Genomic DNA, 56,596 nt, shown 5'->3' on the forward strand with positions numbered 1-56,596 from the left:
CGCATAATCCTCGACGTCGCCCTGAAACCAGGCGTCTTCGCCATTGCCGCAGCGATCGACGACGAAGCCTGCCGCGGTCAGCGCCTGCGCGACATCCTCGGCCAGGTCGGGATCATCCTCGACGAGCAGGACGCGCATCAATCATCCTCGATCTTGATGACGCTGCCGGTACGGGCGTTGATCTCGACCTCGCGGACCCGGCCCGAGGGCGTCAGGATCTTGACCTCATATTTGATGCCCCAGCTTTCATATTCGAGCTCGACCTTGACGACCTCGCCGGGCACCTTGGCCTGCGCGATGGCGAGTACGCGGGGCAGCGGCAGCAATTCGCCGCGCTGCACGGCCTGGCGGATGGCGTCCTGTTCGGCGCGCTTGCGCTCGGCCTTGGACGGGCCGTGGTCGTGCGACTTTTCAAAGCCGTGGGCAATGGTGGGGGCCGCGGCATAGCCGAGCGGCAGCGCGCCGGCGGCGAGCAGGGCGAGGGCAGAAGTGAAACGCATCTTGATGTCCTTTATTCGGTTCATGCCTCCTTTTACGAGTCGCTTGCTGATATCAGCCTGATAGCCGGTCGCGCAGCGTTCGCCATACACGCCGGGAAAGCGCCTTTCCCGGCGCAATTCCCGCGGCGGCAAAAAATTTTCGCCATGAGAAGAAGGAAAATCTCCTCCCGCGCCTCTTAGGGTGCAAGACAGGACATATGCAGGGGGAAGGAGAGGTCACGACGAAGGGCGTGAATGTCGAGCGGCGGCGCCGCATGGCCGCGTGGGTGACACAGCATGTCATTCCCCACGAGCGGGCCGTGCGCGCGTGGCTCGCGCGCCATGCGTCGCAGGAGGATGTCGACGACGTGATTCAGGAAAGCTATTCGCGCTGCGCCGCGCTGGACAGCGTCGATCATATCCATCGGCCCGACGCCTATTTTTTCTCGATCGCGCGCAACCTCCTCGTCCAGCGCCTGCGCCGCGCGCGGATCGTGCCGATCGAGGCCTTTGCGGAGATCGACGCCTATCAGGACGATCTGCGCCCCTCGCCCGAGCGCGAGGCCGGCGGCCGGATCGACTATAATCGCCTGCTGGCGCTGATCGACAGCCTGCCCGAGCGCCGCCGCCGCATCGTGCGGATGCGCAAGATCGAGGGGCTTTCGCAGCGCGAGATCGCGGAGCGGCTCGGCGTGAGCGAGAGCATCGTCGAGAACGAGGTCTTCCGCGGCGTGCAGGCCGTGCAGCGCGCCTGGCGCGACGGCGAGGCGGAGGCCGAGGCGCGCATGGCCGGCGAGCGGGAGCAGCGGCCATGACCCGCAGCAGCGCCAGCGACATCGACGCCGACGCCGCGCGCTATGTCGCGCGGATGGACCGCGACGATTGGTCCGACGCGCAGGAACGGGACTTGCAGGACTGGCTCGCGCGCGACCCGCGCCACCCCGGCGCGCTGCTGCGCGCGCAGGCGGCGTGGATGACGCTCGATCTGCCGCGCCCGGCGGAGGCGGTGCCGCAGGACGGGCTGGCGCGTTTCGGATGGCTGAGCCGCCGCAACCTGCTCGCCGGCGGCGGCGCGGCCATCGCCGCGTCCGTCGCGGGCGCGCTGATGCTCGGCGGCGGAACCAGCTATGCGACATCCGTAGGCGAAATCCGCCGCGTGCCGCTTGCCGACGGCTCGATCGCCGCGATCAACACCGCCAGCACCATCGAGGTGAAGCTGGACGACGCGGTTCGCCACGTGCGGGTCGAACAGGGCGAAGCCTGGTTCCAGGTCGCCAAGGACCGGCAGCGCCCCTTCGTCGTCGCGGCGGGCCGCGCCCGCGTCCGTGCGGTCGGCACCGCCTTTTCGGTGCGGCGGCGCGCAGGCGGCGCCGACATCCTCGTCACCGAAGGCGAGGTCGAGGTCTGGGCCGACGGTGCCGAGGGGCATCGCGTCCGGCTGGGGGCGGGGTCGCGCGGCTTCGTCGCCGACGATGCGGCGATCGAACAGGCGTCCGCGGCGCCATCGGCGATCGACCGCGCGCTCGCATGGCGTAGTGGCAAGGTCGATCTCGCCGGCGACCGCCTCGACAGCGCCGTCGCCGAGTTCAACCGCTACAACCGCCGCCGCCTCGTCGTCGCCGATCCCGCCATCGCCGGCGAGCGGCTCGACGGCCTGTTCCGTACCGACGATCCCGAAGGCTTCGCGCAGGCCGTCCACATCACCCTCGGCGTTCCGGTCGACCCGTCCGATCCGGCGCAGATCCGCATCGGCAATCCCGCCCGCTGAATAAAAGGCGCCCCGAACTGAAGGAAAACCGCGGTTCGAGACTCTACAGGTCGAAGGCGCCGGACAGGAGCGCCCGATATGGGAGGGAGACATGGGGATGGGAATCAGCCGCAGCGCGTTCATGGCCACGACCGCGATCGTCTGCGTCGCGACCGCGACGCCGGCCCTGGCGCAGGCCAAGAGCTTCGACGTGCCGGCACAGTCGGCGACCACCGGAATCGCGGAACTCGGGCGGCAGGCCGACATCCAGATCGTCGCCGCGCGCAAGGACACCGAGGGCAAGCAGGTCAACGCCGTTCGCGGCGACATGACGGTCGAACAGGCGCTCGCGCTACTGCTGAAAGGCACCGGCCTGACCGCCCGCCGCACCGGGACGCAGACCTGGTCGGTCGTCCGCGCCGCCGAGCCGCCGGCCGCGGCCGACGAGTACCGCGGCAACGAAATCGTGGTCACCGCACAGAAGCGGGTGGAATCGGTGCAGGACGTGCCGATCGCCGTCACCGCGCTGTCGCAGAAGACGCTGGAGGAACAGAAGATCGAGGGTGGCCCCGACATCATGCGCGCGGTGCCGAACCTGACCTTCAGCAAATCCAACTTCACCGGCTATAACCTCTCGATCCGCGGTGTCGGCACCAAGGCGGTCTCCGCGACCAGCGATCCCGGCGTCGCCGTTTCCTTCAACAACAGCGGCCTGATCCACAATCGATTCTTCGAACAGGAATTCTTCGACATGGAGCGGGTCGAGGTGCTGCGCGGGCCGCAGGGGACGCTCTATGGCCGCAATGCGACCGGCGGTGTCGTCAACCTGATCACGACCCAGCCCGATTTCGGCGGGTTCGAGGGGAGCATCAAGGGCGAGGTCGGCAATTACAACAGCCGCCGCCTGCTCGCGATGCTCAACGTGCCGCTGGTCGACGACGTGCTGGCGGTGCGCGTCGCGGGCTCGATGACCCAGCGCAGCGGCTATGATTACAACGCGACAACCAAGAACCGCATCAACGGCCGCGACCTCTGGTCGCTCCGCACGACGGTCGCCTTCGAGCCGGCGCCTTGGTTCCGTGCCAATCTGATCTGGGAACGCTTCAACGAGAATGACAACCGCTCGCGCACCGGCAAGCAGCTATGCCATCGCGATGACGGGCCGACGCATGTGGGTGATGTCGATCTCGCCGATGGGGCGAATATCTATGGCAGCGTGGAAATCCGCCGCGCCCTGTTCGGACAGGGCTGCAAGCCGGGAAGCCTCTACGATGACGGAGCCTTCGACACGCCCAACGGCCTGTCCTACAGCTTCATTCTGGCTCCTGTCGCGATGAAGGATGGCGGGCAGGCGATCGGGGTAGACCCGGTTACAGGTCAGTTGCAATCCGTTATCCAGCCCGTCGATCCCTATGGTGGCCTCCGGCAAATTCCCAATCTGCGCACGATCGAATCGATCCGCGATCCGCGCTATCGGGCAAAGGCGGACCTCCTCCAATTCAATCTCGATGTGGATATCACGCCCGCACTGACCTTCACGTCCCAGACGGCCTATAATGAAGATCAGACCTATTCGTTTCAGGATTATAATCGCTTCAAAAGCCTCCCGGTTTTCACCGATACGACGCCCCTTCTTCAAGGCGGCGTCCTGAATCCCCCGCCCAGCCCCTATCATGATTTGATACCGGGCGGCATTTTCTGCGATCCGCAGATCGGTTGTTCCGATACGATCGCCGGCTTCGATATCAGCCAGGCCAAGTCGAAACAGTTCAATCAGGAATTCCGACTGCAATCTTCTTTCGACGGCCCATTCAACTTCAGTGCCGGTGTCAACTACACGCGGTTCAAGACGTTGACCGACTATTACGTCATGTTCAACGTGCTGACCGCCACGGCCTGGGGCGCAGGGTTTTATCCCCCCTTTGGCCAGGACTGGGACCCGAATGTGTGCCAGGGTTCCAATACGCTGAATGGAGGGAGCACCGGAAGCGCATTGCCGGTCCCGGCAAGCGACCCCCTGGCGATGTGCCCCTATGTCGATCCCAATCCGGTCGAGAGCATCGACGGCAACGGACATAATTATTTCCGGTCCAAGAATCCGTACAAGCTCACGTCCTCGGCGCTGTTCGGCGAACTCTATTATAATATCCGCGACGACCTGAAACTGACGGCGGGTTTTCGCTACACCGAGGACCGAAAGACGTTCACCCCCGTTCCATCGCAAGTTCTGCTGGCACGCTCTTTGATCGGCGGGGGAACGGTTTCCGCCGGATATCCCGAAGACCCGCCGATCAAGCAGAAGTGGGGCGAGTGGACGGGACGGATCGGCCTCGACTGGAAGCCCGATGTTGGTTTCACCGACGACACCATGCTCTATGCCTTCTATTCGCGCGGCTATAAAGGTGGCGGCGCCAATCCGCCGAGCCCCGGGTTCGCGACCAAGGAAGAGTGGCTCGCCAACGCCATTGCCGATGGCGTCGATCAAGGCAATCTCACCTTCATCGAGCTTTTCAACCAGCTTCCGGTGCTGGAGTTGACCGGCGTAGAATATGGGCAGACATTCGATCCCGAATTCGTCGATGCCTTCGAAATCGGCGCGAAGAACAGCCTGCTGAACGGGGCGCTGACCCTGAATCTCACGGGCTTCTATTATGATTACAAGGATTATCAGGTCTCCCAGATTCGCGACCGAACGGCGGTGAACGAGAATTTCGACGCCAAGGTCTGGGGACTGGAATTCGAGACGGTATTCGCGCCGACCCGCAATCTGCGGCTCAACGCCAATATCGGCTATCTTCGCACCAAGATCGGGAAGGGGGAGACCTCGATCGACATCATGAACCGCACCCAGGGCAATCCCGACTATACGCTGGTCAAGCCCTGGATGCAGTTGCCGTCCAACTGCGTCGTTCCGACCCACGTTGCAGCGGAATGGGCCAGAACCAATAACGGAGTTGCCCAATATTACGGCCTGTGCGGCGGGGTGCGGGGGCTGATCGGTGGCTTTATCGGTTCGACCATCCGCGATCCCGCTTTTGGCGGCGCCCTCTACGACGTCAACAATTACCCCGAACTCAACGGCGGGGCCGGCCTCAAGGCCGATCTCGGTGGTAACGAGCTGCCCAATTCGCCGCGCTGGACCGCCAATTTCGGCGCTCAATATACGGTCGACTTCGATCCGGACTGGAGCGCGACGATCCGTGGCGACGCCTATTGGCAGGCCAAGAGCTGGGCCCGCGTCTACAATCTGGCGCCCTATGACCGGCTGCGCGACTGGACGAACTTCAACATTTCGCTTCGCGTTGACGGTCCCGATGATCTGACATTCGAGGCCTATGTGAAGAATGTCTTCAACTCGACCCCGCTCACCGATGCCTTTCTGAACTCGGATGACACGGGCCTGACGACCAACGTCTTCACCCTCGATCCGCGCATCATCGGGTTCAGCATCGCCAAGAAATTCTAGGGTCCTCTCCACTGGGGGAACAACCTTGGGCCGATGCCTCGCTTGCTCCCGGGCAAGCATCGGCCCGGTTTTTTGGACCAGAGCAAGCCGATGCCTTCTCTCGCACTCCCTCCCCTGAGGGACAACTGGCCGCCGTCCCGTCCTTCCCGGCACGGGGCGGCGGCCTTCCTGCCTTCGGGTCGCGAGACCGGGGGTGGGATGACGAGGGCGATCGCGCCGATCGGGATAAGCGCGTTCATCCTGCGCTCTAAAGACGCCGCAAGGGTCCGCCATGGCAGCCGGCGTTGAATCCAGTCGCGGCGCTCATGGACCGGCCCGGCGATCCGGCGATCAGCTCGCCAGATAGGCGCGCCACATGCGCTTCCCGATCCGGTCGTAACGCGTCATCGCTTCCACCAGTTCGATGAGAGCGTCAGGAGGGCAAAGCTCGTCGGGCAGCAGCGGGTCGTGCATGATGCGCCGGATCGCCGCCCGCCCGATCCGCAGCGTTTCGGCGGCTGCGGCGGCAAGGTCCATGGCTCCGATCGCGTCGGCACTGCGATCCAGATCCTCGGCAAGCCCGCGATGCGCGGCGCGGAGGGCATCGCTTTGCCAGAGCGTGCGGAATCGCGCCGCCCGCTCGTCGTCGAGCCCGCGGGCCTCGAACAGGAACAGCGAAGGCGCCGCTTCAAGATAAGCCATGCGGGCCCGGGCGCCATCGGCGCCGCGCGCGAGATTGTCCGGGCGCGCCCAGACATTGGTTTCGGCTTCGGCAAAGCCTTCGAGTTCAAGCGCACGCAGCGTCCGGCGCCAGACGGTGCGGTCGGCACGCTCCTGCGGTCCCGCGATGGCGAGCAGCCAGTCGCCATTCCACGCGCGGCGACCGTCGAGCCGCGTCCGCCAGCCCAAGATACGCCGCTGGAGCGGTTCGGCATTGGCGCCGATCGTGTAACGGCCGCGGGCGGTCGGGCGCACTCTGGCTTCGGACTTCAGCCGCGTCAGCGCCGTGCGAATGCCGGGCGCCTCGATGCCGAACGCCGCGCCGGCGCGAACGAGGTCGGCGACCGAAAACTCCTGCGGGTCGCCGGTATCGAACAGGTCGAGAATCAGCGTCCGCGCACTCATCGCGTCGCCGCCGGTCATTATCGTATTGCGTATTTCGTCCATATTCGTCAATTTATGCAATAAATAATGGGAGAGAGGAAGATGCTGCCCCTCGAAGATGTTACCGTCATCGATCTCACTAGCGTTGTCGCGGGCCCGCTCGCAACGCAGATCATGGCGCAACAGGGCGCGCGGGTATGGAAGGTCGAGCCGCCCGAAGGCGATCGCTCACGCCTGCTGGGCGCCATCGCGGCGCCCGGATTCAGCTCGGCCTATATGGCGCTGAACGCCGACAAGCAGTCGGTGGGGATCGATCTGGGGAGCGCCGATGGCCGCGGCCTGCTGCGGCGAATGATCCCGAAGGCCGACGTGCTGTTCCACAACTTCCGGCCCGGCGTGCTGGAGCGGCTGGGTTTCGACGCCGCGACACTGCACGCGCTCCGCCCCGACCTGGTCGTCGCGCGGATCACCGGCTTTGGTCAGGAGGGGCCGATGTGCGGCGGGCGGGCTTATGATCCGATCGTCCAGGCCGAATCCGGCATGGTGAGCTGGGGCGAGGATGGACCGGTGCTGGCGCCGCAGTGGATTTGCGACAAGACGGCCGGACTCTACGCCGTGCAGGCGGTCACCGCCGCCCTGTTCGCGCGCGCGCGGAACGGAAAGGGCGCGGTGATCGACATCTCGATGCTCGAAGCGGCGGTGGCTTATGGCTGGATGGACCTTCACGGCGGCCAGGCCTTCCCCGACTGTGCCTCGTCGCCGCCCAATATCGCCTCGGTCTATCGCCCCTGGGCGACGAAGGACGGCTGGATCGTCGTTGTCATGCTGTCGCAGACGGAGTTCGCGGGCTGGGCACGCGCGATCGGGGCGCCCGAACTGCTCGCCGATCCGCGCTATGCCGACATGGCGACGCGCTTCCTCAACTGGAACGATCTGCGCGCCTTTTCCGCGCCGCGTATCGCGGCGATGAGTACCGCCGAGGCCGTGGCGCGACTGGGCGAGGCGGGTGTGCCGTGCGGCGTCGCCAACCCCTCGTCGGCGCTCGCCGGTCACGCCCAGCTAGCCCACGACGATTTCGTGGCGATCACGGCGCATCCGGAGGCGGGTGCGGTGCGCCGCACGCGCGCGGTCGCGCGCTTCGATGGCGCGCGGCCCGCGTTCGACGGTCACCCGCCGCGCGTCGGTCAGCACAGCCGTGCCGTTCTCGCCGCGGCCGGGCTTGGCGATGCCGAAATTTCCGCCGCGTTCGCTTCCGGCGCGGCCCATGCTCCGCAGGAGAATTGACGATGCGCTTTGAAACGCTGTCTTACGCGACCGACAACCGGGTCGCGACGATCACGCTCGACCGTCCCGACCATTTCAACGCGATCGCGCATGGCATGCCGCGCGAGATTCGCGCCGCGGTCGAGATGGCCGAGGCCGACCAGGACGTCCATGTCATCGTCGTGCGCGGCGCGGGGCCGGGCTTTTGCGGCGGCTATGACCTCAAACATTATGCCGAGCGCAAGGGCGCGATCAGCGGGTCGCAGGACATGCCGTGGGATCCGACGCTCGATTTCCAGATGATGTGGCGCAACACGCAGGATTTCATGGCGTTGTGGCGCGCGACCAAGCCGACGATCGCGCGCGTTCACGGCGCCGCGGTCGCGGGCGGATCGGACATCGCCTTGTGCTGCGACTTTCTCGTCATGGCCGAGGATGCGCGCATCGGCTATCCGCCCGCGCGCGTCTGGGGCGTGCCGACCCCCGCGATGTGGGTTTACCGGCTGGGGCCGCAGATGGCGAAGCGGATGATGATGACCGGCGACCTGATCGACGGACGCGAGGCGGAGCGCATCGGCCTGGCGCTGGAGGTGGTGCCCGAGGCCGAACTCGACGATGCGGTCGAACGGCTTGTCGGGCGGCTGCGCGGGGTGCCGCGCAACCAGCTCATGATGACCAAGACCGTCGTCAATCAGGCCTATGACAATATGGGCCTGAACAATACACAGATGTTCGCGACGCTGTTCGACGGCGTTTCGCGCCATTCGCCGGAGGGTATATGGTTCCGCGAACGCGCGCAGGAGGTCGGGTTCAAGCAGGCGGTGGCCGAACGCGACAGCGGCGACCCCATCGCGAGCCAGGTGTCGAAACGCCTGCCCGCTGAGGATTGAGGAGAGACGAGATGACCGCGATCCGCCCGATCGACCGGCTCGACACGCACGAGGTGTTCAATCAGCCGCCGCCGTTCGAGAATGTGAACCTGTTCAGCGGCGACCGCGCGCTCGTCGATGCGGTGACGCAGGCTGGTGCGGGCAGCCATGCCGAGCGACTGACGGCGTTGGGGCAGCGCTGCGGTTCGGCCGAGGTGATCGAATGGGGCGTCGAGGCGAACCGCCAGGCCCCCGTGCTCGACAGCTTCGATCGCTACGGTCATCGCATCGACGAGGTGCGCTTTCATCCCGCCTATCACGAACTGATGCGGCTGGGGCTCGACAATGGGTTCGCGGCCTCGGCCTGGGACGGCAGCGCGCGCGGGCATACGCTCCACGCCGCGATCCTGTTCCTGACCGGGCAGGCCGATTCGGGGACGAGTTGCCCGATGACGATGACCTATGCGGCGGTGCCCGCGTTGCGCGCCGAAGCGGCCGTCGCCGACGTCTGGGTGCCGCGCATCGCCGCCGGCCGCTACGATCCCGCCGCGCGTCCCGCCGCCGAAAAGGCGGGGGTGACGATCGGCATGGCGATGACCGAGAAACAGGGCGGCAGCGACGTTCGCGCCAACACGACGCGCGCGGAGCCGGCCGGCGAGGATGGCTGGTACAGCCTGACCGGGCATAAATGGTTCTGCTCGGCGCCGATGTGCGATGCTTTCCTGACCCTCGCCTATGCCGAAGGCGGGCTCACCTGCTTCCTCGTCCCGCGCTGGCTGCCCGACGGCGCGCGCAACGCGGGGTTCCGCGTCATGCGCCTCAAGGACAAGATGGGCGATCGCTCGAACGCCTCGTCGGAGGTCGAATATCATGGCGCGCTGGCGCAGCGCCTCGGGCCCGAGGGGCGCGGCGTCGCGACGATCATCCAGATGGTCCAGCACACGCGGCTCGACTGCGTGATCGGCTCGGCGCAGCAGATGCGCGGCGCGCTCGCGCAGGCGCTCTGGCACACGGCGCACCGCTCGGCTTTCCAGCGCCGCCTGATCGACCAGCCCGCGATGGCGGCCGTGCTCGCGGACCTCGCAGTCGAAAGCGAGGCGGCGACCGCGCTCGGCTTCTGTCTCGCGCGGGCGTTCGACGAAGAGGATGCCATCGCGCGCCTGCTCACTCCGATCGCCAAATATTGGGTGTGCAAGCGCGCGCCGGGCCTGGTTTACGAAGCGATGGAGGCGCACGGCGGCGCGGGCTATGTCGAGGCGGGGCCGATGCCGCGCCTGTTCCGCCAGTCGCCGCTCAACGCGATCTGGGAAGGATCGGGCAATGTCATCGCGCTCGACGTGCTCCGCGCGGTCGCGCGCGAGCCCGAGGGGGTCGGGGCGTTGAACGCTTTTCTCGCCGGACAGCGGGGGCGTAACGCGGCTTATGACGCATGGATCGACGCGATCGATCTGCGGACCGCGCAGGAAGGAACGGCGCGGCTGCTCGTCGAGCGCCTCGCGCTCGCCGCGCAGGCGGCGGTGCTGCTGGGACAGGACAATCCGATGGCCGAAGCCTTCTGCCGGTTGCGGCTGGGCGACCGCGGCAGCGCCTATGGCGCGTTCGACGCCGCGATCGACACGCGCGCGATCCTCCACCGCGCGATGCCCGCGGCATGAGCGTGCCGGATCGGCCGAGCCCGACCGGCTCGTCCGTCCATAAGTTATCGGAAAATTGTCATAAACTGACGATAATGGTGCGGTCGAGAAGACTCGAACTTCCACGGCCTTTCGGCCACAACGACCTCAACGTTGCGCGTCTACCAGTTCCGCCACGACCGCACATCATGAAGGGCCGAAACGGGTCCGGCACCAGGTAGGAGCGGGCGCTTAGCAAAGCGCACCCGGCGATGCAAGCGAGCTTCGCCGCATTCGATGACGTAATTCGACCTCGGCGGGTTCGCATATCGTCCCTGTCACCCCGGACTTGATCCGGGGCCCCGCTCGGCGACGCCCGAAAGCGGGGATCCCGGATCAAGGCCGGGGTGACGAAGCAGGCAGGATCGCGCGCCGCCTTTCAGACAAGCCGCTTCCTCGCCGCATTTATTTTCCCGCCGCGCGGCGCCGCGCGGCGCCCGCGCGCGCCATCGTCATCGAAGCGACATGCAGGAGTCTCCGAACTGTCACGGCTCTAGCGTCAGAGCGTCATCGAATCACCCTAGTGGCGGCGTCACCGGGGGCGAGGGGCGTTTCCTTTCCCATGATCCGGTCTGTCTTTCATCAGCGGCGCCCGCGGGCGCTCAGCCGAACGGAGATTTTCATGGCGGCTTTCGCACGCGTTCGTTTGGTCATGCTCAGCGGCGTGGCCTGTTCCATTCTCGCGGCGTGCGGCGCCGACGGCGTCGCATCGCCCGGCGAAGGCGTGATCGTCATCCCGGCGCCCACCCCGACCCCGACGCCCACCCCCACGCCGACCCCCACGCCGACGAGCGTCGAGCCCGCCGATTCCTGTCCCTCGATCTCGGGCCCGAATCCGTTGACCGATCTCGGCACGATCAGCGGCCCCGAGGGGACGTGGCGGAATTGCGGCTTCCCCGCGCGCTTCACCGCGACCACCGCGATCCCGAAGGTCGATGGCGTGATCTATTCGCTGCCTGGCCGCGTCGACGTCGGTACCGATCAGGGCGCCGCGAGCACCAACACCGCCGTCACGCTGACCATCGACCCGGGCGTGATCGTCTTCGGTTCGACCGGCGTCTCCTATCTCGCGGTCAACCGCGGCAACAAGATCGACGCGGTCGGCACGCCGACGCAGCCGATCATCTTCACCGGCCGCGGCAATGTCGTCGGCTCGGCGACCGACAACACGTCGCAGCTCTGGGGCGGCATCATCCTGCTCGGCCGCGCGCCGGTCACCGATTGCCTCGCGCCCGGCGCCGCCGAAGGCACGGTGGCGTGCGAGCGCGACACCGAAGGCACGTCGAACGCGCTTTACGGCGGTGCGCAGCCGGCGGACAATTCGGGCCGCCTCTCCTATGTCCAGATCCGCTATTCGGGCTTCATCCTCAGCGCCGACAAGGAGCTGCAGGGCCTGACCCCGTCGGGCGTCGGTTCGGGCACCCAGATCGACCATATCCAGATCCACAACAGCTCGGACGACGGCATGGAGGTCTTCGGCGGCCGTCCGAACTTCAAATATATGATCGTCACCGGCGCCGAGGACGACAGCTTCGACACCGACGTCGGCTATCAGGGCAATATCCAATATGCGATCGCGGTCCAGCGCGCCGGAGGCGCGGTCGGCGACTCGATGATGGAGATCGACTCGGACGGCAATGAAGATGCGGTGCCGCGCCAGCGCGTCGCCATCTCCAACTTCACCTTTGTCCATCGTAACGCCGCGGCCGGCAACGGCGCCGCCATCCGCATCCGCGGCGGCGCGGACTATACGTTCGCCAACGGCCTGATCACCTCGGACATGGCGTGCCTCCGCATCGACAGCGCGACCACGACCCAGACGAGCGGGCCGGATGAGCAGGGACCGCCGAAATTCTTCTCGGTCTCGCTGAAGTGCGGCGCATCGGCCTTCCGCGGGTCGAACGGCGTCACCGACGCGGCGGTCCAGGCGATCTTCGAGGCGGGGACGAACAACAGCGCCGCCTATACGCCCAGCCTGACCGGCACGTTCATCAACGGTGCGACCGAGACCGGTCTTGAGCCGTTCGATGCGAAGACGCTGTCGAGCTTCTTCGACACGACCGCCTATGTCGGCGCCGTCCGCGACGCCAACGACACATGGTACGCGGACTGGACCTGCAATTCGGCGACCGCCGAATTCGGCGACGACAGCGGTAGCTGCACGGCGCTGCCGACGGCCTGATCGCTCGCGATCCGATCGGGGAGCGGGCCGCCGTGGAACGGGCCCGCTCCCTCCTTTACCTGTTTCGGGAAAATTCGACCATGACCCAGCGGCCGCTCTTCGCCAGCCTGCTCCTTCTCAGCACCGCCCTCGTCGCGCCCGCCGCGCTCGCCCAGGATGCCGATGCGCCTGCCGCCGACGCGTCGGCGGCGCAGCCGGCGCCGCCGGAAGAGGAGCAGGGCGACGTGTCGATCCCCGGCGGCGCCAATGCGGAAATCGTCGTCACAGGCCGCTTCACCCCCAATGTCGTCCGCGCGACGCCCGAGGTTGTGTCGGTGCTCTCGTCGGCCGACATTGCGCGCACGGGCGAGGGCGATATCTCGGGCTCGCTCCAGCGCGTGACCGGCCTCAGCGTCGTCGGCGGCGGCTTCGTCTACGTCCGCGGCCTCGGCGACCGTTATTCGCTCGCGCTGCTCAACGGCTCGCCGCTGCCCAGCCCCGAACCGCTGAAGCGCGTCGTCCCGCTCGACATCTTCCCCTCGAACGTCATCGATTCGACGCTCGTCCAGAAAAGCTATTCGGCGAATTTCCCCGGCGAATTCGGCGGCGGCGTCATCAATCTGACGACCAAGGCAAGCCCGCGCGAGACCTTCCTGACCCTCTCGGGCGGCATCGGCTGGGACAGCGAGACGACGAACGAGCTCGGCTATACCTATTATGGCAGCGATACCGACTGGACCGGCTTCGATGACGGCACCCGCGATATTCCGAAATCGCTCGCCGCGGCGCTCGCCAGCGGCAGACCGATCCTCGAGGGCGCGGATTTCAGCGCCGGCGACCTCGAAGCGATCGCGATGGACCTCGTCAATGCGCCAACGACGCTGCTTCAGCAGAACAACCATATTCCGGTCAACTGGTCGGCGGGGCTGACCGGCGGCACCACCATCGCGGTCGGCGACGGAGAGCTGGGCATCATCGCGACTGCCGGGATCAGCAACAAGTGGCGCACCCGCGACACGCTTCAGCAGACGTCGGTGAACCAGGATCTCTCGGGCGATCCGCAGACAAGCTACAACCGCGTCGTCACCGACAATCGCATCGTCGTGAACGGCCTGCTCGGCCTCGGGCTCGAAATCGGCGATCACAAGCTGCGCTGGACCAACCTCTACATCCGCGACACGCTCAAGCAGGCGCGGCTCGCGCTCGGCACCGACCGCAATCAGTCCGATCGCGACATCATGAAACAGGACACGGCCTGGTACGAACGCCAGTTGATCGACACCCAGTTCGTCGGCGAATTCCAGTTCGACCGGCTCAGCCTCGATCTGCGCGGCAGCTATGCCAACTCGCAGCGCGAGGCGCCCTATGAGCGCAGCTTCACCTATGTCCGTACCAACCTGCCGACCAGCCAGGACCCGGTCGGCGACAAGTTCGTCAACGACCTCGGCGGCAATCGCGGCGATGCGACGATCGCCTTCTCCGACCTGAGCGAGGATCTATGGTCGGGCGGCGTGGACCTGTCCTACGAGCTGGCGCCCAGGATTACCGCGACGGTCGGCTATGCCTATAGCGACACGCACCGCGTCTCTTCGCGCCGTTCCTTCCAGTATCGCGCTTCGGGGCTGCCGATCTCGGTGCAGCAGCTTCGTCCCGACTATCTGCTCTCCGACGCGACGATCCAGCTTTACGACATCACGCTGCTCGAAACCTCGGCGCAGGACGGCACTGCGGCGTTCGACGCAAAGCTGAGGACTCACGCCGGCTATGCGCAGCTCCAGGCAGAGGTCGTCGCGGGGATCAACGTCAATGCCGGCGTACGCTACGAAACCGCGAAGCAGACGGTCTTCCCGATCGACCTCTTCGATTCGGGCGCTTCGGCCATCGTCCCGACCGATCTCGACGACGACTATTGGCTCCCCGCACTGACCGTGACATGGGAAATGGCGCCCGACATGCAGCTTCGCCTCAACGGGTCGAAAACGATTGCGCGGCCGCAGTTCCGCGAACTCGTCGCGCAGGTCTATCAGGACCCCGAATCCAATCGTCTCTTCCGCGGCAACCCGTCGCTGACCGACAGCGAATTGTGGAATGCCGAGGCGCGTTACGAATGGTATTTCGATCGCGACCAGCGCTTCACGCTCGCCGCCTTCTATAAGTCGATCGACAATCCGATCGAGGCTTATACCTCGATCTCGGACTCCTCGGTCAACACCAGCTACGCCAATGCCCCCAAGGCGACGCTCTATGGCGCCGAGGTCGAGCTTCAGAAATATGTGCCGCTGGCCGACATGTCGGATGCGCCTTTCTGGCAGAGCCGCCGCCTCGTGCTGATCGGCAACTATACCTATACGCAGTCGAAGATCGAGGTTGGCCCCGGCGACACGACCGTCATCAACGGGGTGACGCAGGATGCTGCCAATTATTTCTTCGACGGCGCGCCGCTGACCGGCCAGTCGGACCATCTCGTCAACGTCCAGATCGGGCTGGAGGATACCGACCGGCTGTCGCAGCAGACGTTGCTCCTCACCTATGCCAGCCCGCGTGTCACCAGCCGCGGCCCGTCGGGCCAGCCGGACCTCAGGGAAAAGCCCGGTCTCTCGCTCGACTTCGTCGCCCGCCAGGGGCTGATGCTCGCGGGAAAGGAGGTCGAGCTGAAGTTCGAGGCGCGCAACCTGACCGGCCGCAACTATCAGGAGGTGCAGGAATCGGGCGACAACCGCATCTATTTCAACCGCTACAAGCTCGGCCGCACCTTCTCGCTGAGCGCCTCTGTGAAATTCTAGTATAGGGGAAACGAAGTTCGCGGCATTGGCAATCGTCACCCTGAACGTGTTTCAGGGTTCATGGCCTGCCTTCGAATGAAGCGCTGCGCTGGCCGAGAGAACCGGCCATGGATGCTGAAACAAGTTCAGCATGACGATCTTTATGGGATAAGCTTCAGGTTTGGGTGACCAGGGTCTGATCGGTTTCGACTGGCCCATTTGTGTGACCCCGCCTTCGCGGGGTCACAGGGACAGGCATAGGGCTTCGGGCGGCGATCAGCCTTTCGCGGGCCGGCCGGGCACCAGTTTCGCATCGCACGCGACCACTTCGGCTTGCGCCAGAATCGCGAATTTATCATTTACCCTTGACATTAAATCAAGTTTCATTGACTAAAAGTCAAGAAAACATGACGATACCGCTCGATGCCCATGTCGCGATGCGCGGCACTTTCGGCAACTTCCGCGCATCCCCTCCCTCTGACCGCCGCCGCCGGACTCGCCCCTCTGCCAAAAAACTGTAATCTTCCTGTCAACTGATTGTCACCGATCGCTTCTAGGCGATTCGCGAGACCCGTATTTTCAGTTTGGGGGAAATGGACAGCCTATGGCGACGCTGATGCCCGGATCGGCCATTCGGCTGCCGCGTGCGCTTCCCGCCTGGTTGCGGGTGCGGCCGCGAAGCGCCCGCGACCTGGGACCGCGGCTCGCCCTCGGCCTGATCGGGGGGCTGCTTGTCATCCAGGCGGTGCGGTTGCTCTGGGCGCTGACCGTCCCGTTGTCGCCGCTCGGCGCGTGGCAGCCGCCCACCGCCGCCATCGCCTCGCCGGCGGAGCGCCGCGCGCTGTTCGCCGGCTTCGATCCCTTCTTCCGCACCGGCGGGCAGAGCCCCGCGGCCGCCACCGTCACCGCGCTCGGCCTCACCCTCTACGGCGTGAACATCAACGAGGCGACGGGCGGCGGTTCGGCGATCATCGCGGCCGAGGACGGGGAGCAGGCGAGCTACGCCGTCGGGGACGAGGTCGCGCCGGGCGTCCGGCTCGCCGGCGTCGCCTTCGACCATGTCACCCTCGACCGCGGCGGCGCGCAGGAAAGCCTGTTCCTCGACCAGAGCGGCGAGGCGCCGGTCGCCAGTCCCGCGCTGCCCGCCCCGACGCCGGAGGTCGGATCGGGCGGCGAACTGTCGCCCGCCGCGCTCAAGGCCGGCATCGGCTTCGCTCCCCGCACCGAGGACGGCCGCGTCACCGGCCTGCTCGTCCAGCCGCAGGGCGATGGCTCGGTCTTCCGCGCCGCGGGCCTGCGCCCGGGCGATGTCGTCCGTTCGGTCAATGGCCGCCCGATCGGCTCGGCCGGCGATGCCGCCGCGCTCGCGGGCCAGCTCGCTCCCGGCGCGCGCCTCTCGCTCGAGGTCGAGCGCGGCGCGAGCGTCGTTCCGGTCGCCATCTTCCTCTCCAAACAATAGGTCAGCATGCGTTTCAAACTGTCCCTGATGCTCGCCGCCGCGCTGGTCTCCGCCACGCCCGGTCCAGTGCTGGCCCAATATACGCTCAACGTCCGCGATGCCGACATCCGCGCCTTCATTCAGGATGCGGCGCGCATCACCGGGCGCACCTTCGTCATCGACGGGCGCGTCAACGGCAAGGTATCGGTCGTCACCGACCGCCCGCTGTCGCGCAGCGAATATTTCGAGATATTCCTCGCGACGCTGCGCGCCAACGGACTCGTCGCGGTGCCGGCGCCGAACGGCAGCTATCGCATTCAGCCGATCGACGGCGCCGCCGCGCAGCCCGGCCGCATCGGCAGCGCCCGCGCGGCGCAGAACCAGTTCGTGACCGAGATCATCCGCCTTCGGCATATCGACGCGGTGGCGGCGGTCGAAACGCTGCGCCCGCTGGTCAGCCCGCAGGGATCGCTCACCGCCAACCGCAACGCCAACAGCCTGGTCGTTGCCGACTTCGCCGACAATATACAGCGCATCCGCGCGCTCGCGGCCAGCATCGACCGCGACACCTCGACCAGCCGCATCGTGACACTCCAGAACGCCGGCGCGCGCGAGATCGCGCAGGCGCTGCAGGCGCTCGTCCCCGCGGCCGGGGAGGGCGCGCAGGCGCCGGTCGCGATCGTGCCGATCGACAGCAGCAATGCGATCGCCCTGCGCGGCGACCAGGCGCTCGTCGCACGCTTCGTGGCGATGGCGACCGACCTCGACCAGCGCGCCGCCGGCGGCGCCGAACTGCGCGTTTACTGGCTCGAACATGCCAATGCCGAAACGCTTCTCCCGACGCTGCAACAGCTCGTCGGTGGCGGCAGCGACCCGGCGCAGAAGGCGGGCTTGCCCCCGGCCACCTCTTCCTCAGCGGATGGACAGGCCGCGCCTGCCCCGATGCCGGCCCCAGCGGCGACGCCCGTTTCGACCAGCGGCAGCGGTGGCAGCATCGCGACGCGCGGCCCGGCGATCGTCACTCGCTACGAAGGTGCCAATGCGATCATCGTCGCCGCCAACGCCGACGTGCAGCGCAAGCTCGGCGAACTGATCCGCCAGCTCGACACCCGCCGCCCGCAGGTGCTGGTCGAGGCGATCGTGGTCGAGATCGGCGACGATGCCGCGAAGAAGCTGGGCGTCCAGTTCCTGCTCGGCGGCAAGAATATCCCCTTCGCCGCGACGAGCTATGGCAACGCCTCGCCCAATATCCTGACGCTGGGCGGTGCCTATGCCGCGCACGAACTGTCGCAGGAAACGACGACCGTCAACGGCGACACCGTCGTGACGCAGCAGAACAGCTCGCTCGGTAACAGCCTGCAGGAAGCGGCGGCGGCGTCGCTGCTCTCGGCGACTGGCGGCTTCGCGGGCTTCGCGGGCGACATCGGCAAGAATACGGTGTTCGGGGCGATCATCAATGCGGTGAAGTCCGACACGACATCGAACCTGCTCGCGACCCCGCATATCGTGACGCTCGACAATCAGGCGGCGAAATTCCTCGTCGGGCAGGAAGTGCCGATCACCACCGGCGAGGCATTGAGCGACAATTTCGACAATGCCTTCCGCACCGTCCAGCGCGAGGAGGTCGGCATCAAGCTGGAGGTCACGCCGCAGGTCAACGCCGCGGGCGAGGTCAAGATGTTTATCCGGCAGGAGGTGTCGAGCGTCGCCGGACCCGTCTCGTCGCGCAACAGCGACCTGATCCTCAACAAGCGCTCGTTCGAGACGGTGCTGACCGTCGATGACGGCGAGATGTTCGCGATCGGCGGGCTGCTCAACGACGACGAGCGCCGGACGATCGAACGCATCCCGCTCTTGAGCGACATTCCGCTGATCGGCGAGCTGTTCAAGTCGCGCAGCCGCAGCCGCGCCAAGACCAATCTGATGGTCTTCATCCGCCCGACCATCCTGCGCAACCGTGCCGACAACACCGCGCTCACCGCGCGCCGCTACGGCTATATCCGCAATTTCCAGCTCCAGCGGAATCCCGATCAGGAGCCCGCGATCGACGCGCTGGTGCGCGACTATCTGGGCACCGTGCCGCCCGCTCTGACCGCGCCGACGCCTGCCGACGTCACCGTGGCCCCGGCGCCGCCCGCGCCGGTCGCCATCCCGCCCTCGACCGCCGCCGATGGAGAGCAGCCGTGAGCGAGACCGAGCCGGCCGCGCCGCTGTCGGCGGCGCCGGTCGACATCCCCTATGGCTTCGCGCGCGCGCATGGCGTCGTGATCGCGCCCGACGGCGAAGGCGGCTGGCTCGCCACGCTGCGCGAGGGCGCCGACCCCGCGGTGCTGATCGAGGTCAAACGCTATCTCGCCGCGCCTCTGCGCGTCGCGACCGCGAATGCCGCCGATTTCGACCGGCTACTGTCCGACCATTATGCCGTCGATGCGACAAGCGCGATGGCGGGCTCGCTCGAAGGGGGCGACATCGACCTGATCGCCAGCGGCCTGCCCAGCGCCGAGGATCTGCTCGACAGCGCCGACGACGCCCCCGCGATCCGCCTCATCAACGCGATCATCGCCGAGGCCGTCCGGCAGGGCGTCAGCGACATCCATATCGAGCCCTATGAAAGCGGGCTGGTCGTGCGGATGCGCACCGACGGTGTGCTGCGCGAGCATCTGCGCATGCCGCCGCATGTCGCGCCGGTCGTGGTCAGCCGCATCAAGGTGATGGCGCGCCTCGACATCGCCGAGCGCCGCGTGCCGCAGGATGGCCGCATCGCGCTGACGCTGGCGGGCAAGGCCATCGACGTCCGCGTCTCGACCCTTCCGAGCCGCGCGGGCGAGCGCGTCGTGATGCGCATCCTCGACAAGGACAGCGCCGGGATCGACTTCGACGTCATCGGTCTGACCGGCGAAAGCGACCGCATCCTGCGCGAAGCGCTGGCCGAGCCCAACGGCATCATCCTCGTCACCGGTCCGACCGGATCGGGCAAGACGACGACGCTCTATGCGGCGCTGGGGCAACTCAACGACGGGCAGCGCAATATCCTGACCGTCGAGGACCCGGTCGAATATGCCGTCGACGGCGTCGGCCAGACGCAGGTCAATCCCAAGGTCGGCCTCGATTTCGCCGCCGGACTGCGCGCGATCCTGCGCCAGGACCCCGACGTCGTGATGGTCGGCGAAATCCGCGACCGCGAGACCGCCGATATCGCCGTGCAGGCGTCGCTGACCGGCCACCTCGTCCTCTCGACCGTCCACACCAACGATGCCGTCGGCGCCATCACGCGGCTCAAGGATCTGAAGGTCGAACCGTTCCTGCTCGCCTCGACCCTGCGCGCGGTGCTGGCGCAGCGGCTGGTCCGCAAGCTCTGCGACCATTGCCGCGAGCCGGTGCAGGCCGACAACAGCGTCGCCGCGATGCTCGGCCTCGACATCGGCACCGTCATCTGGAAGCCCAGGGGGTGCGACCAGTGCGGCCACACCGGGTTCAAGGGCCGCATCGGCGTGTTCGAGGCGATCAAGGTCGACGAAACGGTGCGCCGCTACATCTATGCCGGCGGCGATGAGGCGATGATCGCGAAGCATGCTTTCCTGAAGGCGCCGACGCTGGCCAGTGCCGCGCGCGCGATGGTCGCCAGGGGACTGACGACGCCCGAGGAGGCGATCCGCGTCGCGCGGCGCGAGGATGTCGATGCCTGATTATCGCTATGTGGCGATCGACCCCAGGGGCCGCGAGCGCACGGGCCGGCTGGCCGCGGCGAACGACGATGCCGCGCGCGCCGACCTGGTCGCACGCAAGTTCCACATCCTTGCGGTCGAGCCCGCGGGCGCCCGTCCGGCGCGGGGCCGCTCGCTGCTCGCCTTGCGCAAGACCCGCCTGAGCCGGAAGGATCTCGCGCTCTTCACCCGCCAACTCGCAACGCTTGCGGAGGTCGCGCCGCTCGAAGAGGCGTTGCGCACGCTGACTCGCCAGAGCGAGGCCGAAAGCGCACGCACGGTGATCGGCGACGTCCATGCCGGTCTGCTCGAAGGCCGCCGGCTCGCCGACGCGATGGCGCGCCAGCCGGCGAGCTTTCCGCCGCTCTATCGCGCCATGGTCTCGGCGGGCGAGACGACAGGCAGCCTGACGGTCATCCTCGCCCGCCTCGCCGACCTGCTCGAACGCCAGGCAGAGGTGCGCGGCAAGTTGATCGCCGCGCTCGCCTATCCGCTCGTCCTCGCCGTCGTCGCGATCGGCGTCGTCGCGGCGCTGATGATCTTCGTCGTCCCGCGCGTCGTCGAGCAGTTCACCGACGTCGGCCAGCAGCTTCCCTTCCTGACCCGCGCGGTAATCGCGATTTCGGGTTTCGCCGCAAGCTGGTGGTGGCTCGTCGCACTGCAGCTTGCTGCCGCAACCTTCGGCTGGATCCGGGCGATGCGCCGCCCGGCCTTCAAGGCGCGCGTCGATGCGCGCCTGCTTCGCCTGCCGCTCCTCGGCCGGCTGCTGCGCGATCTGTATGCGGCGCGATTCGCGCGCACCCTCGCGACGATGGTGTCGAGCCGCCTGCCGCTCGTCGAGGGGCTGCGGCTGACGGTACCGACGATCCGCAACGCCGCGCTCGCCGGCGCAACCGCCGGGCTCGTCGACCGGGTGCGCGCGGGCGGCAGCCTGTCGGCGGCGCTACGCGATGCCGGCATCTTTCCGCCGCTGCTCGTCTACATGACCGCGAGCGGCGAGAGCGCGGGGCGGCTGGAGACGATGCTCGAACGCGCCGCCGACTATCTGGAGCGCGAGTTCGACCGTTTTACGGCCGCTTCGATGGCCTTACTCGAACCTGTCATAATTGTGCTTATGGGGTCGTGCGTCGCCCTCATCATCCTCGCCATCCTCCTTCCGATCCTTCAGTTGCAGAATCTTGCAGGACTATAATAAATGTCGCTGATGCAGCTTTTCCTCCGCCTGATGTTCGATCCGTCGCGGCCCGCTCACCGCCGGCGCAAGAGCGACGAGCGCGGCTTCACCCTGACCGAGCTGATGGTCGTGATCTTCATCATCGGCCTGCTCGCCACGGTCGTGATGATCAACGTCCTGCCGAGCCAGGACAAGGCGATGGTGACCAAGGCGAAGGCTGATATCGCGACGCTGGAAAATGCGCTCGAACAATATCGGCTCGACAATCTGACCTATCCGGCGAGCGGCGACGGGCTGAACGCGCTCGTCACCGCGCCGCCCGCGCTCGCGCAGCCCGAACGCTATCGCCGCGGCGGCTACATCAAGAAGCTGCCCGCCGACCCGTGGGGCCGCCCCTATAATTACCAGGCGCCGGGGGCGAGCGGAGCGGCGTTCGACGTCTGGTCGTTCGGCGCCGATGGCGCCCCCGGCGGGACCGACGAGAATGCGGATATCCGCGCCGACAGTTAAGCGCCCGCGGCCGAACGGCTTCACGCTCGTCGAACTGATGGTCGTGCTCGCGATCCTCGCGCTCGCCGCGGCGGCGGTCGTGCTCACCATTCCGGGCGAGGAGCAGCATGTGCGCAGCGAGGCCGACCGGCTCGCCGCCCGCCTCGCTGCCGCGCGCGATATCGCGGTGATCGAGGGACGCAGTGTCGCGGTCGACCTCGCACCGTCGGGCTATGGCTTCGCGCGCCGCATCGACGGCGCGTGGGAGCCGCTTCCCGGCCGTGCCTTCGAACGGCGAAGCTGGCCATCCGACGTGCGTGTCGCGGCCGGCGGCGGGCAGGGTGTCGCGCGCATTCTCTTCGACCGTGTCGGCACCAGCCCGACGCCGCAGGCCGTCATGCTCAGCGGCGGCGATGCGCGTGAGGTTGTACACGTCTCCGCGGCGGGAGAAGTCAGCCGTGGCGAATGAGGGGCCGCTTCCCGGCGAAGGAGGTTTCACCCTTCTCGAAATGCTGGTTGCGCTCAGCATCATCGCCATCGCGGCGCTGACGCTGGTGCGGCTCGACGCCTATGCGGTACGCAGCGCGGGCGATCTCGACGAAAGCACGATCGCGGGCATCGTTGCGCAGAATCGCGCGGTCGAGCTATGGACCGACCCCGCGCCGCCGACGATCGGCACCAGCGCGAGCAGCGTCGCCAACGCCGGGCGGACCTGGCGCATCGAGCAGCGCGTCGCAAAGACCGCCGACGACAGCCTGCTCCGCATCGACCTGACGGTTCGGCCCGAAAGCGGGCGTGGGCAGGCGGTGCTGACGATCATCCGGCCGTCGCGATGAGGGCCCTTCTCTGTCCCCTCTCTCCGGTCGTGCCGATCCCGGATCACGTCCGGGGGAAGCACCGTCCTTCTGGCGGCGTCAGAAGAAGGAACGGCCCTTCGACAAGCTCAGGGCGAACGGCGGAGAAGGGCGGAAACGGCTTTACGCTCGTCGAGATGCTGATCGCGCTGTCGATCTTCGCCGCCATCGCGGCAATGGGCGTCAGCCTCCTGCGCAGCAGCGTCGACACGCAGAACACGGTGCAGGCGCGGCTGAAGGCGATGGGCGGGATCAATCGGCTGCGCGCGGTCATGGCCAACGACCTTGCGCAGGCGCTGCCACGGTCGACGCGCGGCCCCTCGGGCGAGGCGGTGCCCGCCTTCCTCGGTTCGCCGACCGGCTTTGCCTTCGTCCATGCCGGCGCGGCCAATGTCGATGGCGGACCGCGTCCGGGCATCGAGCGCGTCGGCTATGCGCTGATGACCGGCGAATGGCGCCGCGCGACCCAGCCGATGCTCGACGGCACGCCGCTCGGCGCGGGCGACCGGCTCGTTGCCGACGTGACCGGCGTCGCGGTGCGCTATCGCGGCGCCGACGGAAATTGGAGCACGACCTGGTCTTCGGACCCCGACGATCGTCTGCCGCGCGCGGTCGAAGTGCGGCTGACGCGCGCCGGGCGTGAGCCGCTGACCATGCTGTTCCTGACCGCGCCGACGCCGCCGCTGCCGCCGGCTCCCGAAAGTCCCGCGCCGTGACCCGCCCGCCGCAGGCCGAGCGCGGCGCCGCGCTGCTGACCGTGCTGCTGCTCGTCGCGGTGATGGCGGTGATCGCGGCGACCGCGCTCGACCGGTTGACGCTCGCGACGCGCATTGCGGGAAGCGCCGCCGCGGTCGATCAGGGGCGTGCCTACAGCTTCGCCGCCGAGCAGATCGCGCTGCGCCGCGTCGCCGATCTCGTGGCGCGCGATCCGGCCAAATTGACGCTGGCGGGCAACTGGCTCGGTCGCGATTTCGTGCTGCCGCTGCCCGGCGGGCAGGGAACGGCACGGCTGACCGACGCCAACAATTGCTTCAACCTCAACAGCCTCGCCGCCGAAACCGTGCCCGGCCGGCTCAGCCAGCGGGCCGGCGCGGTCGGCCAGTTCACCGAGCTGATGGTGCTGCTCGGCATCGATCGCGGAGTGGCGCAGGGCATTGCGGGCGCCGCCGCCGACTGGATTGACAGTGACGGCAACGAAGGCCGGCAAGGCGCCGAGGACGGCGTCTATCGCGCGTTGCAGGCGAGCTATCTGCCCGCCAACCGCAAGATGGCCGATGTCAGCGAATTGCGCGCGGTGCGCGGCGTTACGCCGAAAATCTATGCGCGGCTCAAGCCCTGGCTGTGCGTGCTGCCGGTCGCCGAGCCGGTGCAGCTCAACGTCAACACGCTCGCCCCCGCACAGGCGCCGCTGCTCGCGATGCTGCTGCCGGGCAAGCTCGGCCTTGCGGACGCGCGTGCGGTGCTGGCGGCGCGGCCCGTCGGCGGCTATGGCAGCAGCGTGCGATTCTGGGCGGCCGGGCCGCTCGCACAGATCAAGCCGCGCGACGATGTCGCCACGCAGGCCGGGGTGACCAGCCGCTGGCTCGCGCTCAGGACGCAAGTGACGCTGGGGGACGGGGATTTGACAGCCAATTCGCTCATCGATGCCTGGGGCGGTGCCCCCGCCGCGGGCGCCGCGCCGCCGGCGATCGTGCGGCGCGATTGGGGCGAGAGCGACTGACGTGGCCCGCAGCTTCCTTCTCTGGCTGCCGCCGCTATCGGCGCTCGATGGTTCCGATGCGCCCGCCGATGTCGCCTGGCTGCGCGTCGAAGACGGGGCGATCGTCGATTCGGGGCAGGACGACGGCTGGGTCGACGCCTGGGAACGTTCCGACGACGCGGTCGAGAGCGACGACCGGCTGATCGCGCTTGCGCCCGCCGCCGACGTCCCGCTGCGCTGGCACCATTTCCCCGACGCCGCGCCCGCGCAGGCGGCCGCCGCGGCGCGGATCGAGGCATTGCGGGACAGCCTCGGCGACCCCGCAAGCCTGCACGTCGTCGCCGGCACGCCCGCGTCGGCAGGGCAGGCGGTGCCGGTCGCGGTGACGAGCCACGCGGCGATGACCGCCTGGACCGTCTGGCTTGCGGCGCGCGAGCTGGAGGTGGCGGCGATCCTGCCCGCCGCCGCGACGGTGCCGCCGCCCGAACCCGACGCGCTCTGGTCGGCCGAGGTCGGCGGCGAACAGATCATACGCACCGCCGACCGCGCCTATGTGTCCGACCCCGCGCTCGACCCGTTGATCGCCGCCGGTCGCGACATCGCGCCGCTCGATCCCGATGTGATGCGCGAGGCGCTGCTCCTCTCGCTGGCCGCGCCGCCGCTCGATCTCCTCAGCGGCGCGTGGAGGCCGAAGCGGCGCTGGGCGCTCGACCCGGCGCTGCTGCGGCTCGGCAAGCGCCTGCTCGCCGCGCTCGTCCTCGTCAGCCTGGCGATTCCGCTCGTCCACGCGCTAAGACTCGCGTCCGACACGCGCCGCGCCGACGAAGCCGTTGTCGCAACGGCGAAGAAGGCGGGGGTGACCGCGCCCGACGCCGCGGCGGCCGAGGCCGAGCTCGACCGGCGCCTCGCCGCGGCGGGCGGCGGGCCGCTCGCCTTTTCGGTGCCGGCTTCGGCGCTCTTCGGTGCGATGCGCGACACGCCGGGCGTGACGCTCAAATCGCTGTCGCACCGCACCGACGGCACGCTGACGACGACGCTCGCGGCGCCGCGGGTCGACGATCTCAACCAGGTGCTGCTTGCGCTGCAGGCACGCGGCTATCGCGTCACCGCGCAGCCGATGGCGGGCACCGACGGGCAGCAGATGGCCAATATCACGGTGCGAGCGGTGCCATGAGCGAACGGATACGAAACTGGTGGGCAGGATTGTCGCAGCGCGAGCGCTGGCTCGTCGGTGTTGCGGCGCTGCTCACGCTCGGCGCGCTGTTCTGGGCGCTCGGCCGTCCGACCTATGCCGCCTTCGCGAGCCTCGAGGCCGATCACAGGACCGCGATAGAAAGGGAAGGGCGCGTCGCTGCCAAGGCGCAATTGTTGGCGCGGCGCCCCGCGAAAACGGTTGCGGCGGCGACCGATGCCGCCCCGATCGACCAGTTTCTCGCCCAGTCGGCGGGCGAGATCGGGCTGACGCTCGATCGCAACGAGGCGCGCGGGACCGATCAGGCGACCATCGCAATCGCGACGGCCAAGGCGCCGGTCCTCACCGACTGGCTCGCCGCGCTCGAAGGACAGGGTTTCATCGTCGACCAGCTCAGCATCACGCCCGCCGCCGACGGCACCGTCGGCATGACCGCCGAGCTTCGGAGGGCCGCGCCATGAGTCGCGCACGCAGGCTCTGGTTGGGCGCGGCATTGCTGCTCGCGCTGGTGCTGATCGCCCTGACCTTTCCGATGCGTCTCGCGCTTGCCTGGGCGGGTGCGGGCGAGGCCGGCATCGCGGCGCGCGAGGTTCGCGGGTCGATCTGGTCGGGCGAGCTGGTCGAGGCGCGGCTCGGCGCGCTGCCGCTCGGCACGGTGGCCGCCAGCCTGTCGCCGCTCGCCTTGCTGACCGGCGATGTCGACCTTGCCTTCGCGCGAAGCGACGAGCGCCTCGGCGCTCTCTCGGGCCGCCTCCACGGCAGCCATCCGCGCGGGGTATCGGACGTCAACGGGGTCGCGACGCTCGCCGGAGGTCTCGGCCCGATTCCCGTCGACAGCTTGCGTTTCGAGGGCGCGACGCTGCGCTTCGATGCCGACGGCCGGTGCGCCCAGGCAGGCGGCCGCCTGCAACTCGCGGTCGCAGTCCCGATCGCTGGGCTCGACCTCTCACGCGGTCTGTCGGGGCCGCTGCGCTGCGCCGACGGCCGCGCGCAGGCGGCGCTCGCCAGCCAGTCGGGGATGGAACGGCTGACGCTGACGTTCGACGGCAAGGGTACGTGGCGCGCGCGGTTCGCGATCCGCGTCGATGACGACCCGGCGATGGCCGCTACCCTCGCCGCGATCGGATTCAAGGCGGGACCGGACGGGTTCGGGCTGACGACCGCCGGCCGCTTCTGACATGTCGGTTCCGGACGCCTTGCCGTGGGGCGCGGGCGTCGCTCTGGCGGCCGCGCTCGGCGTTGTCTTCGGTAGCTTCATCGCGACTTTGGTGCTGCGCTGGCCTTCGGATCGTTCGGTCCTCGGGCGATCGCAGTGCGACGGATGCGGCCGGCCGCTCGGCGCGCGCGACCTCGTTCCCCTGCTGTCGGCGATGCTGATGCGCGGACGGTGTCGCCGCTGCGGCGCACCGATCGACCCGTTCCACGGCCGCGTCGAACTGGCATCCGGCCTGATCGGGACCGGCGCCCTGGCGCTGATGCCGGGGGTGACGGGGTGGCTGTGGGCGCTGTTCGGCTGGCTGCTGCTGCCGCTCGCGCTGCTCGACGCGCGGCATTTCTGGTTGCCCGACCGGCTCAATGCACTGCTAGCGATCGCCGGCCTGCTGTTCGCCGGTCCGCTCCTAGACACGACGCTCGGCGATCGCTGGATCGGGGCGCTTGCGGGCGGCGGATCGCTGGCGCTCGCCGCCTGGTCCTATCGCCGCTGGCGCGGGATGGAAGGCATGGGCGGCGGCGATCCGAAGCTCGTCGCGGCGATCGGCGCCTGGCTCGGCTGGCAGGCCTTGCCGTTGATGCTGCTGCTCGCCAGTCTCGGCGGCATCGGCTGGGCGCTTGCCGCCCAACGAAAAGGGGACCCGCCGCTCGCCGAGCAACGGGTCCCCTTCGGTGTCTTCGCCTGCGCCGCGGCCTTCGCCGCGGTGCCGCTGTGGCCGTTGATCAGCGGCCTATAACGACCGTCACCGCGCGGCGGTTCTGCGCCCAGGCTTCCTCGTTCGATCCGAGCGCCGCCGGGCGTTCCTTGCCATAGCTGATGACGTTGATCCGCGACGGATCGATGCCCAGCGAGGCGAGATAATTCTTCGCCGCATTGGCGCGGCGCTCACCGAGCGCGATATTATAGTCGCGGGTGCCGCGTTCGTCGGCATGACCCTCCAGCGTCACGCGGACGGCGGGGTTGCGCTGGAGCCACTGCGCCTGGCTGCGTAGCGTAGCCTGATCCTCGGCATCGACATTATATTGGTCGAAATCGAAGAAGATGCGGTCCGACGACACATTGGCAACGAAGTCCTGCTGCGATCCCGGAATCACGGCGTTGCCGATACCGGTGTCGGTGGACCCGGTGTCGGTACCCTCGGGGGCGGGCGGCAGTTCCTCGGGCGCCTTCTTGGCGCAGGCGCCGACCGCCAGCATGGCGACGGCTGCAAGCATGGCGGTCGTTCTACGTATCGTCATGGCATGGGTCCTCTTCTGTTGTCGTCTTCAATGGGATGGAGCGGGGAATTAACCCACGTTAGAATAGTAATTGCAACCCCAGTCGCGGCTTTTGGTTCCGCTTGCCGCTAGGGCAGGATGGGGCCCCAGCTCGGGTCGGAGCCGTCGCGCGGGGTCGGCAGGCGGCGCAGGTTCACGCCGGTCAGGTCGACCTGCCAGATCGTCGACTTGCCGGTACGGCCCGGCGTGGTGCGGAAGAACTGGATCACGCGCCCGTTCGGCGACCAGGTCGGCGCTTCGTCCTGCCAACTGTTGGTCAGCATCCGCTCGCCTCCGCCCGACGGGGTCATCACCCCGATGCGGAATTCGCCGCCACCCATTTTGGTGAAGGCGATCAGGTCGCCGCGCGGCGACCATTCGGGGGTCGCATAGCGCCCGCCGCCGAAGCTGATCCGCCGCTGCTGCGATCCGTCGATGTTCATCGTATAGATTTGCTGGCCGCCCGAGCGGTCGCTTTCGAACACGATCTTCTTGCCGTCGGGCGAGAAGCTGCCGCCGACGTCGATCCCAGGCGCGTTGGTCAGGCGCACCGGCGTGCCGCCGTCGGCCGAGATGCGATAGATGTCGGTATTGCCGCCGACCGCCATCGAATAGAGGATCTGCCGCCCGTCGGGCGACCAGCGCGGCGCGAAGGTCGCGTTGCCGCTTTCGGTCACCAGCTTCTGCGTCCCCGCCGCCACGTCATAGATGAACACGCGGACGCGGTTGTTCAGATAGCTGACATAGACGATCTTCTTGTAGTCGGGTGAAAAGCGCGGGCTGATCGCCAGCGCTTGGCCGTTGGTGATGAATTTGTGGTTGCCGCCGTCCGAATCCATGATCGCGAGCTGCTTGACGCGGTTCCCCTTCGGCCCGCTCTCGGCGATATAGGCGATGCGGCTGTCGAAGAAGGGCGCCTCGCCCGACAGGCGCGAATAGATGGCGTCGGCGCATTTGTGCGCGGCGCGGCGCCAGTCGCCGGGCTGGATCTCGAATCCCTGGCGCACCAGTTCGCTGCCGAGCGCGGTGTCATAGAGATAGCAGCCGACGATGAAGCCGCCGGTGCCGGTCGCGCGGACGAAACCGTGGACGACATTCTCCGCATTGCGCGCCTTCCAGTCGGCGAAGCGCGGTGCGGTGACCTCGGCCATGGTGATCGCCCGCACGCTGCCCGGCCCGAGCGGCGCGTAGAGGCCGCTGCGCTCGAGGTCGGCGGCGATGACCTCGCCGATCTGCCGACCCAGAGTGTCGGTGCGCAGGCCAGCGACGGTGGTGACCGACGGGGTCGCGAAGGCGGGAACCGCGATGACGGTGCGCTCCTGCGATAGCTGCCCCTCGATCGTCTCGCGGGGCTCGGTCGGAACGACGGTGGGCGGGGTCGGCGCCGCTTCCTGCGCGAGAACGGGCGCCGCGGTCAGCAGCAGGGCGAGCGAAAGACTGGTGCGAAAGGGCATGTCTCTTACCTCTTGATGAAATCGAGCGTGTAATTCTGCCAGAAGTCATATTCGTCTTCGGGCAGGTCGAAGGGCGCGGCGAGCTCGACCGCGCGTTTGGCGCACTCCTGATGGCGCTGCGCCTGGAACTTGTTGCTGGCATTTTCGCCCGTGGTCGTCACGCTGGTGAAGCCGGCGAGCCCGCCGGAGCGGCTGAGGCGGAACTTGACCACCGTCTTGAGCTGGTCGACGTCGACCCCGCTGACCCGGCAGCTATCCCAGCGCGGCTTGACCGCCGCCTTGATGCTGACGTCGATCGAGCGCCGAACCTCGGCCGCGGTCGCGGCGGCGGGTGCGCCGCGGCTCGACGCCTGCTTTGGCTGCGATTTGGACAAGCCTTCGGCGATGCCGTCGAGCCGGCCGGTCGGGCGCGCCGCGCTCTTCTTCGGCGTCGCCTTGGGGGTCGGCTTCGGCGTGGGTTTCTCCGCGGCGGGCTGCTTCTTCTTCGGCGGTGCGGGCGTGGGGCGCGTCGCCTGCTTCGGCGCAGGCGCGGGTTCGGGCTGCGCGATCGGTTCGGGGACGGGCGGCGTCGGCACAGGATCGGGCGTATAGATTTCGTCCGAATATTCCTCGCCCAGCCGTGCGGCGGGCGGCAGCTCGCTGATTTCGGGCGCGGTCGAGGTCGCCGCGGTCTCCGCGATCAGGTCGACCTCCATCGGCGGATTGTCGAAGCGGCGGTCGCCCGCGGTCCACTGGACCGAGAGGAGCGCGATCACGACGACGTGCAGCGCCACCGCGATAGCGACGCCGTTCCTTTCCATGCCCCGTGATGCCTGTACGGCCATTTTCCCAGCCTATCGGTCGGTTTCTGAACCCGTCGTGACCAGCGCGATGCGCGTCAGTCCGGCGCGGTTGAGTTCGCCCATCACCCGCATCACCCGGCCATAGTCGAGCGACTTGTCGGCGCGCAGCATGATCTGGCGCGGGTTTTCGCTGTTCGCGTCGGCCGCCGCGATCGCCTCGAGCCGTGCGGGCAGTTCGGTCTCGCGGACTTCTTCCTCGCCGATATAGAGGGTGTCGTCGCCCTTGATCGAGAGCTGGATCGGGTCCTGCTCCTCGGTGTCGATCGGCTTGGCGCGGCTGTCGGGCAGGTTCACCGGCACCGCCGAGGCGAGCAGGGGGGCGGTGACCATGAAGATGATGAGCAGTACCAGCATCACGTCTACGAGCGGGGTGACGTTGATCTCCGACATCGGCGTGCGGCGTCCGCCGCGCCCGCGCCGCCGGCCTGCGCCGCCCGATGGTCCGCTCATCGCCATCAGGCTTCGACCTCCAGCTCGCGGCTGAACGTTGCGTGCAGTCCGTCGGCGAAGCGGCCGAGCCGCGATTCGAGGCGGTTCAGCCGCTGCGAAAAGGCGTTGTAGGCGATGACGGCCGGGATGGCGGCGAACAGACCGATCGCGGTCGCGAACAGCGCCTCGGCGATACCCGGCGCGACCACGGCGAGGCTGCTGTTATTCTCTGCCGCGATCGCGGTGAAGGCGCGCATGATGCCCCAGACGGTGCCGAACAGCCCGACGAAGGGCGCGACCGCGCCGATCGTCGCGAGCGTGCCGATCTTCTCCGCCAGCCGGTCGACCTCGCCCTCGATCGCGGCGTTCATCGCGACCGCCAGCCGCTCGCGCGTGCCGTCGCGGTCGACCGTCTTGCCGGCGGTCGAGCGGCGCCATTCGGTGATGCCGGCGCCCAGCACCTTCGCGCTCGGCAGTTCCTCGCGGCCGTTCTCGTCATAGAATTTGTCGATATTGCCCGCGCGCCAGAAATCGCGCTCGAACCGCTCCGAGGCGCGCATCGTCTTGCCGGTGCCGCGGCCGTGGGCGAAGATGACCGCCCAGACATAGATGGACGCGAGCAGCAGCCCGATCATCACGATGCGGACGATCCAGTCGGCGTGCAGGAACAGCGCGACGGGGGACAGGGTCGCCGCGTCCGCGGCCAGCGAGATATTGTCTAGCAAGGGATGGTCTCTCCATTCATGATGGCGGTGAATCGGTCGGCCCAGCCCGCCGGCTGGCGGCGCGGCCGGCCGTCGGGCGACAGGAAGGCGGCGGTGACGCGCCCGTCGGTCAACGTCTCAGCCCGGCGAAGGATGCGCTGCGCGATCATAACGCTGGCGCCGCGCACCGCCTCTACGGTGCTGACGACGAGCAGGTCGTCGTCGAGTTTCGCGGGGCGGCGGTATTTGATCGCGAGGTCGGTCACCGCCCAGGCGCCGTCGCCCGCCTCCATCGCCGCGCGCTGGTCGATGCCGGCGAGGCGCAGCATGTCCGACCGCGCGCGCTCCATATAGCGCAGATAATTGGCGTGATAGACGATGCCCGACAGGTCGGTGTCCTCGAAATAGACGCGCGCCCGGTAATGATGCGCCGCGCCGACGAAGGCGCCGGGGACGAAAGGGGGAGGGGCCTGGGTCATCGCCGACGAGCGATAGCCGCTGCACGACTCGTCGCAAAGCCCCGATCCGCGATTCGTCGCAGTCGCGCGGCGATTGGTGGCGAAAACGTGCGGAAGTTGGCGAAAGTGCCGCGCAGCGTCATCCGCCCTGGGGGTCGAACAGGCTGTCCTGCGTACCGGTGGGAGGTGATATTCCCAAATGTTTCCAAGCACTTGCGTTTAAGCAACGCCCGCGCGCGGTGCGGGCGATCAGGCCGATCTGGAGCAGATAGGGTTCGATCACGTCCTCGATCGTGTCGCGCGGTTCCGAAAGCCCCGCGGCGAGCGTCTCGACCCCCACCGGTCCGCCGCCATAAATGTCTGCGATCATAGTGAGATAGCGCCGATCCATCGCGTCGAGGCCGAGCGCGTCGACCTCCAGCCGGTTGAGCGCCGCGTCGGCAACCTTCGCACCGACCGTTGCCGCCCCCGCGACGGTCGCGAAGTCGCGCACCCGGCGCAGCAGCCGCCCGGCTATGCGCGGCGTTCCGCGCGACCGCTTCGCGATCTCGAGCGCGCCGTCGGACGCGATGGCGAGGCCGAGGAGGCGCGCGGCGCGGCCGATCACCTGCTCGAGCTCGGCATGGGTGTAGAAATTGAGCCGTACCGGAATGCCGAACCGGTCGCGCAGCGGCGTCGTCAGCAGCCCCTGCCGCGTCGTCGCGCCGACGAGGGTGAATTTGGGCAGGTCGATCCGCACCGAGCGCGCCGACGGCCCCTCGCCGATCATGATGTCGAGCGCGCGATCCTCCATCGCCGGATAGAGGATTTCCTCGACTGCGGGTGCGAGCCGGTGAATCTCGTCGATGAACAGCACGTCGCCGTCCTCGAGATTGGTGAGCAGCGCCGCAAGGTCGCCCGCCTTGGCGATGACCGGCCCGCTGGTCGAGCGGAAGCCGACGCCGAGTTCGCGCGCGACGATCTGCGCCAGCGTCGTCTTGCCGAGGCCCGGCGGGCCGAAGAAGAGCACATGGTCGAGCGCGTCGCCCCGCGCCTTCGCCGCCTCGATGAAGATGCGCAGATTCTCGCGCGCCGCCGCCTGCCCGACGAATTCGGCGAGCGACTTGGGCCGCAGCGCGGCGTCGGCGTCCTCGGGGGTGCGGATGGGGGTGGTGATCGAGTCCGTCATTGGGTGCATTCCCGCGGGCCGCTGGGCCATGGACCCTGAAACAAGTTCAGGGTGACGAGAGAGATGGGGCGGCCTCTAGTCATTAATCATAATGCTCGATCCCGTCGCCTGCGATCGAAACCCAAGGTTCCATCCGCTCCTCGTAAACCGAATAATCGGGCACGAAGCCGTGGCCGGGTTCGAAATTGCCGAGCGGGATCGCATAGGCGTCATGATAGGGCCGCGCCCGATACCAGACGCCCGAACCGCAGGTGCCGCAAAAGAAGAAGTCGGCGGTGTTGCCGCTGGCGCCGGTATATTGCCACATCTTCGCTTTTTCTTCGCCATTGATGCGGACCTGCCCGGCGGGGAAACGGACCTGTGCGGCAAAGGCGCTGCCGCTCCGCGCCTTGCACTCGCGGCAATGGCAGACCGACACGCGGATCGGCTCGCCGGTGCAGGTCATGCGAACCTGACCGCAGCGGCAGGAGGCGTGGCGGACGGCCTCGGTCATTTCGCCGCTTTTTTGAGCGCCACCCGAACCAGCGCGTCGAGGCTTGCGCCGGCGCCGAGTTCCTCGCTGGCGGCGGCCACGGCGGTGCTTGCCTCGCCGGGCTTGAAGCCGAGGCCGGTGAGGGCGGCGACGGCGTCGCCGAGCGGGCCCGATGAGGCGGAGGCGGAGGGATTCGAACCCGCGATCCCGCCGAGCGCGCCGGCCTTGTCCTTGAGTTCATGCGTGATGCGCTGCGCGAGCTTCGGGCCGACGCCGTTGGCGCGGGCGATCATCGCGCTGTCGCTGCTCGCGAGCGCGCGTTGCAACTCGCCGATCTCGAGCGCCGACAGGATGGCGAGGGCGACCTTGGTGCCGACGCCCTGGACGCTGGTCAGCAGGCGGAACCAGTCGCGTTCCTCGGCGCGGGCGAAGCCGAGCAGGCGCAGGAAATCCTCGCCGACCAGCATTTCGGTGTGGACGGTGACGTCGCTGCCGACTGCCCCCAATGCGTCGAGCGTGCGCGCCGACGCCTCGACCAGATAGCCGACGCCGCCGACGTCGATCACCGCATGGCCTGCGCCGCTGCTGTCGAGCCGTCCGGTGAGTTTCGCGATCATGGGGCCGTGCGTAGCGCGGCGGGAATGAAAAGGGAACAAGGAAGGGGAAATGTCTCACGCAAAGGCGCAAAGGCGCGAAGTAGGAATAGAAGATATTCTCACACAAAGACACGAAGGGGGCAGTTCTTTGTGCTGGCGTCGGTCTATGACGAAGCCTTCGTTTGAAGGCCGGACGAAGTCCGGCAGGGTATTCCGCCTCGATCGCGTGAAGGCGCGATGTCGCGGTCGAAGCCGGCATCTTTGTGTCTTTGTGTGAGATTTCTTTTTCTTCGCGCCTTCGCGTCTTTGGGTGAGATTTTTCAGACGCGCGGCCGGTGGTTGGCGTGGCAGATCGCCACCGCCAGCGCGTCCGCGGCATCCGCCCCCGCGATCTTCGCGCCGGGGAGCAGGACGCGGAGCATCGCCTGCACCTGTTCCTTGGCGGCGCCGCCGGTGCCGACGATCGCCTTCTTGACGAGGCGGGGGGCATATTCGGCGACCGGCAGCCCGCCGCGCGCGCAGGCGAGCAAAGCGACGCCGCGCGCGTGGGCGAGCTTGAGCGTCGATTGCGGGTTGTCGTTGACGAACACCTCTTCGACCGCGGCCGAGACCGGCGCGTGATCGGCGATGACCGCCGCGAGCACCGTATCGAGATGCGCGAGCCGGTCGGGCAGCGCGGCCTTGGCGTCGGTCTTGACCTGGCCGTTGGCGACGTGGCTGATCCGGCTGCCCTCGACGCGGATCACGCCCCAGCCGGTGCAAGAGAGCGAAGGGTCGAGACCGAGGATGATCATGACCGGAAGCCCCTCCCCTTCAGGGGAGGGGTTGGGGTGGGGGCTGTCGAGGTTGCGCGGGGCCGATGGCCCCCACCCCCGGCCCCTCCCCTGAAGGGGAGGGGGGATAGATTCACCCCAGTTTCTCCATCACCGCATCGGGAATCTCGTAATTGCCCCACACGGTCTGGACGTCGTCGTCGTCGTCGAGCGTGTCGATCAGCTTGAACAGCGTCTGCGCGGTCGCCTCGTCGGCGACCTCGCTCTTCAGCGTCGGCCGCCACGCCAGCTTGACGCCCTCGGCCTCGCCCAGCTTGGCCTCGAGCGCCTTCGCGACCTCGTGCAGGCCATCGACGCTGGTCCAGATGTCATGGCCGTCCTCGGACGATTCGACGTCGTCGGCACCCGCGTCGAGCGCCGCCTCGAACACCGTGTCGGCATCGCCCGCGCCGGCGGGGTAGCTGATGAGGCCGAGCCGGTCGAAACCGTGGCTGACGCTGCCCGAGGTGCCGAGGTTGCCGCCATTCTTGCTGAACGCGGTGCGGACGTTGGTCGCGGTGCGGTTGCGGTTGTCGGTCAGTGCCTCGACGATCAGCGAGACGCCGCCGGGGCCATAGCCCTCGTAGCGGATCTCCTCGTAATTATCGCCTTCGCCGCCCGACGCCTTGTCGATCGCGCGCTGGATATTGTCCTTGGGCATCGACTGCGCCTTGGCCGCGTTGACCGCGGCGCGCAGGCGCGCGTTGGCGTCGGGATCGGGCAGGCCCATCTTCGCCGCGACGGTGATTTCGCGCGCAAGCTTGGAAAAGAGGGCGCTGCGTTTCTTGTCCTGCGCGCCCTTGCGGTGCATGATGTTCTTGAATTTGCTATGGCCGGCCACGGCCTACCTCCATCATTATGGAAAAATGTGGCGCCGCCCTAGGACGGATCGACATTCAGCTCTGGCGGCCTGCAAATGGCGGCTTTCCGCGCTTCCGGTGCTCACGTGCCAAAAGCACGCTGCGCTCCGGGTCGCGAAAACCCGCCATTTTCGGCTCGCCATCCTCTGAATGTCGATCCGCCCTAGCGTGCGGGACTTTTCGAGACAACAGCCGCGTTAGAGCACGACCGCGGTGCCGCTGGCCGACACCATCAGCATCGAGCCGTTCTGGCCGAGCACCTCATAGTCGATATCGACCCCGACGACGGCATTGCCGCCCAGTTTCGCGGCCTCGGCCTCCATCTCGCCCAGCGCTTCCTTGCGGGCGCGGGCGAGGACGTCCTCATATTTGCCCGAGCGCCCGCCGACGATGTCGGTGATGCTGGCGAACAGGTCGCGGAAGATGTTGGCGCCGACGATGACCTCGCCGGTGACGATGCCCAGATAGTCGCGGACCGGGCGGCCCTCGACGGCGTTGGTGGTGGTGCTGAACATGACGGGCCTTCCTCTTATGGCTGGGTGGGGCCGCATATAGCCCGGAATGCGCCGGGGACGCTATGCGCCGACGTGCGGTTCGGGTGCCGGCTTGATCGGGGGCAGGCGCAGCTCGATCTCGCCCTTGCTCATCTCGACCGCGTGCGGATAGGGGATGTCGATGCCTTCGCGGTCGAAGGCTTCCTTGACCCGGTGCAGCATGTCGGCGCGATACTGGAAATAATCGGCGATGCCGACCCAGGCGCGCGCCGAGAGATTGACCGAATATTCGCCGAGTTCGTCGACGCCGATCCATGGCGGCGGCTCGCTCGCGGTGCGCGGGTCGGCGGTCAGGATAGCGCGGATCACCGCGACCGCCTGGTCGATGTCGTCGTCATAGCCGATGCCGAAGACGATGATGCAGCGGCGCACCCCGTCGCGCGAGAAATTGACGATGGGGTTGGAGACTGCCTGGCTGTTGGGCACATGGACATGCTTGTCGTCGAGCGTCTGGAGCTGGGTGAAGAAGAGGTCGAGGTCGGTGACCTCGCCCTCCAGCCCGTTGATCTCGACGAAATCGCCGATGCGATAGGGGCGCATGAAGGCGATGATGATGCCCGAGGCGACATTGCCGAGCGCGCCCTGCAGCGCGAGGCCGATCGCGAGCGCGCCGGCGCCGAGCGCGGCGACGAGGCTGGCCGTCTGGACCCCGAATTTCTGGAGCACCGCGATGACCACGAAGGCGATGATCGCGTAGCGGACGACGAGCGCGAAGAAGCTGCCCAGCGTCTCGTCGATGCGCGGATGCCTGGCCGCCTGGCGCCGCACCGCGTTCGAGATGAAGAAGGCCAGCCACAGGCCGACCGCGAGGATGCCCGCGGCATAGAGGATGCGCAGGCCCCATACGACCGCGGTGCCGGCAAGCGCCGGGTTGACGTCGGGGGTGAGGTCGAAGCTCATGGGATGAACCTCTCCTTTCGTCGCTGTGATGTCGGATGGGGCCTACCCTGCCCCAGGCGGCGGGGCTTGGCAACCGCGGCCCTATTCGAGTCCGAGCGCCGACTTATAGACGTCGAGAATCGCTTCCATCTCCTTGCGGTCGTGGACCGGCATCTTCCTGAGGCGCACGATCTGACGCATGATCTTGGGGTCGTAACCCTGCGATTTGGATTCGTTATAGACGTCGCGGATATCGTCGCTGATACCCTTTTTCTCTTCCTCCAGCCGCTCGATGCGCTCGATGAAAAGGCGCAATTGTTCGTCGGCAGTGGTGGCTTCGCTCATGTGTGACTCCGCTGGATGGGGGTGATGGGTCGGCGAGAATCGCCTCGGCGACGCCCTAGCGGGGTCGGGGATTCTTGGCCATGCTTTCTTCCATCCGCGCGAGCTGTTCGGGGGTCGCGGCGACGTGAAACCGCGCTTTCCATTCGGCGGTGGGCATGCCGTGGACGATCGCGCGGGCCGCCTCCTTGTCGAGGCCGCCCGCCTCCGCGATCCAGTCCCCCAGGCAGTTGCGGCAGAATCCGGCCAGACCCATCAGGTCGATGTTGGCGGCGTCGTGGCGGTGCTGCAGCAGGCGGACGAGGCGGCGGAAGGCGGCTGCGGCGACGGCATCGTCGAGGGTGTCGAGCGCGTCGGCTCCGGTCGGCTGATCGTCGCTGCAGGACATCGGCTTTTTCCTTCCTCCATGAATAGCTATACGGCAATTGTCTTGGCGCGACGGGCGCGCCATGCCAAGCCCACGGTGAAGGCAGACAGGCAAGCGGAGCAATCGTGGTTCAGAGTTTCACCCCCCGCGGGCGCAAGGTGCGTATCCTGGCGACCCTTGGTCCAGCGAGCGCGAATCCCGCGATGATCGCGGCGCTGCACCGTGCCGGCGCCGACGCCTTTCGCGTCAACATGAGCCACGGCGACCACGCCGGCCATGCGCAGGCGATCGCCGCGATCCGCGCGCTGGAAAAGGAGACCGGCCGTCCGACGACGATCCTCGTCGACCTGCAGGGGCCGAAGCTGCGCGTCGGCACCTTCAAGGCGGGGCCGGCCGAACTGGTCAGGGGCAAGCGCTTCGTCCTCGATTCGGACAAGGCGCCGGGCGACGCGACCCGCGTCCACCTGCCGCACCCCGAATTGTTCGCGGCGCTCGAGCCGGGCACGCGGCTGCTGATCGACGACGGCAAGCTGGTGCTGCGCGTGAAGAAGGTCGAGCCCGGCCGCATCGAGACGCTGGTCGAGGTCGGCGGGCGGATTTCGGATCGCAAGGGGGTCAATGTCCCCGACGTCGTCGTCCCGCTTGCCGCGCTGACCGAGAAGGACCGCAAGGACCTGGCCTTCGCGCTCGACCAGCATGTCGACTGGATCGCGCTGTCCTTCGTCCAGCGGCCCGAGGACGTCGCCGAGGCGCGGCGGCTGATCGGCGGCAAGGCGGCGCTGCTCGTCAAGTTCGAGAAGCCGTCGGGCGTCGCGCGGCTGGAGGAGATATTGGAGATCGCCGATGCCGCGATGGTCGCGCGCGGCGATCTGGGGGTCGAACTGCCGCCGGAGGCGGTGCCGCCGCTCCAGAAACGCATCGTCGCGACCGCGCGGCGGATGGGCAAGCCGGTCGTCGTCGCGACCCAGATGCTCGAATCGATGATCGTCTCGCCGTCGCCGACGCGCGCCGAGGTGTCCGACGTCGCGACCGCCATCTATGACGGCGCCGACGCGATCATGCTCTCGGCCGAGACCGCGGCGGGCGCCTGGCCGGTCGAGGCGGTGACGATGATGGATTCGATCGCGCGCTCGGTCGAAAGCGATCCCGACTATTACCGCCGCCTCCATTTCACCGAGACCTTTCCCGACGCGACGACCGCCGACGCGCTGGCCGAGGCGGCGGGGAGCATCATCGACACGATCGGCGCCGACGCGATCATCTGCTTCACCGCCTCGGGCTCGACCGCGCGGCGCGTCGCGCGCGAGCGGCCCGGCGCGCCGCTGCTCGTCCTGACCCCGAAGCGCGACGCGGCGCGGCGCATGGGCCTCCTGTGGGGCGCGCATGCGGTGCCGACCAAGGATATCGGCAGCTTCGAGGAGATGATCGCCAAGGGCAAGCGCATGGCGCTGCGCCACGGCATCGGGCAGGCCGGCGCGAAGCTGGTGATGATGGCCGGCGTCCCCTTCGGCACCCCGGGGTCTACCAACGTGCTGCACGTCGCGACGCTGACCGGCGACGAGCTGAAGGGATATGGATGATGTGACGGCAGAACGGGGAAGCCCGGCGCGGCTTTTCCGTTCGGGGATGCCGCGCCCCGTCCGAATCTCCCGTCTATGCTTCGGGAGGTCGATACGGTAATGCGTTGGTCCCCGCAGCGGTGAGAGAAGGGTGCCCGTTCGCATATGTTGAGGAATTTGTTTTCGAAAGGTGCGGGCGCCACCGAGACCGAAGCCGAGCCAAGTTCCGAAGGGCCTGCGGCGAGCGAATCCCGCGCCTATACCGTCGGCTGGCTGCTCAATGTCGAAGGCGCCAGCGTCATCTGGGACACGCCGCGGCCGGTGCGGATCGAGTCGCAGAGCAAGGACCCCCGATCGGTCGGGCAATGCCCGTCCGTGCTGGACTTCGACCGCCGCCACTTCGTGATCAATTGCCCCATCGACGTGCACCTGCGGCTCAACCTGACGGGCGGGGGGATGGAAATCACGAATGTGCTCGCAGAAAAGAGCCCGATTCGTGCCGAGGCGCTGCAACGGTGGATCGTGTTCCAGCCGCGGCACGAATGGCGCCACCCGCAGCGCCCCGTGCTGCAGATGCTGACGTCTTATGTTTTCGTTTCGGACGACCCGGTCTACGTCAACCAATATCCGCCCCTGTTCCATTATACGCCCGACCGGCCGGGCATTCAGATCAGCGGCCGCTTTCCGATCGATATCTGGCCGCGCCCGTTGCAGTGGGCGTTCGAGTGGCACGACACGGCGAAGGACCTGATCCTGCGGCGCGGCGAACCGCTTTTCTATGTGCGGTTCGACGGCCCTGATCCGGCGGCGCCGACGCGGCTGATCGAGGCGAAGAAGACGCCCGAGCTCGAAAGCTATATGGCGTCGATTTCGGGCGTTACCGAAATCGTCGGGCAGACCTATTCGCTGTTCAAGACGGCCCGCGAGCGCCGTCCGGCGCGGCTCCTCTACCCCAAGGAGTGAACGATCCCGCTTCGTCTGCACGATGATGGTCGAATCAAGAGGAATTTGCATTGAAATATGTCGAGGTTGTCGAATGGTCGGCGAAGGACGGCGGCGTTCGCTTCACCGTGAAGGATGAGGATCAGGCGCTTCACAGCTTTGAGGTAGGCGCCGAATGTTCCGCGGTCCTGGCAGGCGCGCTGGTCGCCGAATTCGAAAAGCGCGACGGGCCGGACCGCGAAGCGCAGTTGCTCCGCCCGGTCGGGATGCAGACCGGGAAGACGGCGCAGGATGAGCCGATGCTGTTCATGACGCTTCGCGGCGGGGCCGAACTGCCCTTCGTTTTCAAGCGCGAAAGCCTGGACGTCCTGATATCCGAGCTCCAGAAGCTCAAAGAGCTTATCGAACCCGGAGCGCAGATCCACTGGCGTTAACCGGCGCCCTTCGTCATTGCGACCCCGGGCTTCGCCGGGGTCGTAATGACGCCTCTGGGATGCGGGGGAGGCGCGATCATCTTTGCGAACGGACTCCGACCCGATTCAAAACGGGACAAGAGTTAGCGGGCGATTCAGGAAATTTGCATTTTGGCCGTTTCGGGCGCCGCGAAGTTGGTAAATTGACTTTGCACCATCGGCGGGGCGCGGCATAGTCGGGGACAACCCAAGCGTCGGGGGGCGCCCAAGCCGTCCGCCGCCGAGCCCTGGAGGAAGCCGCACCCGTGTCCGCGCCGTTTCGTTTTCCGCGCTTCTTCGTGACCAGCCCCGCGCCCTGCCCCTATATTGCGGGCAAGACCGAGCGGAAGGTGTTCACCGAGCTTAGCGGCAACAATGCGAACGAACTCAACGACGCGCTGGGGCGGATCGGATTCCGCCGCAGCCAGTCGGTCGCCTATCGGCCGAGCTGCGCCGATTGTTCGGCCTGCGTGTCGGTGCGCGTGCGCGCCGGCGAATTCGCCCCCAGCCAGTCGCAGAAGCGCAACCGGCGCCGCAACCGCGACCTTGTCGTCACCGCCTGCAAGCCGTGGGCGACCGACGAGCAATATCAGCTTCTGCGCGCCTATCTGCTCTCGCGCCACCCCGACGGCGGCATGGCCGACATGGACGAGCAGGATTTCGCCGACATGGTCGAGCAGACCCCGGTCGACAGCTATATGATCGAATATCGCGAGCCGACGAGCGACGGCGGCCGCGGCCGCCTCGTCGGCTGCTGCCTGACCGATCGGCAGGGCGACGGGCTGTCGATGATCTACAGCTTCTTCGACGCGCAGCATCCCGCGCGCGAAGGGCTGGGCACCACGATCATCCTCGACCATATCGAGCGCGCCGCGCGCGCCGGACTGCCTTATGTCTATCTCGGTTACTGGATCGAAGGGTCGACCCGCATGGCCTATAAGGCGCGCTTCCGCCCGCTCGAACGGCTCGGCCCCGACGGCTGGTCGCGCTTCGAACCGGTGGCGTCGGACAAGATCGCGGCGCTGTTCGAACTGGCCTGAGAGGGCGGCGGCGATCTTCGGCGGCGGGCCGGCTTGAATTTCCGGTTTCTTTCTTCCTTCGCCATGCTGAACTTGTTTCAGCATCCATGGCGTGGTTTCTCTATTTCCCGCCCCGTTTCCTTCGAGGGCAGGCCATGGACCCTGAAACAAGTTGGCGCTTATCGCTTTCGCATCCGTCATCCCGTCATTGCGAGCGGAGCGAAGCAATCCAGAGTGCGCGCAAACCGCTCTGGATTGCTTCGCTCCGCTCGCAATGACGAAGTAAGGAGGCTTACGGATGCCAAGGGTATAATTGCCAAACAAGTTCAGGGTGACGAAAAAAAGAGGCGCGAACCGACCTCCACCTCTGTATCCGTCACCGGTTGACCTCTTCCCGCTTTCGGGGGCATAGCTCCGTGTCCAGGGCATAAGTCCGGGTCGCATCCGAAATTGGTCGCCAAGGGGCTGGCGAGGGGGAGGGGTGCTCGTGCGTGCCTGTGTCTGTGTGATGGGTGTCTGCATGATCGGCGTCAGCGCCATCGGAGCCGCCGCGTGAGCGGGCTGGTGCGGGTCGCGATCATCGGCTCGGGCCCGGCGGGGCTCAGCGCCGCGGCGCGGGCCGCGCAGCTCGGGCTCAGCCATGTGCTGCTCGAAAAGACCGACCATCTGTCCGACACCATCTTCAAATATCAGAAGGGCAAGCGCGTGCTCGCGACGCCCGAACGGCTCGACCTGCGCTCCGACTGCCGCTTCGGCGAGGCGGCGCGCGAGACGATCCTTGCCGACTGGGACGCCGATGCGGCGGCCAGCAAGGTCGAAGTCGTCTATAATGCCGAGGTGGTCGAAGTAACGGGCGCGAAAGGCGCGTTCGAGATCAGGACCGCGAAGGGCGACACGATCGCCGCCGAGGCGATCGTGCTCGCCATCGGCACCCAGGGCAATCCCAACCGGCTGCGCTGCCCCGGCAACGACCTGCCGCACATCATCTATCAGGTCGACGACCCGGAGGATTTCAAGGACAGGCATATCACCGTCGTCGGGTCGGGCGACGCGGGGATCGAGAATGCGCTGGGCGTCGCCGAGGAGGCGCTGGAGAATCGCGTCACCATCCTCAACCGATCGAAGGAGTTCGCGCGCGCCAAGGCGAAGAATGTCGCCGACCTGACGGAGGCGGGCGAGAATGGCACGATCGACATCCGCACCGAGACGCAGCCCAAGCTGGTCGAGGAGGGCTGGCTGACGCTGGAAACCCCCGACGGCGATGAGCGCATTGCCTGCGACACCATCGTTGCGCGGCTGGGGTCGGTGGCGCCGCGCGCCTTTGTCGAGGCGATGGGCATCGAATTCACCGGCCCCGACCGCGAGGCCTTTCCCAAGCTGTCGCCGACCTTCGAGACCAGCGTGCCCGGCCTGTATGTCATCGGCGCGCTCGCGGGCTATCCGCTCATCAAGCATTGCATGAACCAGGGCTATGACGTCGTCGAGTTCATCAACGGCAACACGGCGCTGACCCCCGCCGACGAAAAGGATCTGGCGGCGATCTTCGCCGGCCTGCCGCAAGAGAAATCGGTCAGCGAATGGCTCGATTTCCTGCGCGCGCGCGTCCGCATCTTCGCCGACGTGTCGCCGTTGCAGATGCGCGAGTTCATGCTCGATTCGACCGTCGGTTTCTACCGGCAGGGCGAGGTGGTGTTCGAGAAGGGCGATCCGGGATCGTCGCTGTTCGCCATCGCCGAGGGCCATGCCGAGGTCGAGGTCGCGCCCGGCGTCACGGTGCCGATCGAGGAAGGCTCGATCTTCGGCGAGGTCGGACTGATTTCGGGGCGCAAGCGCGGCGCGACGATCCGCGCCGGCGCCGACAGCATCTTCGTCGAGGTGTCGCGCACGGCGGCGCTCAAGCTGATGGCGGCGGTGCCGGGGGCGAAGCGCGCGATCGACCGCATATCGCTCGAACGGCAATTGCTCCAGATCTTCAAGGGCGGGCTGACGGTGGAGGATCTGGCGCCCGTGGTCGAGGGGGCCGAGGTGGTGCGCGTCCCCGCGGGCAAGGTCGTGCTGACCGAGGGCGACGAGGGCGACGATGTCTATGTCATCCGGTCGGGCTCGATGGTGGTCGAGAAGGATATCGGCGGCAAGCCGATCTTTCTGCGCTATCTGCCCGCGGGCAGCTATTTCGGCGAGATGGCGGTGCTGAGCGGCGAGAAGCGCAACGCGACGGTCAAGGCGGCGGTCGGCAGCGAGGTCATCAAGCTGACCGGCGCGGGTTTCAAGGCGATGCTGGCGGCGCGGCCGCAGGTGCGCGAGGCGACCGAGGCCGCGGTTGCTGAGCGCGCGGCGATGAACGGCTTCATCGAATCGCGCAAGGCGAGCTATGCGAGCGCGGTCGACCTCTATTCCGACACCGCGAGCTTCATCATGAAGGAGGGGCTGGGCGAGGCGACCGACGCGCTGCTGATCGACGAGAATCTGTGCGTCGGCTGCGACAATTGCGAAAAGGCGTGCGCCGACAGCCATGAGGGGCTGTCGCGGCTCGACCGCGAGGCGGGCAAGACCTTCGCGCATCTGCACGTGCCGACGAGTTGCCGCCACTGCGAACATCCGCACTGCATGGCCGACTGCCCGCCCAACGTCATCCACCGCGGCCCCGACGGCGAGGTGTTCATGGAGCCGGGCTGCATCGGCTGCGGCAACTGCATGCGCAACTGCCCCTATGGCGTGATCCGCATGGAGGCGACGCCGCCGCCCAAGCCGGGCCTCTTGAGCTGGCTTCTGCTGGGCCGGGGGCCGGGGCCGGGCGAACCGTCGCCCAAATGGACCAAGAAGCGGCTGGGCGAAGAGAAGCCCAAGAAGATCGCGGTCAAATGCGACATGTGCAAGGGGATCGCCGGCGGCCCCGCCTGCGTGCGCGCCTGCCCGACCGGCGCCGCGATCCGCGTGTCGCCCGAGGAATTCCTGTCGATCGCCCGGCTCGAGGAGGATGCGGGCTGATGGCGAGCCTCTTCTCCGGAAAGATATTGCGCCGCCGGGCGCGCGCGACCCAGACCGAGCGGGTGCGCGAGCGGCGCCACGAAGGCTTCCTGCGCTATGCGGGCTTTCGCTGGGCCAAGATTTCGGGTGGGCTCTGCCTGCTCGTCATCGTTAGCTATGCGCTGATCGACGTCCAGCCGCGGCCCAATGGCGGAAGCTGGTACGGCTATACGCTCGGCACCGTCGGAGCGCTGCTGATCCTGTGGCTCACCGCATTGGGCTATCGCAAGCGGCGGATGACGCGCGATTACTGGTCGCTGAAGGCGTGGACCTCGGCGCATGTCTATCTGGGGCTGAGCCTGATCGTCATCGGGACGTGGCACACCGGATTCCAGCTCGGCTGGAATGTGCATACGCTGGCGTGGGCGCTGATGATGCTCGTGATCCTGTCGGGCCTTTACGGCGTGATCGTCTATGCGACGCTGCCGGCCGCGCTGTCGAACAATCGCGACCAGATGACGCAGATGCAGATGCTCGAGGCGATCCGTGCCTTCGACCGCCAGCTTCATGCCGCCGCGCAGCCGCTGGGCGCCGCCGACACCGCGCCGGTGCTCGCGGCGCTGGAGGAGGACCCGTTCGCGGGCGGCATCCGGGCGCGGCTGACCGGGCGCTATCCGCGCTGCGCGACCGCCGCCGCGCAGCGTGCACTGGCCGCCGCGACCGGCGGCGAGGCCGAGGCGCGGGCGAAGGTGGTCGCGCTGCTGACGCAGAAGCAAGCGGCGCTGGCGCGGCTGCGCGCGCACCTGCGGCTGCGCGCGCTGCTCGAGGTGTGGCTCTATGTGCATGTGCCGCTGACCTTCGCGCTGATCGCGGCGCTGTCGGCGCATGTCATCAGCGTCTTCTTCTATTGGTAGGGCGGGGACGATGAGCTTCATCCTGCGCCGCATCGCGACGACCAAGACGGGCAAGCAGATCGTCCGCGACCAGCCGCTGGACGGCGACACGATCACGCTGGGGCGCGACAGCGGCAATGCGATCCACGTCGCCGACCTGGCGGTCAATCCGCAGCATGCGACGATCGCCAGCGCCGACGGCCGCCACGTCCGCGTGACCGCGCAGGCGGGGCTGGGCTTCGACCTCAACGGCCGGACGCTCGACGTCGCCGACATCGACAGCGCGGCGGGCGCCGAGCTGCGCTTCGGCGGCCACCGCCTGACGATCGCGCGCGAGGGCGAGGATATCGTGCTGCTCGTCGAGCGCATCGACGAACTGTCGCAATCGTCGAAGGACGTCGACGAGACGCGCGCCTTCTCGCTCGCCGGGGTGCTGCCCGGCAAGCGCGTCGGTGCATGGACCTTCGCGCTGCTGATGCTGCTCGCCTTTCTGGTCGGGCCGATCTGGGCGTGGCACAGCTATCGCGGGGTCGACGAGCGGCCACAGGGCTTTCATGCCGACCAGGCGTGGCTGTCGGGGCCGCTGTCGAGCGCGCACGCCAATCTGAAGGGCGATTGCCAGTCGTGCCATGTCGAGCCCTTCGTCGCGGTGACCGACAGGGCGTGCGTCGGCTGCCACACCGGCGAGCACAAGGCGATGAGCCAGGCGCATGCGGATGCGCCGCCCGCGATGCTGCTCGCCGCGCGCGCGCCGCCCGGCGTCGGCGGGCGGGTGCTCGCGGGCTTTGCCCACGCCTTCAACAAGCCGCCGGGGCGCTGCGTCGATTGCCATAGCGAGCATGAGGGCGCCGGGCCGATGCCCGCGACGCCGCAGAAATTCTGCGCCGACTGCCACGACGGCATGGCGGCGCGGCTGAAGGCGGCGGGTTTCAAGGCGACGGTCGCCGACGCCGCCGATTTCGGCACCGGCCACCCCGAGTTCCGCCCGCTCGTCCGCGCCGCGCCGGGCGCGAAGCCGGGGCGCGCGGCGCTCGGCCAGGGGGCGGTCGCCGATTATGGCGGGCTGAAATTCCCGCACGACCTCCACCTGCAGGCGAACGGCGGGGTCGCGCGGATGGCGGCGAGCTTCCGCGGCCGTTATGACTTCGGCAAAAAGCTCGAATGCGCAAACTGCCACCGGCCCGAGGCGGACGGGGTACGGATCGCGCCGGTCGAGATGGAGCGCGACTGCGCGATGTGCCACAGCCTGGCCTTCGAGAGCGTCGGCGGCGTCACCCGCACCTTGCGCCACGGCGAGCCCGATCAGGTCGTCGCCGACCTTTATGCCTATTACCGCTCGACCCCCCCGGCGCGGCCGCTGCAACTCGGCGGCATGGAGCGGCGGCGCCCCGGCGGCTATGCCGAGGGGCAGGTCTACAACATCTATTTCCGCGAACGCGCGGCGCGGCCGGCGCGCGCCGCCGACGCGGTGCGCGCGGTCTTTTCCAAGGGCGGCGCCTGCTACGACTGCCACACCGTCGTGCCGCCGGCGGCGGGCCAGGGCTGGCAGGTCGAGGCAGTGCATCAGACGCCGCGTTTCCTGGGCAAGGGCTGGTTCGACCATGACGCGCACAAGGAAACGGCCTGTGCCGACTGCCACACCACGGCACCGCGCTCGAAGCAGGCGAGCGACCTGCTCGTCCCCGGCCTGTCGCAATGCCGCGACTGCCATGTCGGCGAGAGCGGCGCGCGGCTGGCCAAGGTCGAGACGGCGACCGCGTCGCCTTGCGCCATGTGCCACGAATATCACGGCGATGGCGGCAAGCCGTGGGTGCCGGCGCGGCAGCGGCGCAAGCCTGTGATCGCGATCACGGGCGCACAGACCCGCGCGCTTTATTCCGTGGCTTGGCGCGCGCCGGGCGCCGGGGGCGGATGATGATTCGGGCGACCGGGGGGCCGGCGCGGAGCAGGGGACGGAGATGCTGATCGCGCAGATCACCGACATCCATATCGGCTTCGATCCGGACAATCCGGCCGAATATAACCGCAAGCGCCTCGACGACGTCCTCGACCTGCTGATCGAGGGGCCGAACCGCCCCGACCTGCTGCTGGCCACCGGCGACATCACCGACCGCGGCGACCCCGACAGCTATCGCCGGCTGGAAACCGCCTTTTCGCGTTGCCCCTTTCCGGTGTGGCCGAGCGTCGGCAATCACGACCTGCGCGACAATTTTCATGCCCATTTCCCCGGCTTCGACGACGGCGACGGCTTCGTTCAATATGCGATCGAACTGCCCGAACTGCGCCTCGTCACCATCGACACGCTGGAGGAAGGGCGCCACGGCGGCGCCTTCTGCGCCGCCCGCGCCGCCTGGCTCGACGCCGAACTGGCGAAGGACGCGGCCAAGCCCACCTATATCGTCATGCACCATCCGCCGGTCGAAAGCGGCATCGAATGGATGAACACCCATCCCGACGAGCCGTGGGTCCATCGCTTTACCGAGGTGGTGCGCCGGCACGATCAGGTGCGCGGGCTGATCTGCGGCCACCTGCACCGCGCGGTCACCGTCGCGTGGGAGGGGCGCACCATCGCCATCTGTTCCTCGACCGCGCCGCAGGTCTCGCTCGACCTGCGCCCGATCGACGCGGACGCCCCCGACGACCGCCCGATGATCGTCGCCGAGGATCCTGCCTATGCGCTCCACCGCTGGAACGGACGCGAGCTGGTCAGCTTCTACGATCATGCCGGCGCCCACACGATGCTTGCCAAATATGACGCGCGGTTGCAGCCGCTGGTGCGCGAGCTGAAGGCCGAGCGGCCGGTTTAGGGGAGAGGTGACGGGAGGCCTTGCAAAGGCCGTTGGTTGCGCCATTTGCGAACTCGAGGCGTCATCTCCTTCGTCACCCTGAACTTGTTTCAGGGGCCATGGCCTGCCCTTGAACGCAGCGCAGCGTCGAAGGAGATGCCGGGCCATGGATGCTGAAACAAGTTCAGCATGACGAAGGAAGAGGCCGGTGCTCCAACCCGAAGGGTCTGCGCCTTTGCGACGAGGCTCAGCCTTCTTGCCCCCCGCTCGGCCCGAAACGCGCGACCAGGTCATAGGCGTCGCCGGGGAAGATCTGGCGCACATGGGTGACCCCCTCGGCGCGGCGCCAGGTGCGGCGCTCGACGCAGAGGCAGGCGGTACCCGGCGCGACCTGAAGCAGGCGAGCGACGGCGGGGGATGCCGCAAGCGCCGAAATGCGCGTCTCCGCCTCGGTCCAGGGGATATGGCGGAGCAGCCATGTTCCCGGCGGGGTGTCGTCGGACCCGGCATCGGCGATGTCCGGAACGGCGGCGAGGCTGACGAGGCGATATTCGACCGCCAACGGAATGTTGTCGGCCAGATGCAGTCCGTCGAGCTGGATGAGTCGCCCCGCGCCGGCGAGCTGCGTCTCGGCTGCGTTTCCCGTTTCGGGGTCGCGGATGCGGCGTTCGAGGGGGACATAGGCGTAATGCTGGCCGCGCTCGCGGATCTGGGCCGCGAGGTCGGGCACGTCGAGGATCATCGAATGGACACGCGGCCGCGCGACGAAGGTGCCCGCGCGCTTGCGCCGGTCGATCAGCCCCGCGGCGGCCAGCGCCGACAGCGCCTTGCTGACCGTCATGCGCGCGCAGCCATATTGCGCCATCAGCGCCTGCTCGGTCGGCAGGCGGTCGCCGGGCGCCAGCTCGCCGGCGAGGATGCGCGCCTCGAAATCGGCGCGGATGCGCTCGTGGAGCGGCCCGCTCATGCGAGCAGCCGCGCGAGGGTGGCGGCGTAGCGCGCGGCGACGGCCTCGCGCGCGCGGTGCCGTCCGGCCGCGACCAGCCTGTCGCCGCGCCGCCACACGCCATCGACCGCGCCGCGCCCGGCCGCGAAGACGAAGGCGTCGAGCAACAGGTCGCCATCCCGGCCCGCGAGCGAGGGATGGTCGCGGTCTAGGCTGACGATATCGGCGGACGCGCCGACCGTGAGGCCGGCGGGGGCGCCGAGCGCGGCGCCGCCCCCCTCGACCGCGGCGGCGTAGAGGTCGGTCCCGGTCGAGCGGCCCTCGCCGCGCGCGAGCAGGTTGCGGCCGCGCCGCGCGAGGCGCTGGCCATATTCGAGCAGGCGCAGTTCCCCGGCGGCGTCGATCCGCACATTGGAATCGCTGCCGACCCCGTAGCGCCCGCCTGCCGCGACGAACGCCTCTGCCGGGAACAGGCCGTCGCCGAGATTGGCCTCGGTGATCGGACAGAGGCCGGCGACCGCGCCGCTTTGGGCCATCGCGGCGGTTTCGCCGGCGGTCATGTGGGTCGCGTGGACGAGGCACCAGCGCGCGTCGACCGCGGCATGGTCGAGCAGCCATTCGACCGGCCGCGCGCCGCTCCATGCAAGGCAATCCTCGACCTCCTTCATCTGCTCGGCGATGTGGATATGGACCGGGCGGCCCTCGGCGAGGGGCGCGAGCGCCGCCAGTTGCCCGGCCGACACCGCGCGCAGGCTGTGCGGGGCGACGCCGACGACCGCGTCGGGCAGGTGCGCCGCCGCCGCGTCGGCACCGGCGAGCAGGCGCGCATAACCGTCGAGGTCGTGGACGAAACGCGCCTGCGCTGGCGTCGGCGGCTGCGCACCGAATCCGGCGTGGGCGTAGAGGACGGGGAGCAGGGTCAGCGCGATGCCGCTTTCGGCCGCGGCGTCGACGATCGCGGCGCTGGTTTCGGCGGGATCGGCATAGGGCGCGCCGCCCGGCGCATGGTGCAGATAGTGGAATTCGCCGACGCGGGTGAAGCCGCTTTCGAGCATCTCGACATAGGCGAGCGCTGCGACGGCGCGGATGTCGTCGGGGGTCATCCGATCGAGAAAGCGGTACATGGTCTCGCGCCACGTCCAGAAGCTGTCGCCCGCCGGTCCGCGCCGCTCGGCGAGTCCGGCCATGCCGCGCTGGAAGGCGTGGCTGTGGAGGTTGGGAAGACCGGGCAGCGCGCAACCGTGGCGCGCGTCGCCGGGGGCGGGCGCGGCGCCGGTTTCGACGGCGGCGATCCTTCCCGCGGCGATGGTCAGGCGCACGCCGCGCGCCCAGCCCGAGGGCAGCAGCGCGTCGTCGAAGAAGAGATGATGTTCGGTCGCCTGTTCGCCAGCCATGATCCGCCTCCGTCTCCGCCTTCTCTCTTCTCGCGTCATGCTGAACTTGTTTCAGCATCCATGGCCCGGTCTTGCTGCAAACGCCGCGTAAGCCGAGAGGGCAGACCATGGATGCTGAAACAAGTTCAGCATGACGAAGGCGGGAAGGGTGGCGCCTTTCGTCTGCGTCATCCCTACCGCCTGCATTTATGTCTATACATTATTGTGCGATTGGTGCAATCTCGCGGCATCAGGACAGAATGAGTCAGGGATCGAGGCGATCATGCGCTGTGACAGGCTGTGGACCGATGCGCGGCTGGCGACGATGGCGGGCGACGGGCTCGGCATCGTCGAGCGGGGTGTGGTCGCGGCGAAGGGCGGCGCGATCCTCTATGCCGGCGCGGCCGCCGACGCGCCGGCGTTCGAGGCCGATGCGGTAACCCGCTGCGACGGGCGCTGGATCACGCCTGGCCTGATCGACTGCCACACCCATCTGGTCCACGCCGGCAATCGCGCCCGCGAATTCGAGATGCGGCTCGAGGGCGCCTCCTATGAAGAGATCGCCCGCGCCGGGGGCGGCATCGTCTCGACCATGCGCGCGACGCGGGCGGCGAGCGAGGCGGAACTGGTCGCCACCGCGCTGCCGCGCCTCGACGCGCTGCTCGCCGAAGGCGTGACGACGGTCGAGATCAAGTCGGGCTATGGGCTCGATACCGACAGCGAGATCCGCATGTTGCGCGCCGCGCGGCGGCTCGGCGAGGTGCGCGACGTGCGGGTTTCGACGACCTTCCTCGGCGCGCACGCGCTGCCGCCCGATTATGAAGGCGACGCCGACGCCTATATCGCCCATGTCGTGGACGCGATGCTGCCCGAGGTCGCGCGGCTCGGCCTCGCCGACGCGGTGGATGCTTTTTGCGAAACCATCGGCTTCACCGCCGCGCAGACCGGGCGGTTGTTCGAGGCCGCGACCCGTGCCGGGCTGCCGGTGAAGCTCCACGCCGAGCAATTGTCGAACCAGCATGGCGCCGCGCTCGCCGCGCGCTTCGGGGCGCTGTCGGCCGATCACCTCGAATATCTGGATCAGGCGGGCGTCGCGGCGATGGCGAAGGCGGGCACGGTCGCGACTTTGCTGCCCGGCGCCTTTTATTTCGTGCGCGAAACGCGCCTGCCGCCGGTCGCGGCGCTGCGCGCGGCGGGTGTCCCCATCGCGCTCGCGACCGACTGCAACCCCGGCACCTCGCCGCTGACTTCGCCGCTGCTGGTGATGAACATGGGCGCGACCTTGTTCCGCCTGACCGTCGCCGAATGCCTGCGCGGCGTCACGCGCAACGCGGCCGCGGCGCTGGGGCTCGGCGACCGCATCGGGACGCTCGAAGCCGGCAAGGCCTGCGACCTTGCGATCTGGGACGTCGAGCATCCCGCCGAGCTCGTCTATCTTATGGGGCTGAACCCGCTCCATGCCCGCATATGGAGTGGCCGATGACCGATATCCTCCTCGTTCCCGGCGCCGTTTCGCTGGCCGACTGGCGCGCCATCCACCGCGGCGCCGCGGTGCGGCTCGACCCGGCGGCGGCGTCGCGCATCGCCGAAAGCGCCGCGGCGGTCGGCCGCATCCTCGCGCATGGCGACCCGGTCTATGGCATCAACACCGGTTTCGGAAAGCTGGCGAGCGTGCGGATCGACGCGGCCGACCTGGCGACCCTTCAGCGCAATATCGTGCTCAGTCACGCGGCGGGGACCGGGGCGCCGTCGCCGGCGCCGGTGGTGCGGCTGATGATGGCGCTCAAGCTCGTCAGCCTCGCGCAGGGCGCCTCGGGGGTGCGACCCGAAACGGTGGCGTTGCTCGAAGCGATGCTGGGACAAGGGCTGACCCCCGTGGTGCCGTCGCAGGGCTCGGTGGGGGCGAGCGGCGACCTCGCCCCGCTCGCGCATATGGCGGCGGCGATGATCGGGGTCGGCGAGATCGAGCTGGCGGGCGAACGGCTGCCCGCCGCCGAGGCGCTCGCGCGCGCCGGTCTGGCACCGCTGGACCTGGCCGCGAAGGAAGGGCTGGCGCTGCTCAACGGCACGCAATTTTCGACCGCCAATGCGCTCGCCGGTCTCTTCGCGGCCGAAACGCTGTTCGCCGCCGCGCTCGTCACCGGCGCGCTGTCGACCGAGGCGGCCAAGGGGTCGGACACCCCCTTCGACCCGCGCATCCACGACCTGCGCCGCCATCGCGGGCAGATCGAGGTCGCGGCGGCGCTGCGCGCGCTGATGGCGGGATCGGCGATCCGCGCCAGTCACCGCGACGGCGACCCGCGCGTGCAGGACCCCTATTGCCTGCGCTGCCAGCCACAGGTCATGGGCGCCGCGCTCGACCTGCTGCGCCAGGCCGCGACGACGCTGGCGGTCGAGGCGAACGGCGTGTCCGACAATCCGCTGATCTTCCCGGATGCCGATGAGGCCCTGTCGGGCGGCAATTTCCATGCCGAGCCGGTCGCCTTCGCCGCCGACATGATCGCGCTGGCGCTGTGCGAGATCGGCTCGATCGCCGAGCGGCGGATCGCAATGCTGGTCGACCCGGCGCTGTCGGGACTGCCCGCCTTCCTGACCCCGCAGCCGGGGCTGAATTCGGGCTTCATGATCCCGCAGGTCACGGCCGCGGCGCTGGTCAGCGAGAACAAGCAGCGCGCCTATCCGGCGAGCGTTGATTCGATCCCAACCTCGGCCAATCAGGAGGATCATGTGTCGATGGCGGCGCACGGCGCGCGGCGGCTGCTTGCGATGGCGGAGAATGCGAGCGCGGTGATCGGCATCGAGCTGCTCGCGGCGGCGCAGGGGTGCGATTTCCATGCCGGGCTGGCTTCGTCGGGCGCGCTGGAGGCCGTGCGCGGCCGGCTGCGCGCGGCGGTGCCGATGCTCGACCACGACCGGCATTTCCACCCGGACATGGAGGCGGCGACCGCGCTGGTGCGCGGCGGCGCGGTGGCGGAGGCGGCGGGGCTGGCGCTGCCGGGGATCGCCTGATGGACTGGCTGCGCGTCCATCGCGGCGAGGCGCCGCTGGTCGTCGCCGTTCCGCACGGCGGCATCGGGCTGGCCGGATTGGAGGACGCCTTCGTCTCGCCGTGGCGGGCGCGGCTCGACACCGACTGGTGGGTGGAGGATCTTTATGCCTTCGTCCGCGATCTCGGCGCGACGACGGTGGCGACCGGCATCTCGCGCAGCGTCATCGACATGAACCGCGACCCGTCGGGCGCCTCGCTCTATCCGGGGCAGGCGACGACCGAATTGTGCCCCACGACGACCTTCGACGGCGACCCGCTCTATCGGGGCGCCGCGCCCGATGCGGGCGAGATCGCGCGGCGCAAGCGGGCGTTCTTCGAGCCCTATCACAGGGCGCTGGCCGCCGAGGTCGCGCGGCTGCGCGCCCTCCATGGCCGCGTCCTGCTCTACGACGCCCATTCGATCCGCAGCCACGTCCCGCGCCTGTTCGACGGTGAATTACGACAATTCAACATCGGCACCAACGGCGGCACGACCTGCGCGCCCGAGTTGGAAGCCGCGGTTGCCGCGATCTGCACCGCGAGCGGACAGAGCCATGTCGTCAACGGCCGCTTCAAGGGCGGCTGGACGACGCGCCATTACGGCCGCCCCGAAAGCGGCGTCCACGCGATCCAGATGGAGTTGGCGATGCGCGGCTATATGACCGAGCCGGCGATGCTCGACGAGGGCAACTGGCCGCCCCCCCTCGACAGCGCGCCCGCGATCCTGCCGGTGTTGCGGCAGGTGATCGCCGCCGTGCTCGACTTTGCGAAAGGATGACCATGACCCGTCTCGACAACAGCCGCGTGATCAAGGCGCCGACCGGCACCGAGTTGAACGCCAAAAGCTGGCTGACCGAAGCGCCGCTGCGGATGCTGATGAACAACCTCCACCCCGACGTCGCCGAGCGGCCCGAGGAACTGGTCGTCTATGGCGGCATCGGCCGCGCAGCGCGCGACTGGGAGAGTTTCGACCGCATCGTCGCGGCGCTGAAGCGGCTCGAGGACGATCAGACCCTGCTCGTCCAGTCGGGCAAGCCGGTCGGCGTGTTTCGCACCCACGCCGACGCGCCGCGCGTGCTGATCGCCAACAGCAACCTCGTGCCGCACTGGGCGACGTGGGAGCATTTCAACGAACTCGATCGGCGCGGGCTCGCCATGTACGGGCAGATGACCGCCGGATCGTGGATCTATATCGGCACGCAGGGTATCGTGCAGGGCACATACGAGACGTTCGTCGAGATGGGGCGCCAGCATCATGGCGGCGACCTGTCGGGCAAATGGCTGCTGACCGCCGGGCTGGGCGGCATGGGCGGCGCGCAGCCGCTCGCGGCGGTGATGGCCGGCGCCTCGTGCCTCGCGGTCGAATGCCAGCCGAGCCGGATCGAGATGCGCCTGCGCACCGGCTATCTCGACGTCGCCGCGCAGTCGATCGAGGAAGCGATGGCGGTGATCGACCAGAGCTGCGCCGAGAGGAAGCCGGTATCGGTCGGCCTGCTCGGCAACGCCGCCGAAATCCTTCCCGAACTCCATCGCCGCGGCGTCCGCCCCGACCTGCTGACCGATCAGACGAGCGCGCACGATCCGGTGAACGGCTATCTGCCGATCGGCTGGAGCGTCGCCGACTGGGTCGAACGGCGCGAAAGCGATCCCGAGAGCGTCGCGAAGGCCGCCAAGGCGTCGATGGCCGTGCATGTCCGCGCGATGCTCGATTTCCAGGCGGCGGGGGTGCCGACGACCGATTACGGCAACAACATCCGCCAGATGGCGAAGGACGAGGGGGTCGAAAATGCGTTCGACTTTCCCGGATTCGTCCCTGCCTATATCCGCCCGCTCTTCTGCCGCGGCATCGGGCCGTTCCGCTGGGCGGCGCTGTCGGGCGATCCCGAGGATATCTACCGGACCGACGCCAAAGTGAAGGAACTGCTGCCCGACGACGCGCATCTTCACCACTGGCTCGATATGGCGCGCGAGAAGATCCATTTTCAGGGCCTGCCCGCGCGCATCTGCTGGGTCGGGCTCGGCGACCGCCACCGGCTCGGCCTCGCGTTCAACGACATGGTCGCGTCGGGGGAACTGAAGGCGCCCGTCGTCATCGGCCGCGACCATCTCGATTCGGGCTCGGTCGCCTCGCCCAACCGCGAGACCGAGGCGATGAAGGACGGCAGCGACGCG

54 protein-coding genes and 1 tRNA gene (2 of these 55 running past the window's edge) are annotated in these 56,596 nt (G+C 68.1%); 34 read left to right on the forward strand and 21 right to left on the reverse strand.

The genetic code is table 11. The annotated features are described in order from the left end of the window. Together FHR21_RS06295 and FHR21_RS06300 are read right to left on the reverse strand one after the other, a co-directional pair. Positions 1-138: the beginning of a response regulator transcription factor gene (locus FHR21_RS06295; RefSeq protein WP_184096333.1), read on the reverse strand. It extends 528 nt beyond the left edge of the window; 138 of the gene's 666 nt are visible here — the first part of the coding sequence; it begins with the start codon at positions 136-138; its stop codon lies beyond the left edge, outside the window. Next, positions 138-524, reverse strand: coding sequence for a PepSY domain-containing protein (locus FHR21_RS06300; protein ID WP_184096335.1), 387 nt, complete (start codon positions 522-524; stop codon positions 138-140). The genes FHR21_RS06295 and FHR21_RS06300 overlap by 1 nt, the downstream gene beginning before the upstream one ends. 173 nt (positions 525-697) lie before the next feature. On the opposite strand from FHR21_RS06300, the gene FHR21_RS06305 reads away from it, so the two are divergent. The 3 genes from FHR21_RS06305 to FHR21_RS06315 all read left to right on the forward strand — a co-directional run bounded on the left by FHR21_RS06305 (position 698) and on the right by FHR21_RS06315 (position 5,692). Next, on the forward strand, positions 698-1,294 hold the full coding sequence (locus FHR21_RS06305) for an RNA polymerase sigma factor (protein ID WP_184096337.1): 597 nt from the start codon (positions 698-700) through the stop codon (positions 1,292-1,294). After that, positions 1,291-2,247, forward strand: a complete 957-nt coding sequence (locus FHR21_RS06310; protein WP_184096339.1) for a FecR family protein — start codon at positions 1,291-1,293, stop codon at positions 2,245-2,247. The genes FHR21_RS06305 and FHR21_RS06310 overlap by 4 nt, the downstream gene beginning before the upstream one ends. A 97-nt stretch (positions 2,248-2,344) precedes the next feature. After that, a complete protein-coding gene (locus FHR21_RS06315; protein WP_184096341.1) occupies positions 2,345-5,692 on the forward strand; it encodes a TonB-dependent receptor in 3,348 nt (1,115 codons plus the stop codon). Positions 5,693-6,022: 330 nt separating this feature from the next. Here FHR21_RS06315 and FHR21_RS06320 read toward each other — a convergent pair whose 3' ends face one another. Continuing rightward, on the reverse strand, positions 6,023-6,838 hold the full coding sequence (locus tag FHR21_RS06320; protein WP_184096343.1) for a hypothetical protein: 816 nt from the start codon (positions 6,836-6,838) through the stop codon (positions 6,023-6,025). Between the two features lie 39 nt (positions 6,839-6,877). Here FHR21_RS06320 and FHR21_RS06325 point away from each other — a divergent pair, with 39 nt between their 5' ends. From FHR21_RS06325 to FHR21_RS06335, 3 genes are read left to right on the forward strand one after another with little or no spacing between them, the layout of a single operon-like run. Continuing rightward, entirely contained in the window at positions 6,878-8,059 is a 1,182-nt protein-coding gene (locus FHR21_RS06325) for a CaiB/BaiF CoA transferase family protein (protein WP_184096344.1), read from the forward strand. A 2-nt stretch (positions 8,060-8,061) separates the two neighbouring features. Continuing rightward, positions 8,062-8,928 carry a crotonase/enoyl-CoA hydratase family protein gene (locus FHR21_RS06330; RefSeq protein ID WP_184096346.1) on the forward strand — a complete coding sequence of 289 codons (867 nt, stop codon included), beginning with the start codon at positions 8,062-8,064 and terminating at the stop codon, positions 8,926-8,928. Positions 8,929-8,939: 11 nt separating this feature from the next. Beyond that, on the forward strand, positions 8,940-10,562 hold the full coding sequence (locus FHR21_RS06335; protein WP_184096348.1) for an acyl-CoA dehydrogenase family protein: 1,623 nt from the start codon (positions 8,940-8,942) through the stop codon (positions 10,560-10,562). Positions 10,563-10,637: 75 nt separating this feature from the next. Here FHR21_RS06335 and FHR21_RS06340 read toward each other — a convergent pair. Then, positions 10,638-10,724: transfer RNA gene (locus FHR21_RS06340), tRNA-Leu, on the reverse strand. A 478-nt stretch (positions 10,725-11,202) separates the two neighbouring features. Here FHR21_RS06340 and FHR21_RS06345 point away from each other — a divergent pair. From FHR21_RS06345 to FHR21_RS06415, 15 genes are all read left to right on the forward strand, one after another. Then, positions 11,203-12,762, forward strand: coding sequence for a hypothetical protein (locus FHR21_RS06345; RefSeq protein WP_184096350.1), 1,560 nt, complete (start codon positions 11,203-11,205; stop codon positions 12,760-12,762). An 80-nt stretch (positions 12,763-12,842) separates the two neighbouring features. Beyond that, on the forward strand, positions 12,843-15,524 hold the full coding sequence (locus FHR21_RS06350; protein WP_184096351.1) for a TonB-dependent receptor domain-containing protein: 2,682 nt from the start codon (positions 12,843-12,845) through the stop codon (positions 15,522-15,524). A gap of 583 nt (positions 15,525-16,107) precedes the next feature. Beyond that, entirely contained in the window at positions 16,108-16,962 is an 855-nt protein-coding gene (locus FHR21_RS06355; protein ID WP_184096353.1) for a type II secretion system protein N, read from the forward strand. Positions 16,963-16,968: 6 nt separating this feature from the next. Next, the gene (gspD, locus tag FHR21_RS06360) at positions 16,969-19,128 is read left to right on the forward strand and encodes a type II secretion system secretin GspD (RefSeq protein WP_184096355.1); all 2,160 of its coding nucleotides are present in this window, start codon (positions 16,969-16,971) and stop codon (positions 19,126-19,128) included. Continuing rightward, on the forward strand, positions 19,125-20,627 hold the full coding sequence (locus FHR21_RS06365) for an ATPase, T2SS/T4P/T4SS family (protein ID WP_184096357.1): 1,503 nt from the start codon (positions 19,125-19,127) through the stop codon (positions 20,625-20,627). The genes gspD and FHR21_RS06365 overlap by 4 nt, the downstream gene beginning before the upstream one ends. Further along, positions 20,620-21,837 carry a type II secretion system inner membrane protein GspF gene (gene gspF, locus FHR21_RS06370; protein WP_184096359.1) on the forward strand — a complete coding sequence of 406 codons (1,218 nt, stop codon included), beginning with the start codon at positions 20,620-20,622 and terminating at the stop codon, positions 21,835-21,837. Before FHR21_RS06365 ends, gspF begins: the two co-directional genes overlap by 8 nt. 12 nt (positions 21,838-21,849) lie before the next feature. Beyond that, positions 21,850-22,329 carry a type II secretion system major pseudopilin GspG gene (gspG, locus tag FHR21_RS06375; RefSeq protein WP_246427077.1) on the forward strand — a complete coding sequence of 160 codons (480 nt, stop codon included), beginning with the start codon at positions 21,850-21,852 and terminating at the stop codon, positions 22,327-22,329. Further along, positions 22,304-22,777 (forward strand): GspH/FimT family pseudopilin, encoded by a 474-nt coding sequence (locus tag FHR21_RS06380; protein ID WP_184096363.1) that lies wholly within the window; start codon positions 22,304-22,306, stop codon positions 22,775-22,777. Before gspG ends, FHR21_RS06380 begins: the two co-directional genes overlap by 26 nt. Beyond that, positions 22,767-23,144: a type II secretion system minor pseudopilin GspI gene (gspI, locus tag FHR21_RS06385; protein ID WP_338113081.1), complete on the forward strand. Its 378-nt coding sequence runs from the start codon at positions 22,767-22,769 to the stop codon at positions 23,142-23,144. The genes FHR21_RS06380 and gspI overlap by 11 nt, the downstream gene beginning before the upstream one ends. Next, positions 23,141-23,878: a type II secretion system minor pseudopilin GspJ gene (gspJ, locus tag FHR21_RS06390; RefSeq protein ID WP_184096367.1), complete on the forward strand. Its 738-nt coding sequence runs from the start codon at positions 23,141-23,143 to the stop codon at positions 23,876-23,878. The genes gspI and gspJ overlap by 4 nt, the downstream gene beginning before the upstream one ends. Continuing rightward, positions 23,875-24,882: a type II secretion system minor pseudopilin GspK gene (gene gspK, locus FHR21_RS06395; RefSeq protein WP_184096369.1), complete on the forward strand. Its 1,008-nt coding sequence runs from the start codon at positions 23,875-23,877 to the stop codon at positions 24,880-24,882. The genes gspJ and gspK overlap by 4 nt, the downstream gene beginning before the upstream one ends. Before the next feature lies 1 nt (position 24,883). Beyond that, on the forward strand, positions 24,884-26,035 hold the full coding sequence (gene gspL / locus FHR21_RS06400; protein WP_184096371.1) for a type II secretion system protein GspL: 1,152 nt from the start codon (positions 24,884-24,886) through the stop codon (positions 26,033-26,035). After that, positions 26,032-26,514: a type II secretion system protein GspM gene (gene gspM / locus FHR21_RS06405; RefSeq protein WP_184096373.1), complete on the forward strand. Its 483-nt coding sequence runs from the start codon at positions 26,032-26,034 to the stop codon at positions 26,512-26,514. Before gspL ends, gspM begins: the two co-directional genes overlap by 4 nt. Further along, a complete protein-coding gene (gene gspN, locus FHR21_RS06410; RefSeq protein WP_184096375.1) occupies positions 26,511-27,230 on the forward strand; it encodes a type II secretion system protein N in 720 nt (239 codons plus the stop codon). Before gspM ends, gspN begins: the two co-directional genes overlap by 4 nt. 1 nt (position 27,231) lies before the next feature. Further along, the gene (locus tag FHR21_RS06415) at positions 27,232-28,002 is read left to right on the forward strand and encodes a prepilin peptidase (RefSeq protein ID WP_184096377.1); all 771 of its coding nucleotides are present in this window, start codon (positions 27,232-27,234) and stop codon (positions 28,000-28,002) included. Here FHR21_RS06415 and pal read toward each other — a convergent pair. From pal to FHR21_RS06490, 15 genes are all read right to left on the reverse strand, one after another. After that, positions 27,989-28,504, reverse strand: coding sequence for a peptidoglycan-associated lipoprotein Pal (gene pal, locus FHR21_RS06420; protein WP_184096379.1), 516 nt, complete (start codon positions 28,502-28,504; stop codon positions 27,989-27,991). The genes FHR21_RS06415 and pal overlap by 14 nt on opposite strands. A 107-nt stretch (positions 28,505-28,611) precedes the next feature. Beyond that, a complete protein-coding gene (gene tolB, locus FHR21_RS06425; protein WP_184096381.1) occupies positions 28,612-29,976 on the reverse strand; it encodes a Tol-Pal system beta propeller repeat protein TolB in 1,365 nt (454 codons plus the stop codon). 5 nt (positions 29,977-29,981) lie between these two features. Beyond that, positions 29,982-30,776 (reverse strand): hypothetical protein, encoded by a 795-nt coding sequence (locus FHR21_RS06430; RefSeq protein ID WP_246427079.1) that lies wholly within the window; start codon positions 30,774-30,776, stop codon positions 29,982-29,984. A 33-nt stretch (positions 30,777-30,809) separates the two neighbouring features. Beyond that, complete coding sequence (gene tolR / locus FHR21_RS06435; RefSeq protein WP_184096385.1) at positions 30,810-31,274, reverse strand: protein TolR; 465 nt, start codon at positions 31,272-31,274, stop codon at positions 30,810-30,812. Continuing rightward, positions 31,274-31,972 carry a protein TolQ gene (gene tolQ / locus FHR21_RS06440; RefSeq protein WP_184096387.1) on the reverse strand — a complete coding sequence of 233 codons (699 nt, stop codon included), beginning with the start codon at positions 31,970-31,972 and terminating at the stop codon, positions 31,274-31,276. The genes tolR and tolQ overlap by 1 nt, the downstream gene beginning before the upstream one ends. Next, complete coding sequence (locus FHR21_RS06445; RefSeq protein WP_184096389.1) at positions 31,966-32,430, reverse strand: YbgC/FadM family acyl-CoA thioesterase; 465 nt, start codon at positions 32,428-32,430, stop codon at positions 31,966-31,968. Before FHR21_RS06445 ends, tolQ begins: the two co-directional genes overlap by 7 nt. Before the next feature lie 118 nt (positions 32,431-32,548). Then, the gene (ruvB, locus tag FHR21_RS06450; RefSeq protein ID WP_184096391.1) at positions 32,549-33,577 is read right to left on the reverse strand and encodes a Holliday junction branch migration DNA helicase RuvB; all 1,029 of its coding nucleotides are present in this window, start codon (positions 33,575-33,577) and stop codon (positions 32,549-32,551) included. Positions 33,578-33,659: 82 nt separating this feature from the next. Next, the gene (locus FHR21_RS06455) at positions 33,660-34,070 is read right to left on the reverse strand and encodes a GFA family protein (protein ID WP_184096393.1); all 411 of its coding nucleotides are present in this window, start codon (positions 34,068-34,070) and stop codon (positions 33,660-33,662) included. After that, positions 34,067-34,666, reverse strand: a complete 600-nt coding sequence (gene ruvA / locus FHR21_RS06460) for a Holliday junction branch migration protein RuvA (RefSeq protein ID WP_184096395.1) — start codon at positions 34,664-34,666, stop codon at positions 34,067-34,069. The genes FHR21_RS06455 and ruvA overlap by 4 nt, the downstream gene beginning before the upstream one ends. A gap of 299 nt (positions 34,667-34,965) precedes the next feature. After that, entirely contained in the window at positions 34,966-35,439 is a 474-nt protein-coding gene (ruvC, locus tag FHR21_RS06465; RefSeq protein ID WP_184096397.1) for a crossover junction endodeoxyribonuclease RuvC, read from the reverse strand. Positions 35,440-35,551: 112 nt separating this feature from the next. Beyond that, positions 35,552-36,298, reverse strand: a complete 747-nt coding sequence (locus FHR21_RS06470) for a YebC/PmpR family DNA-binding transcriptional regulator (protein ID WP_184096399.1) — start codon at positions 36,296-36,298, stop codon at positions 35,552-35,554. Positions 36,299-36,514: 216 nt separating this feature from the next. Further along, complete coding sequence (locus FHR21_RS06475; protein ID WP_184096401.1) at positions 36,515-36,832, reverse strand: YbjQ family protein; 318 nt, start codon at positions 36,830-36,832, stop codon at positions 36,515-36,517. Between the two features lie 60 nt (positions 36,833-36,892). Next, the gene (locus tag FHR21_RS06480) at positions 36,893-37,771 is read right to left on the reverse strand and encodes a mechanosensitive ion channel family protein (RefSeq protein ID WP_184096403.1); all 879 of its coding nucleotides are present in this window, start codon (positions 37,769-37,771) and stop codon (positions 36,893-36,895) included. A gap of 81 nt (positions 37,772-37,852) precedes the next feature. Next, a complete protein-coding gene (locus FHR21_RS06485) occupies positions 37,853-38,095 on the reverse strand; it encodes a DUF2312 domain-containing protein (protein ID WP_184096405.1) in 243 nt (80 codons plus the stop codon). 55 nt (positions 38,096-38,150) lie between these two features. Continuing rightward, positions 38,151-38,480, reverse strand: coding sequence for a DUF1244 domain-containing protein (locus FHR21_RS06490; protein ID WP_184096407.1), 330 nt, complete (start codon positions 38,478-38,480; stop codon positions 38,151-38,153). A gap of 104 nt (positions 38,481-38,584) precedes the next feature. Between FHR21_RS06490 and pyk the strand changes: the two genes are divergently transcribed. From pyk to FHR21_RS06535, 9 genes are all read left to right on the forward strand, one after another. Beyond that, the gene (gene pyk, locus FHR21_RS06495) at positions 38,585-40,039 is read left to right on the forward strand and encodes a pyruvate kinase (protein WP_184096409.1); all 1,455 of its coding nucleotides are present in this window, start codon (positions 38,585-38,587) and stop codon (positions 40,037-40,039) included. A gap of 156 nt (positions 40,040-40,195) precedes the next feature. Beyond that, positions 40,196-40,981 (forward strand): hypothetical protein, encoded by a 786-nt coding sequence (locus FHR21_RS06500; RefSeq protein WP_184096411.1) that lies wholly within the window; start codon positions 40,196-40,198, stop codon positions 40,979-40,981. 50 nt (positions 40,982-41,031) lie between these two features. Then, a complete protein-coding gene (locus tag FHR21_RS06505) occupies positions 41,032-41,394 on the forward strand; it encodes a hypothetical protein (protein WP_184096413.1) in 363 nt (120 codons plus the stop codon). Positions 41,395-41,678: 284 nt separating this feature from the next. Then, on the forward strand, positions 41,679-42,452 hold the full coding sequence (locus FHR21_RS06510) for an arginyltransferase (protein WP_184096415.1): 774 nt from the start codon (positions 41,679-41,681) through the stop codon (positions 42,450-42,452). Positions 42,453-42,515: 63 nt separating this feature from the next. Beyond that, complete coding sequence (locus FHR21_RS06515; protein WP_184096417.1) at positions 42,516-42,818, forward strand: hypothetical protein; 303 nt, start codon at positions 42,516-42,518, stop codon at positions 42,816-42,818. A 165-nt stretch (positions 42,819-42,983) separates the two neighbouring features. After that, complete coding sequence (locus FHR21_RS06520; RefSeq protein WP_184096419.1) at positions 42,984-45,419, forward strand: FAD-dependent oxidoreductase; 2,436 nt, start codon at positions 42,984-42,986, stop codon at positions 45,417-45,419. After that, on the forward strand, positions 45,419-46,312 hold the full coding sequence (locus tag FHR21_RS06525; protein ID WP_246427080.1) for a hypothetical protein: 894 nt from the start codon (positions 45,419-45,421) through the stop codon (positions 46,310-46,312). The genes FHR21_RS06520 and FHR21_RS06525 overlap by 1 nt, the downstream gene beginning before the upstream one ends. 10 nt (positions 46,313-46,322) lie before the next feature. After that, positions 46,323-48,206, forward strand: a complete 1,884-nt coding sequence (locus FHR21_RS06530) for a cytochrome c3 family protein (protein ID WP_184096421.1) — start codon at positions 46,323-46,325, stop codon at positions 48,204-48,206. Between the two features lie 43 nt (positions 48,207-48,249). Continuing rightward, complete coding sequence (locus tag FHR21_RS06535; RefSeq protein ID WP_184096423.1) at positions 48,250-49,098, forward strand: metallophosphoesterase; 849 nt, start codon at positions 48,250-48,252, stop codon at positions 49,096-49,098. 226 nt (positions 49,099-49,324) lie between these two features. On the opposite strand, the gene hutC is transcribed toward FHR21_RS06535, so the two are convergent. Together hutC and FHR21_RS06545 are read right to left on the reverse strand one after the other, a co-directional pair. Beyond that, entirely contained in the window at positions 49,325-50,044 is a 720-nt protein-coding gene (gene hutC, locus FHR21_RS06540; protein ID WP_184096425.1) for a histidine utilization repressor, read from the reverse strand. Next, a complete protein-coding gene (locus FHR21_RS06545; protein WP_184096427.1) occupies positions 50,041-51,417 on the reverse strand; it encodes a formimidoylglutamate deiminase in 1,377 nt (458 codons plus the stop codon). Before FHR21_RS06545 ends, hutC begins: the two co-directional genes overlap by 4 nt. A 262-nt stretch (positions 51,418-51,679) precedes the next feature. Between FHR21_RS06545 and hutI the strand changes: the two genes are divergently transcribed. The 4 genes in view from hutI to hutU are tightly spaced (at most 2 nt apart) and all read left to right on the forward strand, a layout consistent with a single transcriptional unit that may run on beyond the window. Beyond that, positions 51,680-52,879 (forward strand): imidazolonepropionase, encoded by a 1,200-nt coding sequence (gene hutI / locus FHR21_RS06550; RefSeq protein WP_184096429.1) that lies wholly within the window; start codon positions 51,680-51,682, stop codon positions 52,877-52,879. Next, positions 52,876-54,405, forward strand: coding sequence for a histidine ammonia-lyase (hutH, locus tag FHR21_RS06555; protein ID WP_184096431.1), 1,530 nt, complete (start codon positions 52,876-52,878; stop codon positions 54,403-54,405). Before hutI ends, hutH begins: the two co-directional genes overlap by 4 nt. Continuing rightward, positions 54,405-55,202 (forward strand): N-formylglutamate deformylase, encoded by a 798-nt coding sequence (hutG, locus tag FHR21_RS06560; RefSeq protein WP_184096433.1) that lies wholly within the window; start codon positions 54,405-54,407, stop codon positions 55,200-55,202. Before hutH ends, hutG begins: the two co-directional genes overlap by 1 nt. A 2-nt stretch (positions 55,203-55,204) precedes the next feature. After that, positions 55,205-56,596 carry the 5' portion of a urocanate hydratase gene (gene hutU / locus FHR21_RS06565; protein ID WP_184096435.1) on the forward strand. It continues 273 nt past the right edge of the window, so the window shows 1,392 of its 1,665 coding nt (coding positions 1-1,392); it begins with the start codon at positions 55,205-55,207; the stop codon falls past the right edge of the window.

Source organism: Sphingopyxis panaciterrulae, from assembly GCF_014199295.1.
Classification (GTDB): domain Bacteria; phylum Pseudomonadota; class Alphaproteobacteria; order Sphingomonadales; family Sphingomonadaceae; genus Sphingopyxis; species Sphingopyxis panaciterrulae.

Coding starts and splice junctions, on each gene's coding strand:
- FHR21_RS06300 (WP_184096335.1), bottom strand. CDS start 524: ATGAACCGAATAAAGGACATCAAGATGCGTTTCACTTCTGCCCTCGCC.
- FHR21_RS06305 (WP_184096337.1), top strand. CDS start 698: ATGCAGGGGGAAGGAGAGGTCACGACGAAGGGCGTGAATGTCGAGCGG.
- FHR21_RS06310 (WP_184096339.1), top strand. CDS start 1,291: ATGACCCGCAGCAGCGCCAGCGACATCGACGCCGACGCCGCGCGCTAT.
- FHR21_RS06315 (WP_184096341.1), top strand. CDS start 2,345: ATGGGAATCAGCCGCAGCGCGTTCATGGCCACGACCGCGATCGTCTGC.
- FHR21_RS06320 (WP_184096343.1), bottom strand. CDS start 6,838: ATGGACGAAATACGCAATACGATAATGACCGGCGGCGACGCGATGAGT.
- FHR21_RS06325 (WP_184096344.1), top strand. CDS start 6,878: ATGCTGCCCCTCGAAGATGTTACCGTCATCGATCTCACTAGCGTTGTC.
- FHR21_RS06330 (WP_184096346.1), top strand. CDS start 8,062: ATGCGCTTTGAAACGCTGTCTTACGCGACCGACAACCGGGTCGCGACG.
- FHR21_RS06335 (WP_184096348.1), top strand. CDS start 8,940: ATGACCGCGATCCGCCCGATCGACCGGCTCGACACGCACGAGGTGTTC.
- FHR21_RS06345 (WP_184096350.1), top strand. CDS start 11,203: ATGGCGGCTTTCGCACGCGTTCGTTTGGTCATGCTCAGCGGCGTGGCC.
- FHR21_RS06350 (WP_184096351.1), top strand. CDS start 12,843: ATGACCCAGCGGCCGCTCTTCGCCAGCCTGCTCCTTCTCAGCACCGCC.
- FHR21_RS06355 (WP_184096353.1), top strand. CDS start 16,108: ATGGCGACGCTGATGCCCGGATCGGCCATTCGGCTGCCGCGTGCGCTT.
- gspD (WP_184096355.1), top strand. CDS start 16,969: ATGCGTTTCAAACTGTCCCTGATGCTCGCCGCCGCGCTGGTCTCCGCC.
- gspF (WP_184096359.1), top strand. CDS start 20,620: ATGCCTGATTATCGCTATGTGGCGATCGACCCCAGGGGCCGCGAGCGC.
- gspG (WP_246427077.1), top strand. CDS start 21,850: ATGCAGCTTTTCCTCCGCCTGATGTTCGATCCGTCGCGGCCCGCTCAC.
- FHR21_RS06380 (WP_184096363.1), top strand. CDS start 22,304: ATGCGGATATCCGCGCCGACAGTTAAGCGCCCGCGGCCGAACGGCTTC.
- gspJ (WP_184096367.1), top strand. CDS start 23,141: ATGAGGGCCCTTCTCTGTCCCCTCTCTCCGGTCGTGCCGATCCCGGAT.
- gspM (WP_184096373.1), top strand. CDS start 26,032: ATGAGCGAACGGATACGAAACTGGTGGGCAGGATTGTCGCAGCGCGAG.
- gspN (WP_184096375.1), top strand. CDS start 26,511: ATGAGTCGCGCACGCAGGCTCTGGTTGGGCGCGGCATTGCTGCTCGCG.
- FHR21_RS06415 (WP_184096377.1), top strand. CDS start 27,232: ATGTCGGTTCCGGACGCCTTGCCGTGGGGCGCGGGCGTCGCTCTGGCG.
- pal (WP_184096379.1), bottom strand. CDS start 28,504: ATGACGATACGTAGAACGACCGCCATGCTTGCAGCCGTCGCCATGCTG.
- tolB (WP_184096381.1), bottom strand. CDS start 29,976: ATGCCCTTTCGCACCAGTCTTTCGCTCGCCCTGCTGCTGACCGCGGCG.
- FHR21_RS06430 (WP_246427079.1), bottom strand. CDS start 30,776: ATGGAAAGGAACGGCGTCGCTATCGCGGTGGCGCTGCACGTCGTCGTG.
- tolR (WP_184096385.1), bottom strand. CDS start 31,274: ATGGCGATGAGCGGACCATCGGGCGGCGCAGGCCGGCGGCGCGGGCGC.
- FHR21_RS06445 (WP_184096389.1), bottom strand. CDS start 32,430: ATGACCCAGGCCCCTCCCCCTTTCGTCCCCGGCGCCTTCGTCGGCGCG.
- ruvB (WP_184096391.1), bottom strand. CDS start 33,577: ATGACGGACTCGATCACCACCCCCATCCGCACCCCCGAGGACGCCGAC.
- FHR21_RS06455 (WP_184096393.1), bottom strand. CDS start 34,070: ATGACCGAGGCCGTCCGCCACGCCTCCTGCCGCTGCGGTCAGGTTCGC.
- ruvA (WP_184096395.1), bottom strand. CDS start 34,666: ATGATCGCGAAACTCACCGGACGGCTCGACAGCAGCGGCGCAGGCCAT.
- ruvC (WP_184096397.1), bottom strand. CDS start 35,439: ATGATCATCCTCGGTCTCGACCCTTCGCTCTCTTGCACCGGCTGGGGC.
- FHR21_RS06475 (WP_184096401.1), bottom strand. CDS start 36,832: ATGTTCAGCACCACCACCAACGCCGTCGAGGGCCGCCCGGTCCGCGAC.
- FHR21_RS06480 (WP_184096403.1), bottom strand. CDS start 37,771: ATGAGCTTCGACCTCACCCCCGACGTCAACCCGGCGCTTGCCGGCACC.
- FHR21_RS06485 (WP_184096405.1), bottom strand. CDS start 38,095: ATGAGCGAAGCCACCACTGCCGACGAACAATTGCGCCTTTTCATCGAG.
- FHR21_RS06490 (WP_184096407.1), bottom strand. CDS start 38,480: ATGTCCTGCAGCGACGATCAGCCGACCGGAGCCGACGCGCTCGACACC.
- FHR21_RS06515 (WP_184096417.1), top strand. CDS start 42,516: ATGCTGAACTTGTTTCAGCATCCATGGCGTGGTTTCTCTATTTCCCGC.
- FHR21_RS06525 (WP_246427080.1), top strand. CDS start 45,419: ATGGCGAGCCTCTTCTCCGGAAAGATATTGCGCCGCCGGGCGCGCGCG.
- FHR21_RS06530 (WP_184096421.1), top strand. CDS start 46,323: ATGAGCTTCATCCTGCGCCGCATCGCGACGACCAAGACGGGCAAGCAG.
- FHR21_RS06535 (WP_184096423.1), top strand. CDS start 48,250: ATGCTGATCGCGCAGATCACCGACATCCATATCGGCTTCGATCCGGAC.
- hutC (WP_184096425.1), bottom strand. CDS start 50,044: ATGAGCGGGCCGCTCCACGAGCGCATCCGCGCCGATTTCGAGGCGCGC.
- FHR21_RS06545 (WP_184096427.1), bottom strand. CDS start 51,417: ATGGCTGGCGAACAGGCGACCGAACATCATCTCTTCTTCGACGACGCG.
- hutI (WP_184096429.1), top strand. CDS start 51,680: ATGCGCTGTGACAGGCTGTGGACCGATGCGCGGCTGGCGACGATGGCG.
- hutH (WP_184096431.1), top strand. CDS start 52,876: ATGACCGATATCCTCCTCGTTCCCGGCGCCGTTTCGCTGGCCGACTGG.
- hutG (WP_184096433.1), top strand. CDS start 54,405: ATGGACTGGCTGCGCGTCCATCGCGGCGAGGCGCCGCTGGTCGTCGCC.